The organism is Marinobacter nauticus (assembly GCF_003634635.1).
In the GTDB taxonomy this organism is placed as follows: Bacteria; Pseudomonadota; Gammaproteobacteria; order Pseudomonadales; family Oleiphilaceae; genus Marinobacter; species Marinobacter nauticus.
The window spans coordinates 57551-103026 of the sequence record NZ_RBJB01000007.1; the positions used below are offsets into that span (position 1 = coordinate 57551).

Annotated in this window: 39 protein-coding genes and 1 tRNA gene (1 of these 40 cut by a window edge); 17 read left to right on the plus strand and 23 right to left on the minus strand. The window is 57.4% G+C overall.

The annotated features are described in order from the left end of the window. Window positions 1-996 carry the 3' portion of a hypothetical protein gene (locus C7436_RS17820; RefSeq protein ID WP_121208642.1) on the plus strand. It extends 48 nt beyond the left edge of the window, so 996 of the gene's 1044 nt are visible here — the last part of the coding sequence; its start codon lies off the left edge, out of view; the stop codon is at window positions 994-996. Here the strand turns inward: C7436_RS17820 and C7436_RS17825 are convergent. Beyond that, entirely contained in the window at window positions 989-1522 is a 534-nt protein-coding gene (locus tag C7436_RS17825) for a hypothetical protein (RefSeq protein WP_121208643.1), read from the minus strand. The genes C7436_RS17820 and C7436_RS17825 overlap by 8 nt on opposite strands. Window positions 1523-1666: 144 nt before the next feature. Further along, window positions 1667-2341 (minus strand): spermidine synthase, encoded by a 675-nt coding sequence (locus C7436_RS17830; protein ID WP_121208644.1) that lies wholly within the window; start codon window positions 2339-2341, stop codon window positions 1667-1669. A gap of 170 nt (window positions 2342-2511) precedes the next feature. On the opposite strand from C7436_RS17830, the gene C7436_RS17835 reads away from it, so the two are divergent. The 3 genes from C7436_RS17835 to C7436_RS17845 all read left to right on the plus strand — a co-directional run bounded on the left by C7436_RS17835 (window position 2512) and on the right by C7436_RS17845 (window position 5042). After that, a complete protein-coding gene (locus tag C7436_RS17835) occupies window positions 2512-3261 on the plus strand; it encodes an SDR family oxidoreductase (RefSeq protein ID WP_211329895.1) in 750 nt (249 codons plus the stop codon). 68 nt (window positions 3262-3329) lie between these two features. Further along, the gene (gene ald / locus C7436_RS17840) at window positions 3330-4448 is read left to right on the plus strand and encodes an alanine dehydrogenase (protein WP_121208645.1); all 1119 of its coding nucleotides are present in this window, start codon (window positions 3330-3332) and stop codon (window positions 4446-4448) included. Window positions 4449-4469: 21 nt separating this feature from the next. Next, window positions 4470-5042 (plus strand): glutathione S-transferase family protein, encoded by a 573-nt coding sequence (locus C7436_RS17845; protein ID WP_121208646.1) that lies wholly within the window; start codon window positions 4470-4472, stop codon window positions 5040-5042. 8 nt (window positions 5043-5050) lie between these two features. On the opposite strand, the gene C7436_RS17850 is transcribed toward C7436_RS17845, so the two are convergent. Beyond that, window positions 5051-5127: transfer RNA gene (locus C7436_RS17850), tRNA-Arg, on the minus strand. A 193-nt stretch (window positions 5128-5320) separates the two neighbouring features. Between C7436_RS17850 and C7436_RS17855 the strand changes: the two genes are divergently transcribed. Further along, complete coding sequence (locus C7436_RS17855; RefSeq protein ID WP_011785969.1) at window positions 5321-5893, plus strand: hypothetical protein; 573 nt, start codon at window positions 5321-5323, stop codon at window positions 5891-5893. Between the two features lie 69 nt (window positions 5894-5962). On the opposite strand, the gene C7436_RS17860 is transcribed toward C7436_RS17855, so the two are convergent. Both C7436_RS17860 and C7436_RS17865 read right to left on the minus strand, forming a co-directional pair. Next, a complete protein-coding gene (locus tag C7436_RS17860; RefSeq protein WP_121208647.1) occupies window positions 5963-8806 on the minus strand; it encodes an insulinase family protein in 2844 nt (947 codons plus the stop codon). A 42-nt stretch (window positions 8807-8848) separates the two neighbouring features. Continuing rightward, the gene (locus C7436_RS17865; RefSeq protein WP_121208648.1) at window positions 8849-9148 is read right to left on the minus strand and encodes a hypothetical protein; all 300 of its coding nucleotides are present in this window, start codon (window positions 9146-9148) and stop codon (window positions 8849-8851) included. A gap of 376 nt (window positions 9149-9524) precedes the next feature. Between C7436_RS17865 and C7436_RS17870 the strand changes: the two genes are divergently transcribed. Continuing rightward, window positions 9525-11510, plus strand: a complete 1986-nt coding sequence (locus tag C7436_RS17870) for an SDR family oxidoreductase (protein ID WP_014421967.1) — start codon at window positions 9525-9527, stop codon at window positions 11508-11510. Between the two features lie 63 nt (window positions 11511-11573). Here the strand turns inward: C7436_RS17870 and rnt are convergent, their stop codons facing one another. Beyond that, window positions 11574-12239: a ribonuclease T gene (gene rnt / locus C7436_RS17875; RefSeq protein WP_011785965.1), complete on the minus strand. Its 666-nt coding sequence runs from the start codon at window positions 12237-12239 to the stop codon at window positions 11574-11576. A 37-nt stretch (window positions 12240-12276) separates the two neighbouring features. Then, the gene (gene pyrC, locus C7436_RS17880) at window positions 12277-13308 is read right to left on the minus strand and encodes a dihydroorotase (protein WP_121208649.1); all 1032 of its coding nucleotides are present in this window, start codon (window positions 13306-13308) and stop codon (window positions 12277-12279) included. A gap of 158 nt (window positions 13309-13466) precedes the next feature. Here pyrC and C7436_RS17885 point away from each other — a divergent pair, with 158 nt between their 5' ends. Continuing rightward, window positions 13467-14396 (plus strand): flagellar protein MotY, encoded by a 930-nt coding sequence (locus C7436_RS17885; RefSeq protein ID WP_121208650.1) that lies wholly within the window; start codon window positions 13467-13469, stop codon window positions 14394-14396. A 22-nt stretch (window positions 14397-14418) separates the two neighbouring features. On the opposite strand, the gene C7436_RS17890 is transcribed toward C7436_RS17885, so the two are convergent. Beyond that, a complete protein-coding gene (locus tag C7436_RS17890) occupies window positions 14419-15345 on the minus strand; it encodes a histone deacetylase family protein (RefSeq protein ID WP_022992893.1) in 927 nt (308 codons plus the stop codon). Between the two features lie 203 nt (window positions 15346-15548). On the opposite strand from C7436_RS17890, the gene C7436_RS17895 reads away from it, so the two are divergent. After that, window positions 15549-18296 (plus strand): bifunctional acetate--CoA ligase family protein/GNAT family N-acetyltransferase, encoded by a 2748-nt coding sequence (locus tag C7436_RS17895; protein WP_014421963.1) that lies wholly within the window; start codon window positions 15549-15551, stop codon window positions 18294-18296. Between the two features lie 12 nt (window positions 18297-18308). On the opposite strand, the gene rdgC is transcribed toward C7436_RS17895, so the two are convergent. From rdgC to C7436_RS17935, 8 genes are all read right to left on the minus strand, one after another. Continuing rightward, the gene (gene rdgC / locus C7436_RS17900; protein WP_022992894.1) at window positions 18309-19235 is read right to left on the minus strand and encodes a recombination-associated protein RdgC; all 927 of its coding nucleotides are present in this window, start codon (window positions 19233-19235) and stop codon (window positions 18309-18311) included. Between the two features lie 99 nt (window positions 19236-19334). Next, the gene (locus tag C7436_RS17905) at window positions 19335-19535 is read right to left on the minus strand and encodes a DUF2788 domain-containing protein (protein WP_011785959.1); all 201 of its coding nucleotides are present in this window, start codon (window positions 19533-19535) and stop codon (window positions 19335-19337) included. Between the two features lie 60 nt (window positions 19536-19595). Beyond that, on the minus strand, window positions 19596-20366 hold the full coding sequence (yaaA, locus tag C7436_RS17910; RefSeq protein WP_121208651.1) for a peroxide stress protein YaaA: 771 nt from the start codon (window positions 20364-20366) through the stop codon (window positions 19596-19598). Window positions 20367-20378: 12 nt separating this feature from the next. Continuing rightward, on the minus strand, window positions 20379-20612 hold the full coding sequence (locus C7436_RS17915; RefSeq protein ID WP_011785957.1) for a glutaredoxin family protein: 234 nt from the start codon (window positions 20610-20612) through the stop codon (window positions 20379-20381). Beyond that, window positions 20612-21364 (minus strand): YciK family oxidoreductase, encoded by a 753-nt coding sequence (locus C7436_RS17920; RefSeq protein ID WP_023008813.1) that lies wholly within the window; start codon window positions 21362-21364, stop codon window positions 20612-20614. Before C7436_RS17920 ends, C7436_RS17915 begins: the two co-directional genes overlap by 1 nt. A 63-nt stretch (window positions 21365-21427) precedes the next feature. Beyond that, window positions 21428-22093 (minus strand): phosphoglycolate phosphatase, encoded by a 666-nt coding sequence (gph, locus tag C7436_RS17925; protein WP_211329896.1) that lies wholly within the window; start codon window positions 22091-22093, stop codon window positions 21428-21430. After that, the gene (gene ubiG / locus C7436_RS17930) at window positions 22083-22799 is read right to left on the minus strand and encodes a bifunctional 2-polyprenyl-6-hydroxyphenol methylase/3-demethylubiquinol 3-O-methyltransferase UbiG (protein WP_014421957.1); all 717 of its coding nucleotides are present in this window, start codon (window positions 22797-22799) and stop codon (window positions 22083-22085) included. The genes gph and ubiG overlap by 11 nt, the downstream gene beginning before the upstream one ends. Before the next feature lie 21 nt (window positions 22800-22820). Then, window positions 22821-24149, minus strand: a complete 1329-nt coding sequence (locus C7436_RS17935) for a TRZ/ATZ family hydrolase (RefSeq protein WP_121208653.1) — start codon at window positions 24147-24149, stop codon at window positions 22821-22823. A 203-nt stretch (window positions 24150-24352) separates the two neighbouring features. On the opposite strand from C7436_RS17935, the gene mtnA reads away from it, so the two are divergent. Beyond that, window positions 24353-25408 carry an S-methyl-5-thioribose-1-phosphate isomerase gene (mtnA, locus tag C7436_RS17940; RefSeq protein WP_121208654.1) on the plus strand — a complete coding sequence of 352 codons (1056 nt, stop codon included), beginning with the start codon at window positions 24353-24355 and terminating at the stop codon, window positions 25406-25408. Here mtnA and C7436_RS17945 read toward each other — a convergent pair. From C7436_RS17945 to C7436_RS17960, 4 genes are all read right to left on the minus strand, one after another. Next, window positions 25401-26183, minus strand: a complete 783-nt coding sequence (locus C7436_RS17945) for a helix-turn-helix domain-containing protein (protein ID WP_014421954.1) — start codon at window positions 26181-26183, stop codon at window positions 25401-25403. The two genes, mtnA and C7436_RS17945, sit on opposite strands and share 8 nt — an antisense overlap. Window positions 26184-26186: 3 nt before the next feature. Then, window positions 26187-28352: a carboxy terminal-processing peptidase gene (locus tag C7436_RS17950; RefSeq protein WP_121208655.1), complete on the minus strand. Its 2166-nt coding sequence runs from the start codon at window positions 28350-28352 to the stop codon at window positions 26187-26189. A gap of 244 nt (window positions 28353-28596) precedes the next feature. Beyond that, window positions 28597-30747: a 3-hydroxyacyl-CoA dehydrogenase NAD-binding domain-containing protein gene (locus tag C7436_RS17955; RefSeq protein WP_121208656.1), complete on the minus strand. Its 2151-nt coding sequence runs from the start codon at window positions 30745-30747 to the stop codon at window positions 28597-28599. Window positions 30748-30776: 29 nt separating this feature from the next. Next, window positions 30777-31985 (minus strand): acetyl-CoA C-acetyltransferase, encoded by a 1209-nt coding sequence (locus C7436_RS17960; protein ID WP_121208657.1) that lies wholly within the window; start codon window positions 31983-31985, stop codon window positions 30777-30779. A gap of 186 nt (window positions 31986-32171) precedes the next feature. Between C7436_RS17960 and C7436_RS17965 the strand changes: the two genes are divergently transcribed. Beyond that, window positions 32172-32435, plus strand: coding sequence for a late competence development ComFB family protein (locus C7436_RS17965; protein ID WP_014421950.1), 264 nt, complete (start codon window positions 32172-32174; stop codon window positions 32433-32435). Window positions 32436-32439: 4 nt separating this feature from the next. Here C7436_RS17965 and C7436_RS17970 read toward each other — a convergent pair whose 3' ends face one another. Further along, window positions 32440-34887, minus strand: coding sequence for a DUF349 domain-containing protein (locus C7436_RS17970; protein WP_121208658.1), 2448 nt, complete (start codon window positions 34885-34887; stop codon window positions 32440-32442). A gap of 154 nt (window positions 34888-35041) precedes the next feature. Here C7436_RS17970 and C7436_RS17975 point away from each other — a divergent pair, with 154 nt between their 5' ends. Further along, complete coding sequence (locus tag C7436_RS17975; RefSeq protein WP_121208659.1) at window positions 35042-35518, plus strand: regulatory protein RecX; 477 nt, start codon at window positions 35042-35044, stop codon at window positions 35516-35518. A gap of 1 nt (window position 35519) precedes the next feature. Here C7436_RS17975 and mltF read toward each other — a convergent pair whose 3' ends face one another. Next, window positions 35520-37028, minus strand: coding sequence for a membrane-bound lytic murein transglycosylase MltF (gene mltF / locus C7436_RS17980; RefSeq protein ID WP_121208660.1), 1509 nt, complete (start codon window positions 37026-37028; stop codon window positions 35520-35522). 270 nt (window positions 37029-37298) lie between these two features. On the opposite strand from mltF, the gene purL reads away from it, so the two are divergent. Together purL and C7436_RS17990 are read left to right on the plus strand one after the other, a co-directional pair. Continuing rightward, on the plus strand, window positions 37299-41204 hold the full coding sequence (gene purL, locus C7436_RS17985) for a phosphoribosylformylglycinamidine synthase (RefSeq protein ID WP_113880553.1): 3906 nt from the start codon (window positions 37299-37301) through the stop codon (window positions 41202-41204). A gap of 451 nt (window positions 41205-41655) precedes the next feature. Continuing rightward, window positions 41656-41967, plus strand: a complete 312-nt coding sequence (locus C7436_RS17990; RefSeq protein WP_014421945.1) for a YqfO family protein — start codon at window positions 41656-41658, stop codon at window positions 41965-41967. A gap of 7 nt (window positions 41968-41974) precedes the next feature. On the opposite strand, the gene C7436_RS17995 is transcribed toward C7436_RS17990, so the two are convergent. Beyond that, the gene (locus C7436_RS17995) at window positions 41975-42523 is read right to left on the minus strand and encodes an NUDIX hydrolase (RefSeq protein ID WP_011785941.1); all 549 of its coding nucleotides are present in this window, start codon (window positions 42521-42523) and stop codon (window positions 41975-41977) included. Between the two features lie 95 nt (window positions 42524-42618). Between C7436_RS17995 and C7436_RS18000 the strand changes: the two genes are divergently transcribed. Genes C7436_RS18000 through purT form a run of 4 tightly spaced genes read left to right on the plus strand, consistent with a single transcriptional unit; the run spans window position 42619 to window position 45127 of the window. Further along, window positions 42619-43206, plus strand: coding sequence for an NUDIX hydrolase (locus C7436_RS18000; RefSeq protein WP_022992909.1), 588 nt, complete (start codon window positions 42619-42621; stop codon window positions 43204-43206). Between the two features lies 1 nt (window position 43207). Then, entirely contained in the window at window positions 43208-43744 is a 537-nt protein-coding gene (locus C7436_RS18005; RefSeq protein ID WP_121208661.1) for a gamma carbonic anhydrase family protein, read from the plus strand. Next, on the plus strand, window positions 43741-43923 hold the full coding sequence (locus tag C7436_RS18010; protein ID WP_011785938.1) for a DUF1289 domain-containing protein: 183 nt from the start codon (window positions 43741-43743) through the stop codon (window positions 43921-43923). Before C7436_RS18005 ends, C7436_RS18010 begins: the two co-directional genes overlap by 4 nt. Window position 43924: 1 nt before the next feature. Beyond that, window positions 43925-45127, plus strand: coding sequence for a formate-dependent phosphoribosylglycinamide formyltransferase (purT, locus tag C7436_RS18015; protein ID WP_121208662.1), 1203 nt, complete (start codon window positions 43925-43927; stop codon window positions 45125-45127). Window positions 45128-45476: the final 349 nt, after the last annotated feature.

Genomic DNA, 45476 nt, shown 5'->3' on the forward strand with positions numbered 1-45476 from the left:
TGGCTGGCGCTTTTCGCGTTGGTGGTGGCCGTTCTGGTGTCAGTACGCTTGCAACCGCAACCGGTTGAAGAACGGCTTGTGCGCCTGCATGCCCAGAATGAATTCGGTACGGAATCACCGCTGCTGGGCGAAGCCTTGGCTCTGCAGGCGCTCCTGCTGGATTACCGGGACGACCGCCTGCTGTTGCTGAAAGCTCAGGCCGCGTTGCAGGTATACCCCGAGTGGACCAGGTTTGTAATGGATCTGTTTGGTGAAGAACCGGAATTTCGGCAGGCCCTACGAGCCCATGGCGAGTATCTGATGCCTCCTGTGATGCATTTTTATCAGAATCCGGTCGGCTCGATTGAGATGATGAACCGGGTTGCCGGCACCGGTAAAGTCCTGACGCCGGAACAGCGTGCCTGGTATGCCGTCAACTTCGCCAATAAAGAAGGGCAGGATTTCACGGGCCAGTTCGTGGTCGGGGCCGATGGCAACAACATAGAGTGGATCTGGACGGAGCGGATTACAGAGGGCATTACGCAGTTCTTCACCAGTGGCATCCGGACTCTGGAATCCCGGTACCGTACCGATCAGCCGATCCGCATGGAAGATGTCGGCTGGGCCGCCGTAGACGCGCTGATTATTGGCAGTGCGGTGAAATTCCTGAAAGCCGGTCGGGCGGCAGCAGGTACTGCAAGAGCCTCGAGTGTCACCGCCCGTTCCGCGGCCTATTCTTCCCGCCTCGCGCGGGCCGGGCGCATGGCTTCGGTTATGGTTAGCAACGCAAAGTGGCCCGCTGCGGTGGCTCTGGTCTATGTCGTTGTCAAACACCCCGCCTTACTGAACGACGTATTCGCCGGCGCTGCCCGGGTACTGGGCGTGCCGGCCTGGATGGTGCAGATACCAGGATGGTTCCTTGTACTGCTGCCACTGCTGTTGCTTACGCGTTGGCTACTGGCCACCGTGCTCTGGTTGCTACCAATAACTTGGCTCCGGGGGCGGAGGCTCAGATAGTGCGCACTAACTGGACGTTCCGGTTTTTCAGAACCGTCGTGGCCTCCTTGAGTTGCTCAGCACTGGAGGCATGCACGGTCAGTACATACTTGCCGTCCTTCAGAGCCGACTGTGCTTTGGCAACATAAGGTGTGTGGTCAGGCCGTAGAGTAACGCCTCCGGCCAAAAACAGGCCAAGTATCAGGCCAAGCGCCGCGAGAACGGCTGCGGCAACCACGCCATTCTGGGCAATAAACCCCACGCCGATAGCGCTCAGTATCAGGAACACAATAAAGCCTGCGACTGCACCGCCGATACCGAGCCAGAGATGCGAACGCACCAGCGTTTGCCATATGCCCTGATTCTCTGGCTCCAGCTCTTCACCCGGGTGTTGGTCCTGGGGGCTTACAACAATGACTTGCTCGTGATCCAGACTGGTTTCCTGCGACAGCACCCTTGCAACGCCGTTGGCATCGGTTTCTGTCTCGAATATTGCGGCTACTTTATGGGCTTCCTGTTCACCGGTAATACTCACTGAGGGTTTCATGGAAAGACCTCCTGAGTGTTTCGCCGAGGACCAGATCCTCGTCAAAACATAGCGGCTTCATCAGTAACCCTAGTACACCTGAACCTGTATTTCGAATGACCGTATGGCAACAAACCGGTCGGGAATCGCCCGCCATCCCCTAAATTACCAGGCCAGCCAGATTGTGTGACGGGCGCCTTTACCCGGACGCAGGGCTCTAACAACAACGGGTTCCACCGAAAAGCCAGCGCGCCGCAAGCGTTCGGTAAAGGCCTGTTCCGGACCGGCCGACCAGTAGGCGAGAATGCCGTCGTTGCTCAGGGATTTCTGGGCGGCGGCGATGCCTTCCGGAGAGTAGATCCAGTTGTTTTCTTTACGGGTAAGGCCTTCCGGACCGTTATCCACATCCAGCAAGATGGCGTCCCAGTTGCCATCGCCCTGCCGCAAAAGTTCTGCCACATCGCCAATGTGAACGGCGGCCCGGGGATCGTCCAGAGGGTAGCCGGCGGCTGCGCCCAATGGTCCGCGATTCCAGGTTTCTACCTCGGGAACCAGCTCTGCCACCGTCACCTGAGCCTGATCGCCTGTAGCCGAAAGCGCTGCCGCCAGGGTAAAGCCCATACCCAGCCCGCCAATCAGGATCCGTGGCGCGGGCAGATGGCTCAGGCGTTCACAGGCGAGGGTGGCGAGTGCATCCTCCGAACCATGTAAGCGGCTGTTCATCAGTTCACCCGGGGCGCCGGCAATCTTGATGGAAAACTCGTCATTACGTTGCAGCAGTCGCAAGCGGGTGCCGTTGCCGGGGATGGTTGCGGTGCCAATTTCGTTAAAGCGGGCCATGGTTGGTTTCCGGTAGTGTGGGCAGGCGGGCATTCTAACCTGTAGAAACAGGCATCGGCGAAAACCGTATCAATCAGTTGCTGCTAAACTGCAGCAATCATTCCGTCCGGCGCAAAGCCCGTTGAATAGTGTTGACGGAACCGAAACCGTTGGAGGCAGACTTGGAACGAATGCAAAAGGTAGTCCTGGTGACAGGAGGCGCGAAGGGAATTGGCCGAGGCATAGTGCTGCACCTGGCGGCGGCGGGCTGGAAAGTGGCAGTCTGTGATACTGACCAAGCCGTAGGTGAACAGTTGGTTGCCAACGCAGAGGGTGAAGTCGTGTTTCTGGCAGGCGACGTTGCCAGCGAAGCGGATGTTGAGAATATCATTTCCCAAACGGTGCACTGGGGTGGTGGCCTGAATGCCGTTATTAACAACGCTGGCATTGCGGACCCTCATACCGGCCCGATAGAACAACTGGGCCTTGAACAGTGGCAGCGTCGAATGGATGTCAATCTGACCGGGCCGTTTCTGGTGAGCAAACATGCGATACCGTATCTCCGGAAGGCGAGGGGCGTGATTGTGAATATGGCCTCCACACGGGCCCTGCAATCAGAGCCGGATACTGAAGCCTACGCCGCCACCAAGGGCGGCCTTGTGGCACTGACCCATGCGTTGGCCATTAGCCTGGGACCAGAAATACGGGTGAACTGTATCAGCCCGGGCTGGATAGATACCCGTGACTGGCAGGGAAGCGAGCAGGCTGTCGAGCCTCTGTCAGAAGCGGATCACCAGCAGCATCCGGCCGGCCGCGTTGGCAGGCCCGAAGACATCGCTACGCTGGTGGCTTACCTGATTTCCTCCGAGGCTGGCTTCGTCACCGGGCAGAATTTTGTGGTGGACGGAGGCATGACGCGCAAGATGATTTATCAGGAGTGAGTGCTGACCGATAGCCTTGACTACACTGCAACAGAGGGCCATTGGGGCCGGCCGTAAGGAAGTAGCGCATGAAGATTGGTGTACCGAAGGAAATCAAGAACCGCGAATATCGGGTTGGTTTGACGCCGGCGGCGGTTCATGAACTGTGTGGCCATAAACACAAGGTTTTGGTCGAAACTGGTGCAGGTGTCGCCATCGGCTTTTCCGATGAGGATTATCGGCAGGCAGGGGCACACATTGTGGAAAGCCCCAGGGAAGTTTTCGAGCTGGCCGAGCTTATCGTGAAGGTCAAGGAGCCCCAGTCTGAAGAGCGGGCGATGCTGAAGCCGGAGCACACCCTTTTCACCTATCTGCATCTGGCGCCGGACAAACCCCAGACTGACGACCTGGTGCGCTCTGGGGCCACTTGTATCGCGTACGAAACCGTGACTGACCGTACCGGCCATTTGCCCTTGTTGGCACCCATGTCGGAAGTGGCCGGACGAATGGCCATTCAGGCGGGGGCTCACTGCCTGGAAAAGGTCATGGGAGGTCGCGGCGTGTTATTGGGAGGTGTGCCCGGTGTCCCACCGTCGCGAGTAACGGTGGTTGGCGGGGGCGTGGTTGGTCAGAATGCCATTGCCATGGCCATCGGTATGGGGGCCCAGGTGACAGTACTGGATCGCAATATGGACGTGCTCAGGGAACTCGATCATCGATATGGGAATCGTCTGACCACCTTGTTCTCAACTACTCAGACGCTTGACCAGGCGGTCACTGAATCCGATCTGGTTATTGGCAGCGTGCTTATTCCGGGTGCATCGGCTCCGAAACTCATTACCCGGGATATGATTCGCCGGATGCCCGAGGGCAGCGTGATTGTTGATGTGGCCATTGATCAGGGAGGTTGTGCTGAAACCTCACGGGCAACCACGCACGATGATCCCACCTTCATTGTTGATGGCGTTGTGCATTACTGTGTTGCCAACATGCCCGGCGCCGTCGCGCGCACATCCACGCTGGCCTTGAACAACGTGACCTTGCCTTATGTTGTTGCGCTGGCCAACAAGGGGGCTGACCGGGCGATGAAGGAAGACCCGCATTTGAAGGCCGGTCTCAATGTCGCTGCGGGGAAAGTCACCTATCGGGAAGTCGCAGACGCTACCGGGCACCCCTATACAGACCCCGAATCCTTGCTGGGGTCCTGACCCTGGCTCCCTGGAGGTATCATGAAACTGATTGGATCTATCACGTCGCCTTATGTACGCCGCATTCGGCTCCTGCTGAGCGATGAACCATACGAGTTCATCAATCTCGATATTTATGGGGAAGACCGTGATGAGCTGCGGCGTACTAATCCCACCCTGAAAATCCCGGTACTGATTGATGGCGATCAGGAACTCTATGACTCACGGGTTATTGCCCGATATCTTGGTCAGAAGCTTGGGCTTGACGCTCTCACCTGGGACCAGGAGAACCAGTTAACGCTGATTGATGGAGCCAATGATTCTGCGGTAACCATGCTGCTTTCTGAGCGGTCCGGAATCGATACCAGCCAGGATGCAATGTTCTATAACCTTCAGCGCGAACGCATCATGACAACGCTGCGAACCCTGTCCGCCATGGTGGAAGCGGGGCAGTTTAAGCAGTGGAACTATCCCGCCATCTGTCTCTATTGTCTGGTGGACTGGCTGGATTTCCGTGACCTGGTGGATTTTTCCGGGGTTGATAGCCTGGTGGCATTTCGCGACGGGCACCGAAGTCAGCCCGGGGTAGGAGAAACGGATCCGCGGGCAGCCTGAAAATAGAATGGTACCCCCGGCAGGACTCGAACCTGCTACCTTCCCCTTAGGAGGGGGACGCTCTATCCAGATGAGCTACGGGGGCATCGTAAAGGAGGCGGTATGATAACGGCCTGAGGCAGCGGGCTCAAGGCCGTCATTTTTCATTTGTTCACGCTGTCTTGCCGTTTCCGGGTAGATCACGTGGGTAGTCGCTGACTATCATAGGCCCTGCCTGTTTTCAGGCAGGGGATGGCGCGGAGCCGTCGGATCAAGTACCGGATAAAAAGGAAATCTGCATGAAGTTCTACAAGTTGCTTGCGCTGTTGCTGGTCGTGTCTTTCTCCCAAGCCAGTCTGGCTCAGAGTTTTGGTGGCTTTGACTCCTACGGCGAGGGCACGAAATCCCTGCTGACTACCGTTGTGAAACAGCTGGGTGTCAGCGACCCCGACAACAGTGTGAAGGTCAAGGTATTTGACACCATTGACGTTGCTCTGGAAGGCAACTGGTACTCCTACTGGGTTGGCATGAACGACCTGGCCAGCTCTAAATACCAGGATGGCGCCGAGAAAGGCTTTGTGCAGGTGATGTTGCCCACCAACGACTCGGGCATCTGGATTCTGACGTTCAACAAGGCAAAGGATATTCCCCAGATTATTGTCTCCATGGCCCAGATTCGTCATGGCAGCCAAGACGGAGCCTTGTCTGTGTATAACGAGAAGAAAAACGACACCGAGAACTACGAAGTGAAGAATGAAAGCGACAAGTTTGCTTTTATTCAGGAGAAGGGCAAGGTGGCATTCAGCATTCTGAATGTGGGGACCGGCACTGGGTCTGTGGTGTATTTCAATCAGTTTGCGGTGGATCTGTAACCGGCTTCGTTAACCCGACAACCCGCCCGGCAGGCGAATGATCGCCGGGCAGGTTCGTAGTATCTCTCGTCAATCCTTCGGTACAGGGCCCAGGTCCCGCAGGTTCTGCAGGATCGCCTCATCATTCACGGCATCGCCTCCCGTGGTGACCAGCAGAGCACGTTGTCGTTCAAGCATGGCCTGTTCGAAGGTCTCTTTCAGTTCTTCCAGCGATACGTTCCGAATAGCGTCGGCCAGGGCTTGTCGGCTGTTAAACTCGGCATTTTCCCGGTCGATCTCCCGCCAGTATCGGCTGGAGACTTCGCTCAGTTGCCGGTCACGCTCCAGCAGTTGGCTGATCACCGCCTGTTTTTCCCGCTTAAGCCGGGTGTCATCCATCTCCGCCAGTTGTTGCGCAAAGGTTTGGCTGAATTCCTTGACGGCCGAGTCGATGGCAGATGCATCAGCGGATGGGGATTGCACAACCAGCCCGAGCGCCGGCGTTTCCAGAATCTCGAACGCGGTCGCGTAGACGATGTATCCGAGCTGGCGCGTGGTCCGGATTTCCTCATAGAACGGGCTACTGATGATTTGTGCCAGCAACCGATACCGGGCTCGCTCCGCGTAGGAAGTGTTGTTGCCCTGCAGGTATAAGGTGTAACCGGTATCGGGGTGCTCAACCGCCAGATGCGCGGCGGTCTGGCTCGGAGGCAGCTGGCGAATTCGCGCCCGATCCACGTTGGTACGCTGGTGATCGTTCAGCACCAGAGCCTGTACCTGTCTGGCCATATTCAGGGCACTGGCCTGTGTCAGGTTGCCATGGGCGAGCATGACGGGATCAGTGCGGGCGAGGAAACTGCCGGCAAACCCCCTCAGCTCATTCAGTGTGACGTCGCGCGCAGCGGCCAGGCGCTCCTCCACGGGAAACGTGCCTTCCAGCAAGGCGGTTTGGACAAATTCCGAAGTCTGCTGCACCGGCCGTTCTCTGCTCTTGTTTTCCAGAGCATCCATCAGGTTCTGTCGCGCGATCCTGAATCGCTGTTCGGTAAGGGCGGGATTGGCGAACTCCAGCAGTATCTGGTTAGCCAGCTTGTGCAGCTTGTCGCTGTAGCCGCCGACACGGATGGTAACACCACGAAGATGGGGGTAGACGCTGTAGTCCAGCCCGGCCAGCCGGGCAGAATAGGCCCAGGCGTTGAGGTTGGTGTTAATGGCGTCCACCAGCAGTTGTGTGAGCACTGAACTCCGGGCGGATTCCCGCGCTGCCGGCGTTCTCAGGCTGACAAACAGATTGGCTTTCGGAGTGGCGAAACGGGTATCCCGGGCGTACCAGATATCCAGTCCGTCCAGTTCGGCAATTTTCTCCGGGTGAGCCATGCTGTCCCCCCCCACCAGTTCGAGATCTTCTGGAACAAAGGGGTTGGATTCGGGCAGGGCAAGCTGTTCAGCCAGGCTGGGAGCTGCCGGATTATCGAGGTTCAGGGGTGTCCTGACCCAGGGCGTCTGATACCACCGCGTGAGGTTCGGCTCGCTCGCGTCCAGGTTGGGCGCAGCAATCCAGACTTTAAGGTTGGCTGGTTTCAGCTGATTGAGGATCGCCCTGTATTGCTCTGGGGCATACCGCTCAAGCAGCCAGGGGGCGCTTAGAACATCTTCAGGCGGATAGTCCTTGAGGAGTCTGGACAGTCGCATGGCCTCGCTTTGCGCTTCAGCGCGTTCCCGGAAACGGAAATCAATCATGGCCAGCTGTCGCATCTCGTTGAAGCGTTGCTGGCTGATGCCGTTGTCACGAATACGATCTATATATTCAAAGGTGAGGGCAATGATCTCATCCTGGTGTTCCAGGCCTTCCCGGGTGAGCGACATGCTGATGTCGAGAGTGGCGTGTTCGCCGGTGTCCATCCCTGTGCCTGCGGAAAGGCTTTCTACCATGCCTGCGCGTTTCAGAACGTCAAACAGGCTGCCGGGGCCTTCGTGGCCCAGCAGGTTGGCAACGTAGGCTGCAGGTTTGCTTTTATAGTAACGCTGCTGAGAGGGGATCGGGAAAGACAGCGTCATGCTGCGATTGTCTTTCAGCGTCTCGGCTGTCACTTTCTCTGGCAACGGGGAGGTGTCGTACAGCGGGTGAGGGTGAACCTTGGGTTCAAGGTTACGGTTGGCGATGGCGCCAAAGCGCTCCTGCACCATGCGTTCCAGCTCATCCAGCGGCTGTGGGCCGTAGACTGCCAGGGTCATGATGTTCGCCGAATAGTTTTCTTCCCAGAAACGAATCAGGTCAGGCCGAAGCGGGTTGCCTTCGGTATTTTCCAGGGTCTCCAGGTTGCCGACCGCAAACTGGCTGAAGGCATGCTTCTGATTGCCCGCCGCCTTCCTGACAGAAAGCAGGCGCCGGCCGTCATCTTTAAGCTTGGAACTGTACTCGGAGTGGACGGCATTGCGCTCACGATCCACCAGTTCCGGCGTGAACAGCGGATGAGAAAACTGTTGGGCGAACCGGTCCAGTGCCGGCTCCAGAAACTCTGCTTCGACATCAAAGAAATAGTTGGTGTCCTCAAACGCTGTGAACGCGTTATGACTGCCGCCGTGGCTGCGAATAAATTGCTGGTATTCGCCTGCCTCCGGGTACTTCTCGGTGCCCAAAAACAGCATGTGCTCGAGAAAGTGCGCCAGGCCAGCCCGCTCTTTCGGATCGTTTCCGCTGCCCACGGCAACGTTCATGGAGGCGGCGGCTTTGTCTGTTTCCGGGTCCGAAGCGAGGATCACCCGCAAGCCATTGTCGAGTTCGATGAACCGATACTGGTTCGGATCATTGGGACTTTGGGTGGGTGACACACTGGCTGTCGCCAGTGGAGCCAGTAACACGGTGACGACCAGCAACAGCCTCTGCAGCAGAGCGTAGCGAGATCGAACAGGTAACGGATGTTTCGAAGTCATGGGGCCTCGGGTTCCGGAATGGCGTTCAGGTCGGAAAAGGGATCAGTGCATCTGGTTGTTTTTGGCGCTGTCAGGTTTCTGTTCTATGGTTTGGCGCGCGAGTTTGGCCGCCTGGTCAGCGTCGAGTTCACCAGAGGCGATCCGCTCCAGCAACGTCGCCATGATCGCAACGGACTGTCGATAATCGGCAAACTCGGCCTGAAACGCCTTGTCGATTGCCTGGTATACGGCCTGGATCTTGTCTTCCCGGGAACCACTGTCGGCGGCGGTGTCGTTGATGGCCTTCAGGCAGGCACGGGCGATGGCAATATAGCGTTCGGTGTTCGGATTGTTTTTCGGCATGGCAGTTTCTTTTAAACCTTGATGTCTGGCTCGGTTAGTGACGCCGGATGGCGCTGGAAGTTCCCGATTATGTCATTGGTAAGAACCTCTTGCATTGCCTGGTCGTAATTAAATGACCCAATGCGGTGGTCGCGGTTTCTTGTGCTAATCTCAATCACATTGTGTCGATAAACCGGACAGGGAGTGAGGTGGAGCTGGCTGCTTTTAGAGTAATGACTCTAACAAAAACAATGGGTTACAGAGTAAAAACTCTAAAAAAGTTCGATACATGAGGGTTGCAATTAAGTAGAATTGCCGACCGATGGAATCAGCTACGACTTTAGTCGTATCTGTGTCGGTTAAAGACAAAAAACACAACAGGCAGAATGGAGTACCTATGAATTATTTCCTGACAGGCGGCACCGGTTTTATCGGTCGTTTTCTGGTTGAGAAACTCTTGGCGCGCGGCGGCACCGTGTATGTTCTGGTTCGCGAGCAGTCCCAGGACAAGCTGGAGCGGCTCCGGGAGCGCTGGGGTGCAGACGACAAGCAAGTGAAGGCTGTGATCGGCGACCTCACCAGCAAAAACCTTGGTATTGACGCGAAAACGCTGAAATCACTGAAAGGAAATATCGACCACGTATTCCATCTTGCCGCGGTCTACGACATGGGCGCGGACGAAGAAGCCCAGGCCGCCACCAATATCGAAGGCACCAGGGCGGCTGTTCAGGCTGCAGAAGCCATGGGCGCCAAGCATTTCCATCACGTGTCATCCATCGCGGCAGCGGGTCTGTTCAAGGGTATCTTCCGGGAGGATATGTTCGAAGAAGCCGAGAAGCTTGACCATCCTTACCTGCGCACCAAACACGAATCCGAAAAAGTTGTGCGTGAAGAGTGCAAGGTTCCGTTCCGCATCTACCGCCCTGGCATGGTCATTGGCCATTCGGAAACCGGCGAAATGGACAAGGTTGACGGGCCCTATTACTTCTTCAAGATGATTCAGAAGATCCGTCATGCGTTGCCCCAGTGGGTACCCACCATCGGTATTGAAGGTGGCCGGCTGAACATTGTGCCGGTGGATTTCGTGGTCGATGCACTGGATCACATTGCCCATCTGGAAGGCGAAGATGGCAACTGTTTCCATCTGGTGGACTCCGATCCGTATAAGGTGGGTGAGATCCTCAATATTTTCTGCGAGGCCGGCCATGCCCCCCGCATGGGTATGCGCATCGATTCCCGGATGTTCGGTTTTATTCCGCCGTTTATTCGCCAGAGCATCAAGAATCTGCCTCCGGTCAAGCGCATTACTGGTGCGCTTCTGGATGACATGGGCATTCCGCCCTCGGTGATGTCCTTCATTAATTACCCGACCCGTTTTGATACCCGGGAGCTGGAGCGGGTTCTGAAGGGCACAGACATTGAGGTGCCGCGTCTGCCGTCCTATGCCCCGGTGATCTGGGACTACTGGGAGCGCAATCTGGACCCGGATCTGTTCAAGGACCGCACCCTCAAGGGCACGGTTGAAGGTAAGGTTTGCGTGGTCACCGGCGCAACTTCGGGTATTGGCCTGGCAACGGCAGAGAAACTGGCAGAGGCCGGTGCCATTCTGGTCATTGGTGCGCGCACCAAGGAAACTCTGGATGAAGTGGCGGCCAGTCTGGAGGCCAAGGGTGGCAACGTGCATGCGTACCAGTGCGACTTTTCGGACATGGACGACTGCGACCGCTTTGTGAAGACGGTGCTCGACAATCACGGCCACGTGGATGTACTGGTGAATAACGCGGGTCGCTCCATCCGCCGCTCGCTGGCGTTGTCTTTTGACCGGTTCCACGATTTTGAGCGGACCATGCAGCTGAACTACTTTGGCTCCGTTCGGCTGATCATGGGCTTTGCGCCAGCCATGCTGGAGCGTCGCCGCGGGCACGTGGTGAATATTTCTTCCATCGGGGTACTTACCAACGCTCCGCGTTTCTCGGCCTATGTCGCCTCGAAATCCGCACTGGACGCGTTCAGCCGCTGTGCCGCTGCGGAATGGTCGGATCGCAACGTGACCTTCACCACCATCAACATGCCGTTGGTGAAAACGCCGATGATCGCGCCCACCAAGATCTACGATTCCGTGCCGACGCTGACACCGGATGAAGCCGCGCAGATGGTGGCGGATGCGATTGTGTACCGGCCCAAGCGCATTGCCACCCGTCTCGGCGTGTTCGCGCAGGTTCTGCATGCGCTGGCACCGAAGATGGGTGAGATCATTATGAACACTGGCTACCGGATGTTCCCGGATTCTCCAGCAGCCGCTGGCAGCAAGTCCGGCGAAAAGCCGAAAGTCTCTACCGAGCAGGTGGCCTTTGCGGCGATTATGCGGGGGATATACTGGTAATCGTCGTTTTAAACCAAGAAAAAAACCCGCCTCGGCGGGTTTTTTCGTTTCAGGTTGGAGATTTCATTCCTGGGGTTCTTCGGCAATTTCGATTGGCGGCGGCGGAAACCCGCCCAGTTCACGCCAGCGATTGACGATGCCGCAGAACAGGTCTGCTGTCTTTTCCGCGTCGTAGGCGGCCGAGTGGGCTTCCTTGTTGCTGAAGGGAATGCCCGCCAGTTTACAGGCCTGGGCCAGCACGGTGTGGCCGTAGGCGAGGCCCGCCAGGGTAGCGGTATCAAACGTCGAGAATGGATGGAACGGGTTGCGTTTGATATCGGCCCGCAGCGCTGCCGCGAAAACGAAATTATGGTCAAACGTGGCATTGTGGCCCACCAGGACCGCGCGCTTGCAGTCGTGTTCTTTTACCGCCTTGCGGATGGGAGAAAAAATCTCGCTCAGGCCTTCCCGTTCCGGTACCGCCTCCCGCTCCGGATTCCAGGGATCGATACCGGTGAAATCCAGGGCCGACTGCTCCAGATTGGCGCCTTCGAACGGGTCGATCTGCTGCACGTGGGTTTCGCCCCGGCGCAGCCAGCCATCCTCATCCATGGTCAGCATTACGGCAGCGATTTCCAGCAGAGCATCACGTTCCGGGTTGAAGCCGGCGGTTTCCACGTCGACCACCACCGGCAGAAAGCCGCGAAAGCGCTGGGACATGGGGTGGGGCTGTTTGTTTTCGTCTGACACTCGAACTCCGATGTTCGTGGTAGTGAATGAATAGGGTTTACGCCATGCGCCAGTTAACGGTTTCGCCAGCCTTCAACGGAACAATTCCGCCGCCGGCCAGAGGCAGGTTCTCCGGCATGGTCCAGGGTTCCCGCACCAGCGTCACGGTGTCGGTGTTCCGGGGCAGGCCATAGAAATCGGCGCCGTTGAAGCTGGCAAAGGCTTCCAGCTTGTCTAGAATGCCCAGTTCCTCGAAGATATCGGCATACAGGCCGATGGCGCCGTAGGCGGAGTAACAGCCAGCACAGCCGCAGGCGGCTTCCTTCTTGTCTTTCGCGTGTGGGGCAGAATCCGTGCCCAGGAAGAAGCGGGGATCGCCACTGGCCACCGCCTCTCTGAGTGCTTGCTGATGCTTGTTGCGCTTGAGGATGGGCAGGCAGTAAAGGTGTGGGCGAATACCGCCGACCAGCATGTGATTGCGGTTATACATCAGATGCTGTGGTGTGAGAGTTGCTCCAAGGTTATTGCCCTGGTGGCTACGGACAAATTCGGCCGAATCGGCCGTGGTGATATGCTCAAGAACCACCCGGAGCGACGGGAACGCTGCCAGCGTTGGTGCCAGAACCCGCTCCAGAAACACCTTTTCCCGATCGAAAATATCGATGTCGCTGTCGGTCACCTCGCCGTGTACCAGCAACAGCATGCCGCAATCCGCCATCGCCTCCAGCACCGGGTAGATATTGCGAATGTCCGTTACGCCGGAGGCAGAGTTGGTGGTGGCGCCAGCCGGGTACAGTTTCGCTGCCACTACGCCGGCGGCTTTGGCTTCACGAATGGTCCCGGCGGTGGTGCTCTCGGTCAGATACAGGGTCATCAGTGGCTGGAAGTCCGTTCCCCGGGCCGCGGCCAGAATGCGATCCCTGTACGCCATGGCTGCGCTGGCATCGGTTACCGGCGGTACCAGGTTAGGCATGATGATAGCGCGGCCGAAGCAGGCGGCGGTGGCGGGTACCACATCGTTCAGAATGTCGCCGTCGCGCACGTGCAGGTGCCAGTCGTCCGGGCGTGTGATGGTTATCTGTCGGGTCATGAGAAGGTATCCGAAAGCGAGCGCAAAATTTCGCGGATTATATCAGAAGCGAAAAGCAGATGTTTTTAACCTGATCGTAAGTTATCCGGCTCAAGTTCCCGGTCGGGTCGCCGTTAACCGGTTAGTTCACTGGTTTAAAGGCTCCACGGGGCATTCCTATGGTTTCACCCAATTGGTTCTTCAGGCAGAGCAGATTGCTGAAATTGCTGGCTACGGCAGGGTTGATGTCATTGCCCTCTGCGCCTGTGCTGTCATCCAGTTATGGTGCCGGTATTGAAAACAGCCAGTGGTATCTCTCCGAGTCGGTCTTTGAGTGTTCCCTTGTCCATGAGGTTCCTGGCTTTGGCCGCGCCGTGCTCAGGCACCGGGCAGGGGAAGACCTGCGTTTCTATCTCGAATCGGATCTGAGTGTGATGCGCCCCGGCCAGGGCCAGTTAGTGGTTGAAGCGCCGCCCTGGCGGCCAGGAGTTCCACCGAGCCCCATTGGTGCTGTGCAGGTAACGGATAGTCCGCGCTCGGTGAACCTGGGGAATCGGGAAGCGGTGTTGATTGCCCAGGGGTTGTCCCGAGGTATGCAGCCGACAGTAACCCGAGCCGCGGTATACAGCGGCCAGCCCGTGCGGGTGCAGTTGTCGAATGTGAATTTTTCCGGCCCGTACGCCGGCTATCGTGAATGCGTTGCCAGTCTGCTGCCGGTTAACTTCGACCAGGTTCGGCGCAGCCGGGTTCCGTTTGCCAGCGGGAGTGCCAGCCTGTCACAGGCAGACATGAACCTGCTCGACAATATTGTGACCTACGTGATGGCCGACAGCACGGTAGAAAGAATCTTCGTGGACGGCCATTCCGACAGTATTGGTAGCCGGATTGATAACCGCGCGCTGTCGGAGGAAAGAGCCAACGTGGTGGCCGAGTATCTCAAATCCAGGGGAATCGATGAGACTATGCTGACGGTCCGGGCCCACGGTGATCAGTATCCGGTTTCCCGCCGGCCGGCTGATAACCGCCGCACCACCATTCGTTTGCAACGCCAGGGTGAGCGCCCGGAACTGCTGCAGGCTAACGGTATGGGGAGCGAGTTTTCGGGATAGCCGGAACACGCCATCCCGAGTTTCAATATACTGCGTTCAGGACTTCCAGGTGCGCGGCCACACCCTCTGCCAGGGCTTTCAGGTGATACCCGCCTTCCAGCGTGGAGATGATGCGGTCGTTGGAGTGGTCATGGGCGACACTCACCAGCATTTCCGTTAACCATCGATAATCCTCGGTTTCCAGATTCAGCTCCGCCATGGGGTCCAGCCGATGCCCGTCAAAGCCTGCCGAGATCAACACCAGTTGCGGACGAAAATCCTGCAGTTTCTTGAGCCAGGCGGCTTCAACCGTCTTGCGGTACTCAGCCGCTGAACAGTCGGCTGCAATCGGCGCATTGACAATATTGTCGGCCTGCCGGTGCACGTGGGAATGCGGATAAAACGGATGCTGAAAGCTGGAACACATCAGTATGCGTTCATCACCACTGACAATATCTACCGTGCCGTTACCCTGATGCACATCGAAATCGACAATGGCCACCCGCTCAAGGTGATGGAAGGTGAGCGCCCGCATCGCCGCCAGGGCGATATTGTTATAGAAACAGAACCCCATCGACTTGGCACGTTCGGCGTGGTGTCCCGGTGGCCGGGCGCAGACAAAAGCGTTGGTTACCTGGCTGCTCATCACCATATCGACAGCCTGCACATTGCCCCCCGCGGCCAGCTTCGCTGCTCTCAGGGTGTCCGGCATCATCGCGGTGTCCGGGTCGGTGAACACCCGGCCCCGGGTTGGCTGCATCAGGTCCAACTGGTGCAGATAGCTTTCCGGATGCACTGTCAGCAGTTGGTCCCGGGTGATTTCTTCCGGACGAACCCAGTCCAGTTCCTGTTGCAGGTTGGTATCCGCGAGGTAGGCGAGAATGCTTGAAAGACGCTCAGGGCTTTCCGGGTGCTCCGGGCCCATGTTGTGTTTCTTGCAGTCGTCGTGGGAAAAAAATGCCGTGGTCATGGGTAATGCCTGAACCTGAATATGCTTATTATCGCATTCATGTTATCAGGGATAACCGAAGCCTGTCGTATTTCTTTGGTCTAATAACTCGTTAGTCGATTTACATCATGAAATCGCCACCTAAGATAAGGTATACACTGATAAGCAAGCCGTTTTATTGAAGTTTGTACATTCCTGTCGCGCACACCACTGGGAGAGCCGCGTTGAGTACCCGCTATCTGGAAAGCCTGTTCAATCCTGAATCCATTGCCGTTATTGGCGCCTCGGAACGCGCTGACAACCTCGGGGGTATGGTGTTGCGGAACCTGCTGGGCGGCGGCTATCCGGGCCGGCTCGTGGTGGTCAACCAGAGCGACTACGAAAACGTGCACGGGGTGCCCTGTGTGCGCAAAGTGTCCAAACTGGATTTCAGTCCGGACCTGGCGATCATCTGTACCCCGCCGGACACGGTGCCGAAAATGATCCGGAAACTCGGTGAATGCGGCGTGCGCACCGCCATTGTAATGACTGGGGGCATGTCCCGGACTCACAGTAAAACCGGCCAGCCATTGATGTATTCAGTGCGCGATGCCGCCCGGGAGACCGGCATCCGCGTATTGGGCCCCAACACTATCGGTTTGATGGTGCCGGCGCGGCATCTGAACGCCACCTATGCCCATATGGGGGCCATTCCCGGCCGCGTTGCCTTCGTGGGGCAGTCCGGCACCATTGCCAGTTCGGTGCTGGACTGGGCTTTTGCCAGGGGGGTGGGCTTCTCTTACTTCCTGACCCTGGGCGATGGCATGGACATCGATCACGACGACCTGATCGACTATCTGGCCCAGGACACCCAGACTCGGGCGATTCTTCTGCACATTGAAAACATCCCCAATCCCAGGCGTTTCATGTCAGCGGTGCGGGTGGCCTCCCGAACCAAGCCTGTGATTGCGGTGAAATCCGGACGGGTGCCCGAATCCGAGTGGTTTACCCATGCCTTGCCCGCTGGTATCAAACGCAGCGACCCGGTCTACGATGCCATGCTTCAGCGCGCCGGTGTGTTGAGGGTGGACGGGCTTGGCCAGATGTTTGATGCCCTGGAAACCCTGACCCGGATGCGCCCGCTGCGTCGGGAATCCCTGGCCATCATGGCCAACGGCGTGGGCCCCGGCGTATTGGCGGTGGATCGGCTGGCGGATCTCGGCGGTGAACTGGCGGAGCTGTCGGAAGATACGGTCAGGGAACTGGGAGAACTGCTGCCGCCGTACTGGACCCGCAAGAACCCCATTGACCTTAACTATGATGCTACGCCCGAGCTCTATGGCAAGGCTATCAAGATTCTGGCGAAGGACCCTAACGTGGCTAACGTACTGGTGATGTACGCACCCACACTGATCGAAGACAGCCTGCAGATTGCCGATTCCGTGGTGCAGGCGTCCAAGGGCACCCGCCTGAACATCTTTACCTGCTGGTTGGGGCAGAGCACGGTGATGGATTCCCGGGAAGAGTTTTACCGGGCTGGGCTGCCATCGTTCTTTAACCCGGAAAAAGCGGTAATGGCGTTTATGCAGCATGTTCGGCATCAGCGCATTCAGCGGCTGCTGACCGAGACGCCCGAATCGTTTACAGACCACTTCGCCGACCGGGCCAACACCCGCAAACTGGTCGCCAGGGCCTTGCGGGATGGCCGGCGGCATCTGTCAAACCGGGAAGCCCGGCGGGTGATCTGCGACTACGGCATCAATACCATTGAAACCGTCTACTGTGATGACGTGGAAGAGGTGCTGGAGGTCTTCGCAGTCGAGCGCCGCCCCATTGATGTAACTGTTATCCACGAAGATGTGTGTTATCCGTTCCTGGATCTGAGCCCGACCCAGCGCCGCTATAAGGGCACGGTCAAAAAGCTCAACAGCGAACAGGTGATCATCGACAGCTGTCGCTTCCTGATGGACGAATATCGGGAGCATTTCCCGAAAAGCGGGTTCCTGGGTTTTGCCGTCCAGCGTTCCTACCAGCATGTTGGCGGCATCGAGTTCAGTGTGGGGATCACTCGTGATGAGGTGTTCGGGCCGCTGGTGGTTTGCGGGGCAGCCGGTGCCCAGATCAATATCATGACCGATCGCCAGATTGCGTTGCCGCCCCTGAACATGGTGCTGGCCCGCGAGCTGCTGCGGCGTACTTACATGTACAAACTGCTTAAAGAACACAGCCTGAAGCCGGAAGAGGATATCCGGGCGGTGTCCGAAACCCTGGTGACGCTGTCACAGATTGTGATCGATATACCGGAGATCAAGGGCCTGGAAATCTCGCCATTGCTATTCAATGAGCAGGGCGCCGTTGCTGTAAACATCGCCATTGACCTGGATGAACATCCGATCAAGCCCATTATCCAGCCCTACCCGCGAGAGCTGGAGGAGTGGCTGGTATTGCCCAAATCCGGTCGCCGCGTGATTATTCGCCCGGTGCTGGCGGAGGATGAGCCTGCTCATCGGCTGTTTCACGAGCATCAGTCTCCGGAATCCATCCGTTACCGATTCTTCCAGTACCGCAAGCATTTTTCCCGGGAAGACGTGGCCCAGATGGTGCAAATCGACTATGACCGGGAAATGGTGTTCATCGCCAATGCGCCCCGTGAAGATGGTGAAGGCGAGGAGACCCTGGGTACCGTGCGTACCTGGACCGATGCCGACAATCTGCGTTGCGAGTTCGCCGTCATGGTAGATGACCGGATGAAAGGCGAAGGCCTGGGCGTGGCCCTTATGCAGAAGATGATTGATTATTGCCGTGCCCGGGGCACCATGGAAATGATCGGCAATGTGTTGCCGGACAACCGGCCGATGTTGCAGCTGGCCGAGCATCTGGGGTTCGAAATCAAATACAACCCGGAGGAAGAAGTGATGGATCTGCGACTGGTACTGAACGAGCCGCAGAAAGACTGGCAGAAGGAACGGCTGGGCAAAGGGGGGCATCTTTAGCCCCCCGTTCCTTTACTCCTCGACGATGGCGGAGCGATCTTCTCCGCCCAGGGCTTCCAGCAGCCCGGGAATCAGCCGTGACAGCTCCAGAGTCATGATGGTGAAAGCTGCATCAAACTTGGCCAGGGCGTCGTCGACATCGACGTCGTCCAATTGCTCTTGCAGGGTTTCACCGAATTTCAGCCGGCGTATGCCCAGCTCTTCGTCCAGTACGAACGAGACATTGTCGTCCCAGGTCAGGGCCAGCTTGGTTACCTGCATGCCGGCTTCCAGGTGGTTGCGGATCTCGTCGGCTTTGAGATCAAGGCCTTTACAGCGTACCACGCCGCCATCTTCTGACGGGTCTTTCAGTTCGCATTCGCTGCCCAGGGTAATGTTGGCAGGGTGATCGATGCTTTCGTTCAGCCAGCCGGTGAAGGTGAAGGCGGGGGATTGCTCAACCGCCGGCGGTCGCACAGGCAGTGATCCCAGGCTCTTGCGCAGGGTCGAGGCTAGATCTTCGGCCTGTTTCGCAGAGCCGGCATCAACCACCAGCACGCCGTCCTGAGGGGCCAGGTAAGCAAAGCATCGGCGGTTGCGTGAAAACGCCTGCGGCAGCATTTCCAGCATCACCTGTTCTTTCAGTTCGTCTTTTTCCTTCCGGCGCACCTTTCGGCCCTGCTCCAGCTCAATGGCTTCGGCACGCTCTTCCACAGCCTCCTTCACCACCGGCCCGGGCAGGATCTTCTCTTCTTTTCTCAGGGCAATCAGGTGATAACCGTTGGCGCTGTGCACCAGTTGGTCGCCATGCTTACCCAGGGGTGGAACCCAGCCCTGGCGATTGGTTTCCTGAGGGCCACAGGGTTTGAATGCGTCCGCCTGGAGTTTCTCTTCCAGCGCTTCAGCGGAAATATCGAAAGGTTTGGTGAAACGGAAAACACGGGCATTACGAAACCACATGGGTCTGAATCCTTGCGTCAGGTCGGAGCTTGTCGAATCGAAAAAGGGGGAGGGATGATACGGCTACCAGGCGGTAGCCGTAAAGTGACGGCAGGCCGGTCAGATCTGCATAACCTCCACCAGCACGGTTTTCACGATAAAACCGACAACGCCGGCGCCAAGCACGGTAAACAGCGCGATAGTGCCAAATTTGCCGGCCTGGGATTTCTTGGCCAGATCCCAAACGATGAAGCCCATCCAGGCAATAAGGCCGGTCAGAAACACCAGCATGGCGATCTGGGAAAATACTGCTTCGTTCATTGCTACTCCGATATCAACAGATGTCTGAAGGTGTTAAACACAGGTCGGAAAACCGCCTGACTACTGCTCGTCCCGCAGGAAAACCCAGTTGTTGTTATCGGATTGGTCTTCGCTGAAATAGTACCCCTCCAGGTTGAAGCCTTTGAGATCATCAGCCTGGGTAATTCGATTCTGGATGGCGTAACGGCACATCAGCCCCCGGGCTTTCTTGGCGTAGAAGCTGATCATCTTGTACTGGCCGTTTTTCCAGTCCTTGAACTGGGGGGTAACGAGGCGGGCGTCCAGGTGTTTTTTCTGCACGCTCTTGAAGTATTCATTGGAGGCCAGATTCACCAGCACCTTGTCGTCGCTGGCCAGGAGCTGGTTCAGGGCATCGGTAATCTTGCTGCCCCAGAACGCGTACAGGTCTTTGCCCCGGGTATTTTCAAACCGGGTGCCCATTTCCAGTCGGTAGGGCTGCATCAGGTCCAGCGGTTTCAGCAGTCCGTAGAGGCCGGAAAGAATCCGCAGGTGTTTCTGGGCAAAACTGAAATCCTCATTACTGAAGCTCTCGGCATCCAGACCGGTATAGACGTCGCCCTTGAACGCCAGAACGGCCTGCCGGGCATTATCCGGCGTAAACGGTGTGTGCCAGGTCTGGAAGCGCTCGGCGTTCAGTTGCCCGAGTTTGTCGCTGATGCTCATCAGGTTGCTGACCTGATGTGGTTCCAGCTCCTTGAGCTGGTCAATCAGTTCACAGGCATCGTCCAGGAAATCCGGTTGGGTATGGGTTTCCGTTGCCAGTGGGCTCTCATAATCCAGAGTCTTGGCAGGGGAGATGATCATCAGCATATCAGAGGATCCTCATTGCAGAAACGTGAGTAACTGGTCCCTGGTGAACGGCCAGTCCAGCTCAGCCCCGGTGTCGTTGCGGCGCAGCACCGGGATGCGGGTGCCGTAGCGCTCCACCAGGGCTTCGGACTGGGCAATGTCCACCACATCCACCGGAATGGGCTCGGGCATCGGGGTGCTGACCAGCAGCGCCTCTGCCAGTTCGCACAAATGGCACTGGGTTGTGGTGTAAAAAAGCAGTTCCATTATTTTTTCGGCTGCGCGTCAATTTGCTGGCCATGAACGCCTTTGCTGTCCCGGCCCATCAGATACAGGTAAACGGGCATCAGCTGCTCCGGGTCCGGGTTTTTCTTCGGATCTTCCGCCGGGTAGGCCAGCACCCGCATGCCTGTGCGAGTCGCGCCCGGGTTCAGGCTGTTTACCCGGATATTGTGGCGCTCGTCGTCCAGTTCGTCGGCGAGTAACTGGGCCAGGCCCTCAACGGCAAACTTGGAGACGGCGTAGGCGCCCCAGTATGCCCGTGCCTGCCGGCCAACGCCGGAAGAGGTAAAGATCATGGAGGCGTCATCGGATTTGCGCAGCAGCGGAATCATCGCCCGGCTCAGCAGGAATGGCGCTGTGGCATTCACGTGCATGACCTTGTTCCAGGTTTCCGGATCGTACAGCTCAACCGGGCTGCGAGCACCCAGAATGCCGGCATTGTGCAGGAGGCCATCCAGGCGACCGAAATTGTCTTCCAGGGTCATGGCCAGCTCTTCATAATCCTTGACCGCCGCCCCTTCAAAGTTCATAGGCACGATGGCAGGTTTGGGGTGGCCAGCGGCTTCAATCTCGTCGTAGACTTCCTCCAGCCGCGAGACCGTGCGCCCAACCAGAATGACGGTGGCGCCATGGGCAGCATAGGCTTTGGCGGCAGCGCGTCCGATACCACTGCCGGCACCGGTTACCATGACAATGCGGTCTTTCAGAAGATCGGCGGGTGCCTGGTAATCTTGCATAACCTGTCTCCGTAAATCAGGCCGGACCGGGCCTTGGCCAGCCCGGTCGAAAATAATTGGGCGCTATTGTAACAGCTTTGTCAGGTCGCTGACGGTATCGGCGATGCGGTCGGCTTGCCACAGGTCAACGGTCTCCGGTTGCTCTATGTAGCCGTAACGCACCGCGATGGTGTGCATTCCAGCGTTCCGGCCCGCTTCAATGTCCCGTTCATGATCACCGACATAAACAGATTTTATCGGTTCCACCTGAATCTGACGGCAGGCCAGCAGCAGTGACTCCGGGTGCGGCTTGCGTTCAGCCACATGGTCCGGGCAAATCAGGGCGGCACAGCGTTGCGCCAGGCCCAGGGCTTCGATCAGGGGCACTGCGAAGCGTGCGGGCTTGTTGGTGACAATCCCCCAGGGAATGCCCCGGCTCTCAAGGCTGCTCAGCAACTCGTCCATGCCCGGGAACAGGGTGGTTTCAACGGCCACACCGGTTTCATAGAGATCGAGAAAGGCCGTGTGCTTTTCAGGATAACCCTCGTGTTCGGGCTCCAGCCCGAATCCCACCCGAATCATCGCCCGGGCGCCGTTGGAAACCGAGCGCCGGATCTGTTCTGCGGGCAATGCCGGCATGCCGTGTTGCTGTCGGAGCTGGTTCAGGCAGCGGATGAAATCCGGGGCGGTGTCAATCAGGGTGCCGTCCAGGTCGAAGAGCACCGCCGCCGGTGTCTGCTCAGTCTTCACGGGTATCCCGGGCATGCATCAGGTAATTGACGTCTACATCCCGCCCAAGCTTGTACACCTTGGTGATAGGGTTGTAGGTCATGCCGGTGAGCTCGCGGACTTCCAGCCCGGCATGGCGAAGATGGTCAGACATCTCCGATGGACGGATAAACTTCTTCCACTCATGGGTGCCCTTGGGCAATAAGTTCAGAACGTATTCGGCACCGACAATGGCAAAGAGGAACGACTTGGGGTTGCGATTGATGGTCGACACGAACAGGTGGCCGCCGGGTTTCAGCATACTGGCGCAGGCTCGAATAACCGATGCCGGGTCGGGTACATGTTCGAGCATTTCCAGACAGGTAACCACGTCATACTGGCCGGCATGTTCAGGATCCCGCGCCAGTTCCTCAATGGTGGTCTGGCGATAGTCCACCTTCACGCCGGACTCCAGGCCATGGAGCTTGGCCACCGACAATGGCGCTTCGCCCATGTCGATACCGGTAACATGGGCGCCCCGAAGTGCCATGCCCTCGGACAGCAGACCGCCGCCGCAGCCAACGTCCAGAGCCCGTTTGCCGGCCAGCGAGACGCGCTCGTCGATGTAATTCAGCCGCAACGGGTTGATGTCGTGCAGTGGCTTGAACTCGCTGGTGGGGTCCCACCAGCGGCTGGCGAGCGCCTCGAATTTGGCAATCTCGTTCTGGTCTACGTTCTGGTTGTTCATGTTCGGGGTTACTCCGGATAATCAGCTGAGAATCTGTTTGCGCCATTCGTTCACCCGCAGAACCAGATCTGGTACGTCGATGCGGGTTAGTCTGCCATCCTGTAATTGTGGAACGCCATGAATCCAGCTGTGGCTTACTGCCCGGCCGTGGTTGCTGTAGACCAGGTGCGAAGCGGGGTCGTAGACAGGCTGCAGATAGGGGTCGCTCAAGTCGACGGCGATCAGATCTGCCAGTTTGCCCGCCACCAGGGAGCCGATGTCGTGGTCCCGCCCCAGGGCTCGGGCACCACTGAGGGTCGCCATTTCCAGCGCTTTGTGAGCCGACAGGGCTGCCGCATCGTCCGCCACAGCCTTGGCTACCATTGCGGCGGTTTTCAGTTCACCGAACAGATCCAGATCGTTGTTGCTCGCGGCCCCATCGGTACCGATGGTGACATTGATATCGTGATCCAGCAGTTTCTGCACCGGACAGAACCCGCTCGCCAGTTTCAGGTTGGACTCCGGGCAATGGACAACATGGGCGCCGGTCTTTTTCAGATGAGCCAGGTCGGATTCGTCGATCTGGGTCATGTGTACACACTGCGTATTGGCGCCGAGAACACCCAGGTCTGCCATACGCGCCAGTGGTCGCTGCCCGCTGGCTTTTACCGCTTCCGCTACTTCAAAGGCGGTTTCGTGCAAATGCAGTTGAATGGCGGCACCGGTTTGCTGCGCTAATTCCACGGCGGCACCCAGAGGACCGTCGGAAACGGTGTAAGGGGCGTGGGGCCCAATGGCAGGCATGATGTAGTCATCCCGCTGCCATTGTTCAATAAGGTCCGCACCTTTGCGCAGGTATTCTTCTGGCCCTGAACCCCATACCGTGGGCATATCCAGCAGGGGAAAGCAGATCTGTGCACGCATGCCGGTGTCGTGGGCTGCCTGGGCAGTCACTTCCGGGAAGAAGTACATATCCGAAAACGTGGTGGTGCCGGTGCGGAGCATCTCTGCCATGGCCAGGCGCGTGCCGTCTGCCACGAACTGCTCGCTGACAAACTTGCCCTCTGCAGGCCAGATATGATCATTCAGCCAGGTCATCAATGGCAGGTCGTCAGCCAGGCCCCGGAACAGGGACATGGCGGTGTGGCCGTGCAGGTTGATCAGCCCGGGCAGGACAACATGCCTGTTCAGGTCGAGGGTTTCCCGGGTGCGATAACTCTGGTCTGCCTCAGCCTGCGGCACGATCGCCAGAATTCGGCTGCCTTGAAGGATCACGGCCTGGTGTTCAAGGACAACCCCGAAGGGTTCGACGGGAATCAGCCAGCGGGCGTTGATTCGGGTATCGGCTGCGGTGATGGTTTCTGCCGTCATTAACCTGCCTTGCGGGTTCGGGGCACCGGAGGCGCCTTGAAATTCAATGGGCAAGTATAACCAGCGCGGTCAGGCAGAACTACCCCGGTGGCGGCCGCTGTGCTGCGATTTTCCAGACATTCATCAAGCCTCTTCAAATCAGGGCAGTCAATCTGGTTTGATAGGGCTATACTCGCTGTTTTTCTTTGGTTCGGGAGTTTTTTATGGCAGGTCGATCTTCCAATCGTTCCATCGGGACGGTGGCAATGCGCTGGCACGGGGACAGGCTGGAATTGCTGGATCAACGCCTGCTCCCGGCAGAGGAGCACTGGATTGTTGCGGATGGTGCCTCGGCGGTGGCCCAGTGCATAACGGATATGGTGGTGCGTGGGGCACCGGCCATCGGCATCAGTGCTGCGTACGGGGTGGCCCTGGCAGCCCGCCACGCAGGCGGAGGCGATTGGCAGGCCGAGATCAAACAGGCTATTCGAGTGTTGGCGAAATCCCGGCCTACGGCGGTGAACCTGTTCTGGGCGCTGGAGCGCATGGAAAAGGTGTTCCACGCCTGTCATTCTCTGGACGAAGCCACTGATCGGCTGGCGGCAGAGGCTGTTCGTCTGCATGAGGATGACCTGGCGGCCAACCTGGCCATGGCGGATTTTGCTCTGGAGGTGATGAATCCCGACAAGCCTGTCGCAGTGCTGACCCACTGTAACACCGGTGCACTTGCCACCGGAGGATACGGTACCGCGTTGGGGGTGATTCGCCGTTTGCACGAGGAAAAACTGCTGAAACGGGTCTATGCCGACGAAACCCGGCCCTGGCTTCAGGGCAGCCGGCTAACCGCCTGGGAGCTGACCCGTGACCATATTCCCGTTACGCTCAATGCCGATGGCGCGGCAGCGGCCATTATGGCTTCCGGCAAGGTTAAATGGATTGTTGTGGGTGCCGACCGGATAACTGCCAACGGTGATGTGGCGAACAAGATTGGTACCTATAACCTGGCGGTCCTGGCGCGGCACCACAAGATCGGGTTTATGGTGGTGGCTCCCTCCAGCACCGTCGATATGTCGCTGGAGTCCGGCAAGGATATTCCGATCGAAGAGCGGGAGGGCACCGAGGTGCGTGAAATCCGCGGGATTCCCCTGGCGCCCGCCGGCGTTCAGGTCTTCAATCCGGTCTTCGACGTGACACCGGCCAGCCTGATTGATGCCATCGTGACCGAGAAGGGCGCAGTGCGTAACCCCAACATCACCGGAATGCGGGCGCTGTTTACCTGATATTCCGTTTTGCCCCGGAGCTGGTTGCCGGCTTGTCCGGCGCTGGCTCGGCGGTCTTCATGCCAGCTTTCAGTTCTGCCACTTCCTTTTCCTGCTGTTCTATAAAATGCAGCGACATTTCAAAGCTCTGGCGGGTAAATTCCAGCACTTTGCGGAAGCCTTCATCCGACAGGTTTCTGGCATCGTCGTGCCGGCGGAAGATGTTGATGAATTCCCGTTCCCGCTCGAACTGGAGCGGAATCCGGCCTATGCCCCAATCGTTGAGTATCTGCCACACCTCGGGATTATAGTTGCGGGTGGTGCGCATGATAAACGGGATCGGATCGTTGCGGGCCACCAGGGCGGCGAGTCTCAGGATCAGCTCGAAGGAGAGGGTGGAGGTGCCATTTTCAATGGCTTCCAGCAAAGACTTGTCTTTGAGGTTCAGGGCTTCACTCATTTCCGAGAGCGTGAGGCCCGCAACTTCCCGTATGTCTTTCAGCGATTGGCCGGCTGTCAGCATGGCCCGCAACTGATCCTGAGAGTTAATCAGGGCCCGACCGACCCGCAGGGACGTGTCGGTTGCCCGGGCGCCCAGGCGAAGTGCCGAACCCGTCAACCCGGCTATACGTTCCAGCATACCGTCTGGGGTTTTATCTTTCGGGCCAGAGGATTCCAGGCCCTCAGCTTCGTCCATGGAATACATGGCGTGCAGGGCGTCCAGTAGCATGTCCCGGAACACCCGGGCACGCTGTTGGGTACTCTGACCGCTTTCCCCGGACGGCTGCCCAGCCATGATTTATGGTGCCTCAGTCTTGGCCGCAAACTGGGTGGGCATCAGAATGGACGCCATACGTTGATCCAGCTCCAGCAGGTCGGCCATGATGTGCCCGCCTTCCTGGATGACGAAATCCAGTTCTTCGTCGGTGTTGTCCAGATCTGCCGCCTGTTGATCCTGCCAGTCTTCCAGAGCTTCCAGGTCTTCAAAAGGTTCTTCGCCCTTCAGTTCCCTGCGGGCATTGGCGATGGTCAGGCGGGTCTGCTCGATCTGGTTGTGCTGGTTCTTGCGCTCGTCCACGTTAAGGCTAACGTAATCCATCTGCCGCTGGCGGTTAAGGAACTCGATTTCCTTCTGCAGCAGCTTGAACTCCGGGTTGGTGGCGAACCGCTCTTCGTGGCGATTCCGCAGTTCGTCAATCACGCCGGTAAAGTCGAAATAGCGGGCATGGGGAACGGCCTCAATCTGGTCCCACGGCAGGGCGTGGTCCAGAGCGTCCTCACCAATTCGGGTTTTATCGATGCGCGACGGGATTTCGATGTCTGGAATCACCCCTTTGTGCTGGGTGGAACCGCCGGAAACCCGGTAAAACTTGGACTGGGTGATTTTCAATTGACCGTGGTTCAGTGGCCGAACGGCCTGAACCGTGCCTTTGCCGAAGGTTTGGGAGCCAACCACCAGGCCTCGACCATAATCCTGGATAGCGCCGGCGAAAATTTCAGAGGCGGAGGCGCTCATCCGGTTGACCAGCACCACCAGAGGGCCGTCGTAGACCACGGACGGATCCTCGTCTTCCAGTACCTGAACATCGTTGTTGGCGTTACGGATCTGGACCGTGGGGCCTTCGTCGATAAACAGGCCAACCAGGTCGTTGGCTTCGTGCAGTGCGCCACCGCCGTTATTACGAAGATCCATGACCACGCCATCCACGCCGCTGGCCTTGAGTTCCTCAATCAGTTTACGCACGTCGCGGGTGGTGCTTTTGTAATTTGGATCGCCAGCCTGCATGGCCTGGAAATCGGCGTAGAAGGTGGGGATATTGATGACCCCGATACGATAGGTCTCGCCGTTTCGGTCCAGTTCAATCACGTCTTTGCTGGCGCTTTGCTCCTCCAGCTTCACCTCGTCGCGCTTGATGGCGATGGTGCGGGTGATGGTCTCGTCGCTGGCGTTGGCCGGGATTACTTCCAGGGTTACGGTGGAATTACGGGGGCCGCGGATCAGATCCACCACCTCGTCCAGGCGCCAGCCGATCACGTTTACAGGCTTTTCATCACCCTGGGCAACCGAGACGATGCGGTCGGCAGGCTGCAGCTGACCCTGCTTGGAGGCCGGGCCACCGGGTACCAGGCGCACTACCTTGGTGTACTCGTTATCGGATTGCAGTACCGCGCCGATGCCCTCCAGCGAGAGACTCATGTTGATGTTGAAGTTCTCGGAGGTTCGGGGCGAAAAGTAGGACGTGTGAGGGTCCCACATACCGGTAAAGGCATTCATGTAAGCCTGGAATGCATCTTCGCTGCGGGCCTGGTACGCGCGTTTGAGTTGCCCTTCATAGCGGCGGCGCAGCGTCTCTTCGATCGCTTCATCGTCTGCGCCGTTCAGTCTCTGGGCCAGAACCGCGTTTTTAATACGCTTCGTCCAGAGCTCGTCCAGAGCGGCCTGGTTTGCCTCCCAGGGCGCCTCGGAACGGTCGACGCGAATCCTGTCATCGGCAGCGAAGTCCAGTTGCTCAATACCGTTGTCAATGAGCCCCAGGGCGAACTTCAGGCGTTCGATAACCCGCTGTTGAACCAGGTTGTAAATATCAAAGCCAGGCTGGAGTTGGCCGGTTTTGAGCGCTGACCCCAGGTGTTTCTTGACCCGGGAGAGGGCATCAATGTCTTCCTGGGTCAGGTAGATTCTCTGGCTGTCCAGGTAATTCAGGTAGGCATCGAAAACATCGCCGGACAGTTCGTCGCTGATGCCGAGATTGCGGAAATGCGTGAACTGCAGCTGCCGGGCAATCAGAATATTGGCGCGGGCCTGGTCAATAGTGGGCGCAACCGGCTCATACCTGGCGGAGTCGTCAATCTTTGCGTAGGCGCCGGAGACAAGGAGGCCCAGGGCCAGAGCCGTGACCGCGCCTGCTTTCCGGGTGAGGGAAGTCAGGGAAGGGCGCTGCATGGAGTTTTCCGCAATGGTCATAAATGCATACCTGAAGCTACTGGGAATCGCCACCAATGACAATGGGGGTGAATACCCGTGACTGTTCGATTTATTGTAGGCAACCGCTACACCTGTTGCCATAGGCCAGGGGTATAGCTTCGTGACAATATGTCCATATACGTTTCAGCCTGAGGCTAACTATGGGGGCGTGTGACCGGAAGAAAACTGTCGGGAGTGTGAGGGCAGAGGTGGCCGGAGGGTTTGGGCCCTCCGGCCGGCAGGGTCAGCTAAAGGTTTCGTTGCGTTCGGCTTTCTGAAGCAACAGCGATGGCGGCGTGAATCGCTCACCGTACTGGTCTGCCAGCTGCTGCGCCCGCTCCGCAAAGGCCCGAACGCCATACTGGTTGACGAACTGGATGGCACCGCCGGTCCAGGGCGCGTAGCCAATACCGAAGATGCTGCCAATGTTGGCGTCTTCCACGGTTCTCAGCACACCCTCCTCAAGACAGCGGATGGTCTCGATGGCCTGCATGAACAGGATGCGATCTTTCAGATCCTGCAGCTGCACACGGCGTGCCTTGTCCTGGTCCACGAACAGGTTCTCCAGTTCCGGCCACAGGTATTTTTTGCCCTTCTCCGGATACTCGTAGAAACCGGCACCGGCGGCTTTGCCCTTGCGTCCGTGGGTATCCACCATGGCATCGATGACGGCTTCGGCCGGATGCGGCTGCCAGGTACCGCCGGCGGCTTCCGTGTCTTTCTTGCTTTGGGCGCGGATGTGCTGCATCAGGGTCATGCTGACTTCGTCAGAGATGGCCAGCGGTCCTACCGGCATGCCGGCCAGCAGTCCGGCATTCTCGATGCTTGAGGGGTGAATGCCCTCGGCCAGCATGCTGATACCTTCGTTCACGAAGGTGCCAAATACCCGAGAGGTAAAGAAGCCGCGGCTGTCGTTCACCACAATGGGAATCTTGCCTGTCTGCTGCACGTAATCGAACGCCCGGGCCAGGGTGTCATCGGAGGTTTTCTCGCCGACGATGATTTCCACCAGTTGCATCTTGTCCACCGGGGAGAAGAAGTGCAGGCCGATAAAGTTGTCCGGCTTGGCCGAGGCCTGGGCCAACTGGGTGATGGGGATGGTGGAGGTGTTGGAGGCAAAGATGCCGTTAGCGACCATTTTCGGCTCGGATTCCTGGGTAACCTTTGCCTTCAGATCGCTGTCTTCAAAGACTGCCTCGATGATCAGGTCGCAACCTTCCAGGTCGTCGGCAGAGGCGGTGGCGTTGATGCGGGCCAACACTTCGTCTTTCTGGGCTTCGGTCATGCGGCCGCGACTGACTTTCTTCGCCAGGAGATTTTCGGAATAGCTTTTGCCTTTCTCGGCGTTTTCAACCGAGACATCCTTCAGCACCACCTCAATGCCGCGGCTGGCAGTGGAGTAGGCGATACCAGCGCCCATCATGCCTGCACCCAGTACGCCGACTTTCTTGAAGCTTTCCTTTTCTACGCCATCCGGGCGACTGCCGCCGGCCTTGATGGCGTTGAGCTGGAACCAGAAAGTGCCCGTCATGTTTTTGGCCACCTGGCCGGTGGCCAGCTCGGCAAAGTAACGGGTTTCAATCAGGCTGCCATTGTCGAAATCCACTTGGGCGCCTTCCACCGCTGCTGCCAGAATCCGTTCCGGTGCCGGATAGCAGCCTTTGGTCTTCTGTTTGAGCATGGCCGGTGCAATGGCCAGTTTCTGGGCCATGGCCGGATGGTGCGGAGCTCCGCCGGGGAAGCGGAAGCCTTTCTGATCCCAGGGTTGCTGGCACCTGGGATTGGCTTCGATGAAGGCCCCGGCCTTGGCGATCATGTCTTCCGGTGAGCTGGCGAGCTCATCCACGATACCGGCCTTCAGAGCGGCTTTTGGATTTACCTTCTTACCCTCCATCAGGAATGGGAAGGCGGCTTCCAGGCCAATCATCCGGGGCAGTCGCTGGGTGCCGCCACCGCCGGGCAGCAGGCCCAGGGTGACTTCCGGTAAGCCCAGTTGGGTCCGGTCATCATCAATGGCAACGCGATGATGGCAGGCCAGGGCGAGTTCCAGGCCACCACCCAGAGCGGTGCCGTTGATAGCCGCCACCACAGGTTTGCCACAGGTTTCCAGCACCCGCATGTCGGCTTTCAGGCCGTTGACCATGTCTTCAAACTCTTTGGCCTGTTCGCGGGTCACTGTGTACAGCTCATTCAGGTCGCCGCCGGCAAAGAAGCTTTTCTTGGCGGAGGCAATGATAATGCCTTTGACATTATCCAGGTCGCTTTTGACCTTATTGACGGCTTCGGTCAGTGCAGTTCGAAACTCGCCATTCATGGTGTTGGCGGACTGGCCCGGCATGTCGATGGTCAGGGTCAGAATCTGGTCTGAACCCAGGTCGTATTTGATGGCACTCATGGTCGGTTCCTTTTATATGAAAGTGGCGTTCAGACGCGCTCGATGATGGTGGCAATGCCCATGCCGCCGCCCACGCACAACGTGGCCAGGCCGTAGCGCAGTTCACGGCGTTCCAGTTCATCCAGCAGGGTGCCGAGGATCATGGCGCCGGTGGCACCCAGTGGGTGGCCCATGGCGATGGCGCCGCCGTTCACATTCACTTTCTCGTCCGGAACGGACAACTCTTTCTGGAAGCGCATCACCACCGACGCGAAGGCTTCGTTCACTTCAAACAGGTCGATCTGGTCCACCGTCATACCGGCTTTCTCCAGTGCCTTGCGGGCAGCCGGGGCAGGGCCGGTGAGCATAATGGTGGGGTCTGTGCTGGTAACCGCAGTGGCAACGATGCGGGCGCGTGGCTTGAGGCCGAGCTCCTTGCCCTTGGCTTCGCTGCCAATCAGCATGGCGGTGGCACCGTCGACAATGCCGGAGGAGTTGCCGGCGTGGTGCACGTGGTTGATCTTCTCCACGTAGTGGTATTTTTCCCGGGCGACGCCGTCAAAGCCCATCTCGCCCATCATCTGGAACGAGGGCTTGAGGCCTGCCAGGGATTCCACGGTAGTGTTGCCGCGAACATGCTCGTCCCGGTCCAGTATAACCACGCCGTTCTGATCAGTAACCGGCACGATGGATTTGGCGAAATAACCCTTTTCCCAGGCGTTGGCGGCTTTTTGCTGGGACTTCACGGCAAAGCCATCGACATCTTCACGAGTGAAGCCTTCCAGAGTAGCGATCAGGTCGGCGCCGATACCTTGAGGCATGAAACCTGTATGCAGGTTGGTTTCCGGGTCGGTCGCCCAGGCCCCTCCATCGGAACCCATGGGTACGCGCGACATTGCTTCTACACCACCGGCAACCACCATGTCTTCCCACCCGGAGCGCACTTTCATGGCGGCCAGGTTCACGGCTTCCAGGCCGGAGGCGCAGAAGCGGTTCAGGGTTACGCCGGCGACTTTCTCATCCCAATCAGCGGCCAGTGCCGCCGTCTTGGCGATATCCGCGCCCTGGTCACCCACGGCGGTGACGCAGCCCATGACGACATCATCTACCTGAGAAGTGTCGAGCCGGTTACGCTCTTCCAGAGCCTTGAGCACGGTAGTGAGCAGCGTGATCGGCTTAACGCTGTGCAGTGAACCATCTTTCTTGCCGCGGCCGCGGGGGGTGCGAACGGCATCGAAAATGTACGCCTCGGTGGTCATATCTGTTCCTCTGATTGTTATCCGGGCTTGTTTTCAAAGAGTGATAACCATAGCGGTTCAGTGTAGTCCTCGGTAATGACAGCCGCTGCCAATCCCATTGGCGAAATTGCTCAGGGACAATGACACAAACGCTTGTGACTTCTATCTTGAATAAAGATTGATCCTATAAAGTAGGCAGGTGTAACCATGTCTCTGAGAGATGCTATCGATAATTTCTACGAAAGGCTGGTGCTGGATGCGATCGATGCGACCCGGGAGGAGTCGGACACAGCGGATTATCTGACCGACGTGATGTGTGTGGCTCTGAATCGTTTGCCGGCCAGGTACTATCGGCACACCATCGATATGATGTTCTACCTTGCCGATGAGGAATTAAAGGAGATGAAAGAAAAATCCCTGGCTGCGGTCAGGCAAGCCAGGGATTTTGTAAGGCAGCATCAGAGAGAATGATGCTTTAGTGCTGCAGGCGGCTTTCCAAAGCCTGAACCAGTCGACCAGCATGTTCTGCGCTCTGGTCGTTCATCTCCGGGTGCAGGCACCAGAGTGCGATCAGCCTTTCCAGTTCCTGCTCAGGTGTGGTTTGATCGCCACCACCCAGACCTTCGGCCAGACGCTGAACCTGGATTTCCATACGCCGTCCCTGGTCTGAGTCCGGAGTCTCCTGGCCGGCAACGATCTCCGCCCTGATCACCAGGTCTCTACCTGTAAGAGAGGTCGCGCCGTTAACCAGATTCTGCCAGTTTGAAGGAACCTGTTCCGGGGCAATGGCGCCACTCACACGCTCTTTGATCAGAGTCTTCCAGTTATCCAGTCTGGCTTTCAGCTTTTTGCGCTGCCCCAGCTCTGTCAGATGCTGACGAAGGTCTTGTACTTCGCCCCGAACCGGTCGTGAAAGCGGCATATCGGCTAACGGCCTGAGTTCGGTTTTGGCTTCATTGATCAGCGCATCGTCAGCCTCTGTGCCGAGATCGCGGTATTTGGCAACCACTGCGCGAGCGTCGGCGTCAGCCTTCTCGGTCGCTTGTTGCTGTGCAGACCGCTGGGCATCGCGTCGCTCGAAGATCTGGTCGCAGGCTTGGCGGAACGCCTGCCAGAGCTTGCGATCTTCGCGGTGGCGGGTGATACCGATACGCTTCCATTCCGATTGCAGGGCTTTGGCCTGATCCATGGCCTCCTGAAGAGGTTCATGGTCAATCAACGCCTGAGCCCGCTCGACAATCGCCTGTTTGGCGGCCTCGTTTTTCTGTCGCTCCTCGTCCAGGGGCCGCTCCAGGTTCTTCAGCAGGTCGTCAAACCGCTTCTGTACCTGGCGGTTATCCCGGAAGTCTACCGGCCAGGCCGCTTTCCATTCCTGACGGGCGGTCTGATGAATCCGTTCGGCACCTTTCCAGTCAATACTGGTCCAGTCTGCCTGCGCGAGGAAGCGTTCAAGTTCCTCACAGATGGCTTCCCGTTTCTGCAGATTGGCCTGTTTGAGATCGGCTTTTGCCTCGAAGTAGGCTTTGCAGGGCTCATAGGCCTGATCGGACGCCGCTTTGAAACGATTCCAGAGGGTTCGGTCGGACGAGCCGCCGAGTTCTCGCCATTCGTTCTGCAGTTCTTTGATTCGCTCTGCCTTGGCCTCCGGCTCCATCGGTTGTTCCGCCAGATATTCCATCTGTTCGCACAGAGAGACCTGCTTGGGCTCGGTGGCGAATCCCTGCCAATCGCTCAGTTCCCGGAACTGGCCGGCAAGTAACTGCATCTTGGCCTGGACGTTCTTGCGGTGGCGATCATCAAGCGCCTGAAACTGGTTCTGGGCTGTTTTCAGGAGCTGGCGGGATTCACGGAACTGTTTTGCTTCCAGGGCGGCTTCCAGTTTGGGCAGTGTGGTATTGAGAGCGGCCGCATTTGCTTGCTGCTGTTCCCGGGTTCCGTCTGACGTGGGCTGGGCGCGCGGCTTGCCGGCCAGGGCCCGCAGTTCTGCAAGGGCCTGGGGTAGCGGGAAACCCTGCGGCCAGGCCACTTCCTGAAGCAGTGCTTTTGCGACAGCCTGAGGGCTGTCGATATCGTTGCTTTCCAGCTCACCGATTTGTGGTCGTGCCAGATTCAGGCGCCGCACCGCACCAAGGTAGTTGCGCAGAGCCAGCATGGCCTGTTCGTATTGCTTCTGCTCCTGTTTGTCCACCTGGGTGTCCCGCGTGGCTTCCAGCCATCGGTTTTCCTGGGTTTTCTGCAACGCATCGAGGGCAGATTCTGAGGGAAGTCCAGAGGGCGCTGCGGCTTTAAGCTGGTTCAGGGTTTGCTGCAGCAGTTCCAGCGTTTCCTGCCGTTGCTGCTTCTGATCAAGGTGCCGCTGCTCTTCCTGGCGCGTCTCATCCAGTTGCTTCTGGCGTTCACGAATCTGGTGGACCGCTTGCAGGAATTGTTGGGTCTGCTCTGCGCTGGCCTTGTTTTCAACGCTTTGCCAGTGGTCCTGGAGAGCGTTCAGTCGGGCCTCGTAGAGCTTGGTGTCTTCGCTTCTGGCCTGCTCCTGTGCCTGGCTGACCAGTTCAGTGATGCGATGCTGTATGGCCGCTTCGCTGGCCTGTTGTTCCTTCAGGGTTTGAAGTGACTGTTTGACAGTCTGGTAAACACTTTTATCGCGGCCTTTTGCCTGTTTCAGCACCGCCTGTAGGTGCTCTTCCTGGTTAATCTGGCTCGCTGCCTGCAATCGAATGGCGGAGGTCACACCTTCTATTGCCAGAGCCGCGAGTTCCGATTGCTCAGGGCTGGCGTCAAGCTGGCGTTCCTGCTGCTGGCGCAACTGCTGTCGGTTGTCTTCTTCGGTTGGTTGGTTGCTTTGCTGTTTTTCGGATGCCTTGTCGCTTACGGGTGAGAGGGTTTTGCGGTTCTTGAACAATTTCTGAATGAATGCAGCCATAAACGGTATCCTTGGGATTGCAACCAGTTTGCGGTGGCGGCAGAGTATCTCCGCCTTCCGGCCCGATCAGGTGTCTGTTTCGGGTAGTGTGTTTGCGGGGGTGCCCCGGGACGCTAAGTCTATCGTTTTGCAAGTCATCGCGGAAAGGGCCTGTATGGCAAAAGATCAAAAACATGACGATCCGGAATACCAGGCTCGTTCGGTAGCGCTGCGCCTGCTGGCCCGCCGGGAGCACAGCCGGTATGAACTGGCGCTCAAGCTGCGGCAGCGCAGGATTCCACCGGATGTTTTTGACCCGGTGCTGGATGAGTATGAGTGTGAAGGCTGGTTGGATGACGACCGGTTCTCGGAGATCTATACCCGCCAACGCATCGAGGCGGGTTACGGGCCGCTGCGAATACTGGCCGAACTGCAGCAGCGTGGAGTGAATCAGACTCCGGCGTGTCTGTCGTCCGTCGCAGAAGAAGAGTGGTGCCGGAGAGCGGTCCGGGCCCGTGATAAACGGTTCGGACTGGCTGATGTGCAGGAGGATCTGCCTGAAAAGCTCCGCCAGGCCCGATTTCTGGCCCGGCGTGGATTTTCATCATCTCAATCCGAGCATGCCTTGAGCGCGGGACCGGATGATGACTGATTCAGAGTGTCGGCGGTATCAACCGTAGTTCCGGAGGCAGATCAGCGCGAAGATCCGGCTGAGACTCGCTGGCCGGGGCATCGGAGCCAGCTTCGTTGTCGCCAAGCCAGGCCAGTTGATCTTCAAGCCCGGGCGCTGAAGGTGCGTCCGGTTCGGTAATCCGGACCAGAACGTCGTAATACCGTCGGATATTCTGCACGTAAACCACCGGTTCGTGCCCGCGTGCGTACCCGAACCGGGTTTTGGTGTACCACTCTTTCTGTGCCAGCAGCGGCAGAAATTCCTTCACATCCATCCATCGGTCCGGGTCTTTTCCGGCGGATTCAGCCAGGCGTCGGGCATCTTCAAGATGTCCAAAGCCGACGTTGTAGGACGCAAGCGCAAACCAGGTGCGATCCGGCTCCGGAATTCGTTCCGGGATGCGCCCGTGCACCATCCGGAAATAGCGGGCCCCGCCCTCAATACTTTCCTCGGCATCCAGTCGGTTATTAATGCCGATATAATTGGCGGTGGTGCGGGTGAGCATCATCAGACCGCGTACTCCGGTGGGGGAGACGGCGTTGGGGCGCCAGTGGGATTCCTGGTACCCGATGGCGGCCAGCAGGCGCCAGTCCATGCCGGATTCCTCGGCATAATCCTGGAACAGTGACTGATAGCGGGGCAGGCGGTTCTCAACATGGTGCATGAAGGTTCGGGCGCCGACGTAATTCAGTCTGTCCAGGTGGCCGTAGAACCGTTCCGCGAGCTGGGCCATGGTGCCGTTGTTGTTCATCCTTTCCATGAAGGCTTCGGCGGCCTGCACCAGGGTATCGTCCTGAGCGGTTGGAAACAGCCAGACAAGATCAGTGGACTCGTTCAGTGCGAACGCTTCGTAAACCTTTGGGAAGAAGACGTGGTTCAGATCCAGCTCATTGGAAGCCACCGCCGCATAGCCGAATTCCCCGCTTTCCACCCGGGCCAGAAGACCGGCAGCATCCAGCCCCGGATGTTTCTGAATGATGGGGCCAGCCTCGTTCCCGGGATCAGCAACAAGGTGCTCATGGTTGCTGTCGGCCAGCATATGGATGGTTTCGGAGGCGAGATCTTCCAGTGATTCCGGTGCTGGAACTTCTTTGTTATAGACGATAACCGATTGCGCGGCGACACCTATGGGCACCGAGCGGTACTGCTCGCCAAAGTCGGGCCGTTGTGTCAGGCCAGCCAGACCGATGTGTGCGTAGTTTCTGGACAGGACAGAGAGGATTTCAGAATTGTCGTCGGCAACCCGAACTCGCAGTTCAACCCCGAGTTCGTCGGCAAACAGTCTGGCCAGCTCGTAATCGTAGCCGGTGTCCTGTTCCCGATCCTGGTAATAGATAGAAGGCGCAACCCGGGTGATGACGTGCAAAACGCCTTCTTCCCGGATTTCCTGCAGCGTTGTGGGCTGCGAGCAGCCTGTGGCAAGGAGAACTGCCAATACAATGCTCAACTGCGCACTACTGCGTCGGAAAGTGCTGATAAATCGTGACAAATCCCTGCTCTCCGCTACACGCTCAATGGTCAGGATGGTCCGGGAGGTGCTCCCATGCTCCTGCTTTTTGATGCTTCTTGCTTTCCATGCATAGTCTCAATGATCACTGCTGAGGGCGAAATGGTCAATTGGTCTGGTTAATAACTGTGCAAAAGAATGTCAATTTTACACCGCGGAAAGAGGCCAGCTTCCGCTGTAACCTGAAGTCGGTTTCAAGTATCATTGCGGCCTTTCAGACGTCCCCCGATTCGCGCGATACAGGTTGATATCATGCTTGAACTTCGCGGCGCGCCAGCGCTCTCGCCTTTTCGTTCCCGCAAACTGCATTCCCGTATACAGGAAATGGTGCCGGGTGTAGAACATGTGTATGCCGAGTTCATGCACTTTGTGGATCTTGATGCCGACCTTTCCGATTCGGAACAGGCCATCCTGGATCGCCTGCTTACCTATGGTCCCAGTGTCCAGGTTGAGCAGCCGGATGGGATTTTATTCCTGGTGGTTCCGAGGCCGGGCACGTTATCGCCATGGTCCAGCAAGGCGACGGATATCGCCCGTAATTGTGGCCTCCGGCAGATTCGCCGAATTGAGCGCGGCATTGCCTACTATGTAAAGGCCAGCAAGAAACTTGGCCTGGAGCAGCGCGAGCAGATCGCAGCACTTCTCCACGATCGTATGACTCAGAAAGTGTTCCACGAGATGGGCGGCGCAGAACTTCTGTTCAGCCACGAAGAGCCTCGCTCTCTGGGACGGGTACCGGTGTTGTCTGGTGGCCGGGATGCCCTGGTGGAAGCAAATGGCCGGTTGGGCCTGGCGCTGGCGGACGATGAGATTGATTACCTGGTCAAATCCTTTGTCGGCCTGGAGCGGGATCCGACGGATGTTGAGCTGATGATGTTTGCTCAGGCCAACTCTGAGCACTGCCGCCACAAGATTTTCAACGCGTCCTGGGATATCGATGGGGAAGGCCAGGAAAAGTCCCTGTTCGCGATGATTCGCAATACCTTCGAGATGAACAGCGAGGGCGTGCTGTCGGCCTACAAGGACAACGCCGCGGTGATCGCCGGCAGCGAAGCCGGTCGCTTCTTCCCGAATCCGGACACGGGTGTCTACGGCTATAACCGGGAGCCGGTGCATATCCTGATGAAGGTGGAAACCCACAACCACCCGACTGCGATTGCCCCCTTTTCCGGCGCGGCCACAGGCTCTGGTGGCGAAATCCGGGATGAAGGCGCGACCGGTCGTGGTTCCAAGCCGAAAGCCGGTCTCACCGGTTTCACCGTTTCCAACCTGAATATTCCCGGCGACGAGCAACCCTGGGAAATCGGCTATGGCAAGCCGGACCGGATTGCCTCTCCCCTGGATATCATGATTGAAGGCCCCATTGGTGGGGCGGCCTTTAACAACGAATTCGGCCGTCCTAACCTGGCCGGTTACTTCCGGACCTTTGAAGAGAAGGTGCCTGGCGCCGCCGGTGAAGAGGTCCGTGGGTATCATAAGCCGATCATGATTGCCGGTGGTCTGGGCAACATTCGCGAGCAGGACGTAGAGAAGGGCAATATTCCGGTCGGCGCCAAGCTTATCGTGCTGGGTGGTCCGTCCATGCTGATTGGCCTTGGCGGGGGCGCAGCCTCTTCCATGGACTCCGGTTCCAGTAATGAGAATCTGGATTTCGCTTCGGTACAGCGCGACAACCCTGAAATGGAACGGCGTTGCCAGGAAGTTATCGACCGTTGCTGGCAGATGGGCGACAAAAACCCGATCTGCTTCATTCACGATGTCGGGGCCGGCGGCTTGTCCAATGCCATGCCGGAGCTGGTCAAGGACGGTGGCCGTGGCGGCAAATTTGAGCTTAGGGATATTCCCAGTGACGAACCGGGCATGTCGCCCCTGGAGATCTGGTGTAACGAGTCTCAGGAACGTTACGTTATGGCGGTTGCGCCTGAAAACCTGGATCTTTTCGATGCTCTGTGTCGTCGCGAGCGCTGCCCGTATGCAGTGATTGGTGAGGCGACCGAGGAACATCATCTGGAGCTGGGTGATTCCTACTTCAACGACAAGCCCGTGGATCTGCCGATGGAAGTGCTTTTCGGCAAGCCCCCACGCATGCATCGCAGTGTTAGCCGTTCCTCCTTTACCAAGCCGATTTTCGATTCCACGAAAATTGATCTTCACGATGCCGTTCGGCGGATTCTGCGTCTGCCCTCGGTTGGTTCCAAGAGTTTCCTGATTACCATCGGTGACCGGACTATCACCGGGCTGGTGGCCCGGGACCAGATGGTGGGCCCCTGGCAGGTTCCTGTCAGTGATGTGGCGGTAACCGCAGCATCTTTTGATGTGCGCACCGGTGAAGCCATGGCGATGGGTGAGCGCACACCGCTTGCGGTGATTGATGCGCCGGCGTCTGGCCGAATGGCTGTGGGCGAAACCATCACCAACCTCGCGGCGGCGCCGATCGCAAAGCTGTCGGATATCCGGCTTTCCGCCAACTGGATGGCTGCTGCAGGTCATCCGGGCGAGGACGAGAACCTTTACGAGACCGTTCGCGCTGTGGGTATGGAGTTGTGCCCGGCGCTGGGTATTACCATTCCAGTGGGCAAGGACTCCATGTCCATGAAAACCGCCTGGGAAGAAGATAATGGCGAGCAGAAGAGCGTCACTGCGCCGCTGTCGCTGATCGTCAGCGGTTTTGCTCCGGTGACCGACGTTGCCCGCACCCAGACACCTCAGCTGCGCACGGATGCCGGTGAAACGGATCTTATTCTTGTTGACCTGGCCGCTGGTCAGAACCGTCTTGGCGGATCTGCGCTGGCGCAGGTTTATCGTCAGGTGGGTGCTGTGGCGCCGGATCTGGACGACCCCGAGGATATCAAGGCATTTTTCGCGGTTATTCAGGGCCTCAACGCCGATGGCAAGTTGCTGGCCTATCATGACCGTTCCGATGGTGGTCTGTTCGTCACCCTTGCGGAAATGAGCTTTGCTGGCAGAACCGGTGTCGATATCAAGCTGGATGGCCTCGCGGAAGACGAATCCCAATTTGCCCGCGAACTCTTCAATGAGGAACTGGGTGCGGTTATCCAGGTGCGCCGTGAAGACACTGATTTCGTTCTCCAGCAATTCTCCGGTGCCGGGCTGGGAGATCACACCAGTGTCATTGGTACTCTGAATGACAAGGATCGGGTTCGGTTGTTGTTTGCCGGAGAGCCGGTTCTGGATGAGGCGCGCACAGATCTGCAGCGCCTCTGGGCAGAAACCAGCTACCGCATTCAGTCTCTTCGCGACAATGCCGACTGTGCCCGGGAAGAATTCGAGAACCTGCTCGATGCCGAGGATCCGGGGCTGAGTGCTGATCTGACCTTTGATCTGAATGAAGACGTCGCGGCACCATTTATCAATACCGGCAAACGGCCGAAAGTGGCGGTGTTGCGGGAGCAGGGCGTAAATGGGCAGGTTGAGATGGCGGCAGCCTTCGACCGAGCAGGCTTTGAAGCGACGGACGTTCACATGAGTGACCTGCTATCCGGTCGCATCAGCCTGGAGAAGTTCCAGAGTCTGGTGGCTTGTGGCGGTTTCTCCTACGGTGATGTGCTGGGTGCTGGTGAAGGCTGGGCCAAGTCCATCCTGTTCAACGACCGGGTGCGTGATCAGTTTGCTGCGTTCTTTAATCGCCAGGATACCCTTGCCCTTGGTGTCTGCAATGGTTGCCAGATGCTATCCAATCTGCACGAGCTGATTCCGGGCAGTGAGGGCTGGCCCCGCTTTGTTCGAAACCAGTCAGAACAGTTCGAAGCGCGCTTGGTGATGGTTGAGGTTACTTCCTCACCATCCGCCTTCCTGGATGGCATGACTGGCTCCCGTATGCCGATCGCGGTTGCCCACGGTGAGGGGAGGGTTGAGTTCGCTTCCGGCACGTCAGCCAAGGCGCTGTCGGATAACGAATTGGTTGCTCTCCGATATGTCGACAACCGTGGCCGGGAAACGACCCGTTACCCCTATAACCCCAACGGTTCAGAGTCTGGTATTACCGGTATTACCACACGGGATGGTCGCGTGACCATCATGATGCCCCATCCGGAGCGGGTGTTCCGGGCCGTTCAGCACTCCTGGCGCCCGGATACCTGGCAAGAAGATGGTCCCTGGTTGCGCATGTTCCGCAACGCCAGAAAGTGGTTTGGTTGATTCGCTGAATCGCAGCTGAAAAGAGAAGTGAAAAGCCAGCCTCCGGTCTCTGTTTCCAAGAGAGTCGAGGCTGGCTTTTTTTATTGTCGGTTGGTTAAGCCGGTACCTTTGATGTCAACCCCAAATTCAACCCCTGATGCCCTAAAATAGTCTGTAAATTTGCTGTCTCGGGGCTTGACTAGACAACTTTATGCACATTTCCGGTGCCGCCCTGGCCGTTCTGTGAGCAAACATTGAGAATTAAGTTCAGTTTTTGTGCGAAACCTTTAACCTATTGATATTAAAGGAAATAAAATCATGGGTGAAAATGTCGGCAATTTAAGAGAAGTCCAGTATTCATGGGGCTTTGGGGACGATTCCCAAAAACTTTCCCCAGAGTTATCCACAGAATCTGTGAGTAAGTTTGAATTCTCTAATGCTGGGTGATATTTGATCAGTCAGGGAGGTGTCCGTGTATAAATTTTGCTACTTCGTACCTGAGAGTCATCTGGAACAAACCAAGCAGGCACTGTTCGATGTTGGTGCCGGAAAAATTGGAGAATACGACAGTTGTGCCTGGCAATGTGAAGGCCAGGGACAGTTCCGACCGCTGGCGGGAAGCGATCCGTTTCTGGGGCAGCAGGGGCAATTAGAAACGGTGCGGGAATATAAAGTGGAGTTAGTGTGCGACGACAGCCTCATAAGAGATGCGCTAGCCGCATTGAAGGAAGCACATCCTTATGAAGAGCCGGCTTATGAGATCTTTCGGCTGGTTGATCTTTGACGGCCGGTCAGGCTTTTTTTCCCATTGGGTGGCGGATATCACTGACGTGAACGCCAAACCGCTCTGTCTCCATATCGATAAGAAAAAGCTCAAGGGTTTTGCGTACGGTTGGAAACGATATCTCGTCCCATGGGATCTCGCCGGGGGAGAAAAGGCGGGACTCCAGGGATTCTTCTCCGGCGCCGAATTGCCCGTCTTTAAGGCTGGCGCGATAGAACATGTGAACCTGGTTGATATGCGGCACATCGATGATGGAGTAAAGGCCTTCGATGGTGACGTCGGCAAGGGCCTCTTCCAGCGTTTCCCTCGCTGCAGCCTCAATGGTTGTCTCGGCATTTTCCATGAAACCGGCGGGCAGGGTCCAATAGCCGTAACGGGGCTCGATCGCGCGCCGGCATAGAAGTATCTGGCCTTCCCAGACCGGAACTGTACCCGCCACAATCCTCGGGTTCTGGTAATGTATGGTCTCGCAGCTGACACATACGTAGCGGTGCCTGTTGTCACCCTCCGGAATGCGTTGTTCGACCGGATGGCCGCATGTGCTGCAATACTTCATTAGTTTCCCCGTATACTGAGTGTCTGTTGATGATCAGTTTAACGATCCCGGCTGTCTGTGTCTCATGCAAAATCGGGATGCCACTGGAGTAGCGAGTGCGAGACCTATTAACTGAAAAATTATCCAATTATGCCCCTCGACAGCTGGCACTGGATTATCCGGAAGCCGGTATTCTGGTGCCGGTAACGGATGATGAAAATAATCCGGAAATGATTTTCACCTTGAGGTCTGCCAACCTGAAAACCCATCGTGGCCAGGTGTCTTATCCGGGCGGCAAGCGGGATCCCGAAGATTCGTCGCTTGCGGCCACTGCGTTGAGAGAGACCCATGAAGAAATCGGGTTGCCTCCCGACCAGGTGGACGTCATCGCACCATTAAGCCAGGTCATGTCACGCTACGGCATTCTTGTAACACCCTACGTAGGGGTTGTTCCAGGCGATCATCCGGTGGTGCCCAATCCCTATGAAATAGAAAGCGTGTTTCGGGTACCGCTTTCCTTCTTTCTGGAAGACAGGCGGGAGCGCACCGATGCCCTCAGTTTTCTGAACCACACTTTTTATGTGCCCTGTTATCGCTGGGAGCGTTACCAGATCTGGGGGCTGTCCGCGGTTGTTCTGGTCGACTTTATGAACGCCGTGTACGATGCCGGAATCGATCTGCTCGAACCCCCTCAAGGAGGCTGATATGTTTTACGAGCTCGAAGACAAGCGCCCCCAGGTAGTTGGCGATGGTCAGTTTGTTGCTGAAAACGCCGTTATCATTGGCAATGTCCGGTTGCTGGAGAAAAGTAGCGTCTGGTTTAACGTGGTTATTCGGGGCGACAACGAGTGCATCACGGTTGGTCCTGAATCCAACGTTCAGGATGGATCGGTGTTGCACACCGATCCGGGGCTGCCTTTGACCATCGGCCGGGGTGTTACTGTCGGTCATAAGGTGATGCTGCACGGATGTGATATCGGCGATTATTCACTGATTGGCATAAATGCGGTGGTGCTCAATGGGGCAAAGATCGGCAAACATTGCCTGATTGGTGCCAATACACTGATTCCTGAAGGTATGGAAATACCGGATGGTTCGATGGTTGTGGGCTCTCCTGGCAAGATCAAGCGTGAACTGAACGACAATCAGAAGAAAATGTTGGAAATGAGTGTGGCGCATTATGTTCAGAATGCCACGCGTTACCTGGAGAAACTTAAAGCGTGTGATCCGGAGCAGAAATGAACAGGGCCGATCGGGTGCGCTCACCCTGCGTAAGCGTGTGCGCCTTAGACGAGAACGATGTTTGCATAGGGTGCCATCGTACCAGTGACGAGATTCTTCACTGGACTCGCATGACAGACGATGAACGCCGAGAAGTTTTGAAACTGGTGGCAATACGTGAACAAAAGGTAGCTCTATAAGATGACCGATAACACCAAGACCAGCGTCAGATTGGGTACACCTCTTAAAAGCAACTCGTTCCGGGTGCTTTTTTGTGGTTCCGGGGAATTGGGCAAGGAAGTTGTGATTGAGCTCCAGCGCTTCGGCGTTGAAGTGATCGCCATTGATCGATATGCCGATGCACCGGCAATGCAGGTGGCCCATCGTTCCCATGTTGTCGACATGCTGGACCCTGTGGCTTTGCGGAGCGTCATCGAGAAAGAGCGCCCGAACCTGATTGTTCCGGAGATAGAAGCTATTGCCACCCCGGAGTTGGTCAAGCTCGAGCAGGAAGGTTATCGGGTGATACCCAGTGCGCGGGCGGTGAGCCTGACGATGAATCGTGAGGGTATTCGTCGGTTGGCTGCGGAAGAGCTCGGGTTGCCAACGTCACCGTATCGGTTTGCGGGTACGCGGGAAGAATATTTGCAGGCGGTTGCGGAAGTCGGGCTTCCCTTGGTGGTAAAACCAGTGATGAGTTCGTCTGGCAAGGGGCAAAGTACAGTAAAGACCGAAGCCGATATTGAAAGAGCCTGGGAGTACGCACAAACCGGAGGCCGAGCAGGAAAGGGCAGGGTAATCGTCGAAGGCTTTGTCGATTTCGACTATGAGATTACTTTGCTGACGGTGAGGCATAAAGAGGGGGTAACCTTCTGCGAGCCCATTGGTCACAGGCAGGAAGATGGTGACTATCGCGAATCCTGGCAGCCGCAGCCGATGAATGACCTGGCATTACAGCGTTCAAAAGAGATCGCCCGTGCTGTGGTGGAAGATCTCGGCGGTTACGGCATCTATGGTGTTGAGCTGTTTGTGAAGGGTGAGAACGTCTGGTTCTCGGAGGTCTCACCTCGCCCTCATGACACGGGACTGGTCACGCTTGTATCCCAGGACCTGTCCGAGTTTGCTATCCACGCCAGGGCCATACTGGGTATTCCCGTTCCTGTTGTTCGACAGAATGGTCCCAGCGCGTCGGCGGTCATTCTGCCGGAGGGAAGCTCCACAGAAGTTTCCTATACCGGCCTGGAAGAAGCCCTGGCACAACCGGGAACCCAGCTACGCCTGTTCGGAAAACCGGAATTACAAGGCAGGAGGCGAATGGGGGTAGCGCTGGCGTTGGGTAGCTCCATAGAGGATGCCCGGGAGAAAGCTCGCACTGCAGCAAGCTCTATAAAGGTCGAATTCTGAAAGCCTGATCCCTGAATCCATGGTGAGGGGTGAAAATCCGGGTGATTTTTGGTCGTTCTGGTTGTATTCTGAACAGCTCGATAGGTGGAAACCGAAGCCCGGTAAAATAAATTGAAAATGGGCGTTGACAGTTTTCCTGAGGGCTGTAAAATGCGCACCACTTCTGAGGGACACGGCAGACAACACCGGTTCACGAGGAACGCAACTACTTGAAAGTGTTCGAAAATTTGCTTCAAAAATTCTTCGAAAAAAGTGGTTGACAGGGCAGCGGAACGATGTAGAATACGCGGCCTTGATTGAGCAACAGCTCAAACGCTCTTTAAAAAGTTAACCAAGTAATTCGTGTGGG

What these genes read in the sequence shown, in the direction of transcription:
- C7436_RS17825 (WP_121208643.1), bottom strand. Translation starts at nt 1,522, where the DNA reads ATGAAACCCTCAGTGAGTATTACCGGTGAACAGGAAGCCCATAAAGTA.
- C7436_RS17830 (WP_121208644.1), bottom strand. Translation starts at nt 2,341, where the DNA reads ATGGCCCGCTTTAACGAAATTGGCACCGCAACCATCCCCGGCAACGGC.
- C7436_RS17835 (WP_211329895.1), top strand. Translation starts at nt 2,512, where the DNA reads ATGCAAAAGGTAGTCCTGGTGACAGGAGGCGCGAAGGGAATTGGCCGA.
- ald (WP_121208645.1), top strand. Translation starts at nt 3,330, where the DNA reads ATGAAGATTGGTGTACCGAAGGAAATCAAGAACCGCGAATATCGGGTT.
- C7436_RS17845 (WP_121208646.1), top strand. Translation starts at nt 4,470, where the DNA reads ATGAAACTGATTGGATCTATCACGTCGCCTTATGTACGCCGCATTCGG.
- C7436_RS17855 (WP_011785969.1), top strand. Translation starts at nt 5,321, where the DNA reads ATGAAGTTCTACAAGTTGCTTGCGCTGTTGCTGGTCGTGTCTTTCTCC.
- C7436_RS17860 (WP_121208647.1), bottom strand. Translation starts at nt 8,806, where the DNA reads ATGACTTCGAAACATCCGTTACCTGTTCGATCTCGCTACGCTCTGCTG.
- C7436_RS17865 (WP_121208648.1), bottom strand. Translation starts at nt 9,148, where the DNA reads ATGCCGAAAAACAATCCGAACACCGAACGCTATATTGCCATCGCCCGT.
- C7436_RS17870 (WP_014421967.1), top strand. Translation starts at nt 9,525, where the DNA reads ATGAATTATTTCCTGACAGGCGGCACCGGTTTTATCGGTCGTTTTCTG.
- pyrC (WP_121208649.1), bottom strand. Translation starts at nt 13,308, where the DNA reads ATGACCCGACAGATAACCATCACACGCCCGGACGACTGGCACCTGCAC.
- C7436_RS17885 (WP_121208650.1), top strand. Translation starts at nt 13,467, where the DNA reads ATGGTTTCACCCAATTGGTTCTTCAGGCAGAGCAGATTGCTGAAATTG.
- C7436_RS17890 (WP_022992893.1), bottom strand. Translation starts at nt 15,345, where the DNA reads ATGACCACGGCATTTTTTTCCCACGACGACTGCAAGAAACACAACATG.
- rdgC (WP_022992894.1), bottom strand. Translation starts at nt 19,235, where the DNA reads ATGTGGTTTCGTAATGCCCGTGTTTTCCGTTTCACCAAACCTTTCGAT.
- C7436_RS17905 (WP_011785959.1), bottom strand. Translation starts at nt 19,535, where the DNA reads ATGAACGAAGCAGTATTTTCCCAGATCGCCATGCTGGTGTTTCTGACC.
- yaaA (WP_121208651.1), bottom strand. Translation starts at nt 20,366, where the DNA reads ATGCTGATGATCATCTCCCCTGCCAAGACTCTGGATTATGAGAGCCCA.
- C7436_RS17915 (WP_011785957.1), bottom strand. Translation starts at nt 20,612, where the DNA reads ATGGAACTGCTTTTTTACACCACAACCCAGTGCCATTTGTGCGAACTG.
- C7436_RS17920 (WP_023008813.1), bottom strand. Translation starts at nt 21,364, where the DNA reads ATGCAAGATTACCAGGCACCCGCCGATCTTCTGAAAGACCGCATTGTC.
- ubiG (WP_014421957.1), bottom strand. Translation starts at nt 22,799, where the DNA reads ATGAACAACCAGAACGTAGACCAGAACGAGATTGCCAAATTCGAGGCG.
- C7436_RS17935 (WP_121208653.1), bottom strand. Translation starts at nt 24,149, where the DNA reads ATGACGGCAGAAACCATCACCGCAGCCGATACCCGAATCAACGCCCGC.
- mtnA (WP_121208654.1), top strand. Translation starts at nt 24,353, where the DNA reads ATGGCAGGTCGATCTTCCAATCGTTCCATCGGGACGGTGGCAATGCGC.
- C7436_RS17945 (WP_014421954.1), bottom strand. Translation starts at nt 26,183, where the DNA reads ATGGCTGGGCAGCCGTCCGGGGAAAGCGGTCAGAGTACCCAACAGCGT.
- C7436_RS17950 (WP_121208655.1), bottom strand. Translation starts at nt 28,352, where the DNA reads ATGACCATTGCGGAAAACTCCATGCAGCGCCCTTCCCTGACTTCCCTC.
- C7436_RS17955 (WP_121208656.1), bottom strand. Translation starts at nt 30,747, where the DNA reads ATGAGTGCCATCAAATACGACCTGGGTTCAGACCAGATTCTGACCCTG.
- C7436_RS17960 (WP_121208657.1), bottom strand. Translation starts at nt 31,985, where the DNA reads ATGACCACCGAGGCGTACATTTTCGATGCCGTTCGCACCCCCCGCGGC.
- C7436_RS17965 (WP_014421950.1), top strand. Translation starts at nt 32,172, where the DNA reads ATGTCTCTGAGAGATGCTATCGATAATTTCTACGAAAGGCTGGTGCTG.
- C7436_RS17970 (WP_121208658.1), bottom strand. Translation starts at nt 34,887, where the DNA reads ATGGCTGCATTCATTCAGAAATTGTTCAAGAACCGCAAAACCCTCTCA.
- C7436_RS17975 (WP_121208659.1), top strand. Translation starts at nt 35,042, where the DNA reads ATGGCAAAAGATCAAAAACATGACGATCCGGAATACCAGGCTCGTTCG.
- purL (WP_113880553.1), top strand. Translation starts at nt 37,299, where the DNA reads ATGCTTGAACTTCGCGGCGCGCCAGCGCTCTCGCCTTTTCGTTCCCGC.
- C7436_RS17995 (WP_011785941.1), bottom strand. Translation starts at nt 42,523, where the DNA reads ATGAAGTATTGCAGCACATGCGGCCATCCGGTCGAACAACGCATTCCG.
- C7436_RS18005 (WP_121208661.1), top strand. Translation starts at nt 43,208, where the DNA reads ATGTTTTACGAGCTCGAAGACAAGCGCCCCCAGGTAGTTGGCGATGGT.
- C7436_RS18010 (WP_011785938.1), top strand. Translation starts at nt 43,741, where the DNA reads ATGAACAGGGCCGATCGGGTGCGCTCACCCTGCGTAAGCGTGTGCGCC.
- purT (WP_121208662.1), top strand. Translation starts at nt 43,925, where the DNA reads ATGACCGATAACACCAAGACCAGCGTCAGATTGGGTACACCTCTTAAA.